Raw genomic sequence first — 50,007 nt, forward strand, 5'->3', positions numbered from 1 at the left:
GAGGTGGAATAACAGGTGCAGGCATTGCCCTTGATGCAATAACACGGGGATTACAGACCGGGCTTGTTGAAATGCAAGATTTCGCTGCAGGTACATCCTCAAGATCTACGAAGCTCGTTCATGGTGGATTGCGTTACTTAAAGCAGCTGGAGGTCAAAATGGTGGCAGAGGTCGGTAAAGAGCGGGCCATCGTATATGAAAATGGACCACATGTAACGACGCCAGAGTGGATGATGCTGCCTTTTTATAAAGGTGGAACGTTTAGTCCGGTGTCAGCAAATGCTGGATTACGTTTATATGATGTACTTGCTGGCGTGAAGAGAACTGAAAGACGTAAAATGTTAAGTGCAAAGCAAGCACTTCAAAAGGAGCCGCTGATTAAACGTTCAGATCTTAAAGGAGCAGGCTATTACGTAGAGTATAAAACGGATGATGCGAGATTGACGATTGAAGTTATAAAAAAAGCTGTACAAATGGGTGCCAAAGCGATTAACTACGCAAAAGTCATTGAATGTGTTTACAATGAAAATGACAAAATAATTGGTGCGATTGTTGAAGATCAGATGACGGGTGCAACCTATACCGTTTACGCCAAAAAAGTGATTAATGCAACAGGACCTTGGGTAGATGAACTCCGTGATCTCGACGGTTCCCGAAATGAAAAATCGTTAATGTTAACGAAAGGTGTGCATCTTGTTTTCTCCCGTGATCATTTCCCTTTGAAGCAGGCGGTTTATTTTGATGCACCAGATGGACGAATGATTTTTGCCATTCCTCGAGATCAAAGTACGTATGTGGGAACAACGGATACTCTTTATAAAGGTGATAAATCTCATCCAACGGTTACAGTCGAAGATCGCAATTATCTTCTTGATGCGGTTAATCACATGTTTCCTTCCTTAAAATTGACAGAAGCACATGTGGCATCGAGCTGGAGTGGGCTACGTCCATTAATTGCAGAAATAGGTAAAAAACCTGGTGATATCTCGCGTAAGGATGAGGTGTTCATTTCTGATACAGGATTGATCTCTATTGCAGGTGGAAAGCTGACCGGTTATCGAAAAATGGCTGAAGATGTTGTTGATCAAGTTGTTGATCAATTGAAGAAGGAAGATAATATTCTTTATTCTGAGTCACAAACCATTCACTTGCCTATTTCAGGCGGTGATGTGGGTGGTTCGCAAAAATTTGAAGCCTTTATGAAACAGAAGGTAGCTGTTGGTTCGGACTTAGGCATTGATCACCCAGATGCGACGCGGCTCGTGCAAATGTATGGATCAAATGTTGATGTCGTTTATGATATTTATCAATCGAAGAAGAATGATGCTGCAATCGCAGATCTTCCTCCACTTGTATTTGCTCAACTCGTTTACGCAATAGAATTTGAAATGGCTTATAAACCTGCTGACTTTTTTGTGAGACGAACTGGTGCATTATATTTTAATATTGATTGGGTAAGGCAGTATAAAGGTGCGATTGTGACGTTTATGGCGCAAACGCTAAACTGGTCAACTGGACAGAAATCGGCGTTTAAAAATGAATTGGATCAGTTAATTGATGAAGCTGTTCATCCTGTTGAAGTATGATTGATCTTCAATGCACAAAAGCATAGACCACTCTTTACTTTGTAGAGAAGCTCTTTTACGCCTAGGAGCTTCTTTTTTTGTACGATAAATAGGATCAATTGCATCAATAGCATCCGTTAACATTTATCCGTGCCCTTCGCTGTTCTTCTTATACGAACGCTTACACTTTTCCATTTCCAGTCAAAACCTCTTATGCCACATTAAGCATAGGAACCATCTATGTCTTTTTAACATTGAATATGTTATAATTGATCGGAAATTGACCTTTTAGGGGGAGCCCCATGCAAGTAACGAAACAAACGACATCTGCTCATAATAATAAATTAGTGCCATTTATTCCCGAGGGGGATTTTTATTTTGCAAAAGGGGTAGAAGCCTTTCGCAAAAGAAAGTTTGATATTGCACTTAAATGGTTGAACAAGGCGATTTTTATGAAGCCACATGATCCATTATACAGATGTCAACAATCTATTATTTATACAGAAATCGGCTCGTACGAAAAGGCTAACGAATTGCTCGTTGCCGTACTTAATGACTATAAAGAGAAATATACTGATTGTTATTATTTAATTGCCAACAACTACGCACATCTTGGATTGTTGAATGACGCACGTAAATATGCAGAAACCTATCTTGAACTTGAGCCCGATGGAGACTTTGCAGTAGAGACGAAAAACCTCTTAGACATGCTTGATATTGACGAGGCTGATGATGACGATTGGGATTTTGAAGAAGACGAGCTGCTCATGCTCCAGGAGACCATTTTTTACCATATGGAGCATTACGAATGGGATGAGGCGCTACCATTGTTAAATGAAATGATGGCACTTTATCCTGAATATCCATTAGCGAAGCACGACTATGCATGTGCCCTGTTTTACGCGGTTTCTGAGGAACAAGCCATTCAAATGGAGTTAGAATTGCTGGCGGAAGAACCGGGTAATTTAAATAGTTTGATGAACTTGGCTGTTTTTTATAAACAACGTCATGACAAAGCTTATAAAGATTTTAGCGAGACGCTACTGAATGTATATCCAGTCCATGAACAGCAAAAACTAAGACTAGCTGTTAGTCTAGCAAGATTAGGCTATTATGAATCGGCGTACACGAGGTTTACCGGGCTTATAAAATCATTTGTCAATAGTCCATCATATTATAGATGGTATAGCAAGGCAGCTGCTGTTCTTGGTGAAACAGACGAAGCTCATAAGCTTTGGAAAGAAGGCTGTAAGCTGTATCCCCAGTTGTGTTCAGAAAGCGTTCCTAGCCGTTAGTATTTGAGCAGATAAGTGGACGTTGTGATGTGATCGCTGTAAGATGATTATAGCTTGATTATATAGCACGATAAAAAAGAGAAAGAGGGGCGATTTTAAATGTCCGATGAACGTATGTATGATGTCATAATTGCCGGAGCGGGACCAGCGGGCATGACGGCCGCAGTGTACGCTTCCAGGGCTAATCTTGATACGCTCATGATTGAACGAGGTATTCCTGGCGGTCAAGTTGCAAACACAGAGGATGTAGAAAATTATCCTGGATTTGATCATATTCTTGGACCAGATCTATCCAATAAAATGTTTGAACACGCCAAAAAATTCGGCGCAGAGTATGCGTACGGTGATATAGATGATGTCGTTGATCATGGTAGCTACAAATTAGTCAAAGCAGGTAAGAAAGAATATAAAACGAAAACGTTAATTATTACAACAGGTGCTCAGCACAAAAAACTGGGCATTCCAGGAGAAGAGGACTTGAGTGGTCGTGGCGTTTCTTACTGCGCGGTCTGTGATGGTGCTTTCTTTAGAGATAAGAATCTTGTCGTCATTGGAGGCGGTGATTCAGCTGTTGAAGAGGGGATCTATTTAACGAAATTTGCTAAAAAAGTAACGATAGTCCACCGTCGTGATGCATTGCGTGCGCAAAAGATCATTCAAGAGCGTGCCTTTAACAACGATAAGATCGACTTTATTTGGAATACCGTTCCAGAACAAATCAACGGACCTAATGGTAAAGTAGAAAGTATTACGCTAACAAATAGAGAAACAAATGAAACGTACGACCATGAAATTGATGGTGTATTCATTTATATCGGTATGGTACCATTAAGTGCGCCATTTAAAAACCTTGGCATTCTAAACGAGGAAGGATATATTCCTACAAATGCCAAAATGGAAACGAACGTACCTGGTGTCTTTGCAGCAGGAGATATTCGTGACAAGGAACTGCGTCAAATTGTCACAGCAACAGGAGACGGTAGCATTGCTGCTGAAGCCGCTCAAGCTTATATCGAAGAATTAAATGAAAAAGCAAAGTCTGCTACGATGTAATTCGATGATCTAACAGTTGTTTTTAAAAGTAATTGCATCTTAACGCGGCTGTAACACGCACGAAATATATATGGGGTACAATATAATTAATTAATTGACCCCCTTTTAATTAATATACGTTTTGGGCGCAGGTGCATAGCATCTGCGCCTTTTTTTGGTGTGTTAGCAAAAGACTATGCGCGAGTTGGGACATTAATCACTAGAGTATATAGAGATTTAGCTTTATTCATTGTATAATAAGTATGGGGTAAGATGTCCTATTATACTTTTCACCATCAGAAACGATAACAGTATCCCCCATTTCACATTAATGGTAGCTTAAGATAAAATTAGCTTCGCTTAAGAGGTCCGAAAAGCTTTAAAAAGGGTGATGACGGTGCAACGCGTAACGAACTGTATCCTGTTAAAGGATGATCATATTTTATTGCTTAAAAAGCCTAGACGTGGTTGGTATGCTATTCCTGGCGGCAAGATGGAACAAGGGGAATCAATTAAAGAATCTGTTATTAGGGAATTTAGAGAGGAAACGGATCTTCAATTAATTCAGCCTGAACTTATTGGTACGTTTACATTCAACATCTTGGACGGTGCCAACGTATTGCAAGAATGGATGATGTTTACCTTCGTATGCGACCAATATAGTGGTCGCTTAATTGAACATTGCAGAGAGGGAGAGCTGGAATGGGTCCCCACAAAGCATGTGATGAATCTGCCAATGGCTGAAGGTGATCGAGCTATATTTAAACATATCCTAACCTCAAGAAAGATGCTGTACGGTTCTTTTTTCTACACAGAACAATATAAATTAATTGATATGCGTATAGATCCAACCGGATATTAAGGAGCGATTATAAGTGACACAAACAGAAAGAGAAACGAAATTAGTGATCATCACTGGAATGTCAGGTGCCGGCAAAACGGTCGCGGTTCAAAGCCTAGAAGATTTGGGCTTTTATTGTGTCGATAACTTACCACCAGCTTTATTACCAAAATTTCTCGATTTAATGCGTGATGCGACGAATAACATACAAAAAGTAGCTCTCGTCATGGATTTACGAGGAAGAGAGTTTTTTGATTCATTATTTGATTCTCTTGACGTTCTAAGTCATGAAAGCTGGATCGATGAGCAAATCCTTTTCCTTGATGCGAAGGACGAAGCACTCGTTAGCCGTTATAAAGAAACACGTCGGTCACATCCATTGGCAAAAGGTGGACTTCCCCTCCAAGGGATCAAACTCGAAAGGCAAATGCTTGATGAATTAAAAGGCAGAGCTCAACGTATTATTGACACGACGTCTCTGAAGCCTAAAGAATTACGTGAAGAAATTCTTAAGGCATATAAAGAAAAAGAACAAAACATCTTTTCAGTTCATATGTTGTCCTTTGGCTTTAAGTACGGTATTCCAATTGACGCTGATCTTGTGTTTGACGTTCGCTTTTTGCCTAATCCGCACTATGTTAGCCATTTACAGCCTTTAACAGGATTAAATACAGACGTCGCTTCTTATGTATTCAAATGGTCTGACACACAGAAGTTTAATGAAAAGGTCATTGATTTATTGCAGTTTATGCTGCCGCAATATAAGCGAGAAGGAAAATCCCAACTCGTTGTTGCCATCGGTTGCACAGGAGGTCAACATCGCTCTGTCGCATTGGCGGAGTATTTTGCAAAACAGTTATCAACTGCTTATATTACACATATTACCCACCGAGACATTGATAAAAGAAAGGGGCATTAAGTATGGATAAACTTAAGCACCCGCGTGTTGTAGTGATCGGTGGAGGAACTGGTATGCCAGTCCTACTTCGTGGCTTAAAAGACATGCCCATCCATTTAACAGCGCTTGTGACAGTAGCCGATGATGGTGGTAGCACGGGAAGGTTACGCAGTGAAATGGCTATACCTGCTCCAGGCGATATTCGTAACGTCATTGCGGCACTGTCAGATGCTGAACCGATGTTACTTGAATTGTTTCAGCATCGATTTGCCGTCGGTAATGGCTTGTCAGGGCATTCGATGGGGAACCTCCTCTTAGCAGCAATGACTTCTGTGACAGGCGATTTTTATACCGGTATAAAAGAAATATCTCGTGTCTTAAATGTAAAAGGAAAAATATATCCGATCTCAAATGAGAGCATGTCTTTGCATGCAAAGATGACAGATGGAACGATTGTATCAGGCGAGTCTCATATCCCTTTGGCAAATAAACGAATTGAACGGGTCTTTCTGAGTCCGGAACCAGTTCACCCACTGCCAAATGCTATTAAAGCGATCGAAAACGCCGACCTTGTCGTTATTGCACCAGGTAGTTTGTATACGAGCATTATGCCGAATCTCATAATCCCAGGGATAGACGAGGCGATCAAAAAAACAGCCGGGCAAGTTGTCTACGTATGTAATGTAATGACACAGTCAGGAGAGACGACAGGGTATACAGCTGCTGATCATGTGCAAGCCATTTTTGATCATGTCGGTCATGGATCTGTTGACGCGATTGTCGTCCATAACGAACCGATCAATAAAAACGTTAGAGCTGTTTATGCAGAGGAAAATGCAGAGCCTGTCGTTTATGATATAGACCGTCTATTGGCACTCGGTCTCCGGATCATTGAAGGTGATATTATTCGCCTTGCCCGCGCTACCTTGCGTCACGATACTGATAAAATTGCAAATTTATTATTTTCCTTGATCGATCATACAAAATAATAGACAGTCTGGTAAAAGGAGGTGGTCATGATGTCATTTGCCTCAGAAATTAAAAAGGAATTAACCGGTGTTGATGTAGAGGCGTGCTGTGCCCAAGCAGAGTTAGCAGCATTAATTCGAATGAACGGCGCTATTTCTTTATCAAGGCAGCGTTATGTACTTGACGTGCAAACCGAAAACGCTGCGATTGCTAGGCGGATTTATACATTGATCAAGTCGTTGTATGATCTACCTGTAGAGCTTTTAGTTAGAAAAAAAATGAAGCTAAAAAAGAATAACGTCTATATCGTAAGGATGGCGAATCAGGCGGAGAAGGTGTTGGCTGATTTAGATATTATGCAAGGGTCTTATCAATTTGTTAGAACGATATCGGAAGCGTATGTAAAAAAACAATGCTGCAGACAATCTTATCTTCGTGGTGCATTTTTGGCGGGTGGCTCAATTAACAACCCTGAAACCTCTTCATATCACCTCGAAATCTTTAATTTTTACATGGAGCATAATGACGCGCTTTGTGATGTCTTGAATCAATTTAATCTCCGAGCCCGTAAGCTAGAGCGAAAGAACGGATTTATTTGCTATATTAAAGAAGCGGAGAAAATCACTGAATTTCTTAATATTATTGGTGCTCATAATGCGTTGTTTAAATTTGAAGATGTGAGGATCGTGCGCGATATGCGTAACTCTGTCAATCGTTTGGTAAATTGCGAAACAGCAAATTTAAATAAGACGATAGGAGCGGCTTTCCGACAAATTGAAAACATCAAATTAATAGAAAGAACGGTTGGCTTAGATACATTACCGGATAAGTTGCGGGAAATCGCAGAGCTTCGAGTTAAGCATGAAGACGTATCACTAAAAGAACTTGGAGAACTTGTATCTGGTGGAAAGATTTCGAAGTCGGGTGTTAACCACCGCCTGAAAAAAATTGATGACTTTGCGGATAAAATCCGAATGGGACAAAAGATATAATGATTTTTTATCCTTTAGTTATTCCTTCTTGCCCTTTTCCATGATATAATGATCGCTAATTTAGCAAAATAGCCCTGTTTCTGCTGTATATAATGAAAGTAAACCACTTTTCGTTATGAGGATGACAGCGGTTTTGTAGGAAGGGGTTGAATATATTGATTCAAAAAGACGTTATCGTAAGCTTGAAAACAGGTCTTCAAGCTCGCCCAGCAGCTCAATTTGTACGTGAAGCAAATCGATATTCCGCGCATTTGTATATAGAAAAAGATCAACGACAGGTTAATGCTAAAAGTATTATGGGGATTATGAGCTTAGCGATTGCAACGGGTGAAAAAATGACACTTATAGCTGATGGTTCAGATGAAGCAGAAGCGTTAGATCATCTCGTAGAGTTTGTTGGAAAATGATTATTAATGAATATAAAAACATGCAGCCTGATAGTTATCAAAGCTGCATGTTTTTACGATTTTTATGGCTTTTTAACCATTACTTTATCAATTAAACCATAATCAACGGCTTTTTCAGCGGTCATGAAATTGTCGCGGTCTGTATCGCGTTCAATGACTTCTAGTGGCTGCCCTGTACGTTCAGCTAGAATTTGGTTCATTTTTTCTTTCATTTGAATAATACGGCGGGCGTGGATTTCGATATCCGTTGCTTGACCTTGTGTGCCACCTAACGGCTGATGGATCATAACCTCACTATTTGGTAATGAATAGCGCTTGCCTTTCTCACCAGCAGCAAGTAAAAAGGCACCCATGGAAGCGGCCATACCTGTGCAGATTGTAGATACGTCAGGTTTAATAAACTGCATCGTATCATAAATCGCCATACCAGCAGTAATGGATCCACCTGGTGAATTAATGTAAATTGAAATATCCTTCTCAGGATCTTCAGCTTCTAAAAAAAGCAGCTGAGCAACAATAGAGTTGGCAACATTATCATCAATAGCGCTACCGAGCATAATAATACGGTCTTTCAACAAGCGTGAATAAATATCGTAGGCACGCTCACCACGATTTGTCTGTTCAATAACTGTAGGGATCAGATTCATCTAGTATTTCCTCCTTATATCGTAACTGTAATCCATGCAAAGGATCTATTTTTATAATAACCAAAAGGTCAATGATGGTCAAACGATACGTATCCATCTTTTGCGTTGGATTGTTAAAAATTACAATAGCACCATTCATCATACCCATTTGGCAGTCAAATAAACCTTCGGACAAAAAAGACTTGTCATCTTGCATGAATGACGATATAATATTCTATGTGTCCAAAATGAACATCATGCATGCGCCCGTAGCTCAGTTGGATAGAGCAATGGTTTCCGGGACCATGTGCCGGGGGTTCGAATCCTCCCGGGCGCGCTCTAGAAGTATATGTGTCTTACGATACAGGAAATCCCTTATTCACATTGGTGGAATAAGGGATTTTTTTGTTAAAAAATGCATACATAAAAGTGTGCATTTTTATTTTTAAGAAAATTTACTATCTAAATTTTGGTAAAATGCTTGTTTTTGTATAATTGCTGTGATATTGTACTGAATAAGTTTATTCTGTAAATTCAGTTTAGAGGGAGCGACGTATTCATTGTGCTGGACCACCATAGACATATTTATCGGCTCGTTTCAATAGAATGATTAAAAGATATCAGGTATACCGGCTTAGAGAAGGAGGCACACATCTTGTCAAAACGCGTATTGGATATTAACGAGCTACACACACATTTTTTTACTGACAAGGGAGAGATCCCGGCTGTTGATGGCGTGAGTTTAAATGTATCAGAGGGTGAAATCGTTGGTGTCGTTGGAGAATCTGGGAGTGGGAAAAGCGTCACATCCTTGTCTGTAATGCAGCTCATACCGAACCCACCCGGCAAAATTGTTAGTGGTGAAATCATGTTTAAAGGCCGTGATCTCGTTCAAACGTCTCTTAAACAAATGAAAAAAATCCGTGGTAATGAAATCGCAATGATTTTTCAAGAGCCGATGACATCACTAAACCCATTATTTACGATTGGCAATCAATTAATTGAAGCTATTAGAATACATAACAAAATGGGTAAAGGAGAAGCACGACAAAAAGCTGTTGAACTACTCGAACAAGTGGGAATCCCTCGTGCCAACGATATCGTTGATGAGTACCCACATCAGCTGTCAGGGGGAATGAGACAGCGTGTCATGATTGCTATGGCAATGTCATGTAGGCCCGATCTCTTGATTGCGGATGAACCAACGACAGCGTTAGATGTTACCATCCAGGCGCAAATCCTCGACTTGATGCGACAATTAAATCGTGATTTGAATATGGCAATCTTACTCATCACACATGATCTAGGTGTGATTGCCGAAATTTGTGATCGCGTTGTCGTCATGTATGCTGGTCAGGTTGTTGAAGAAGGAACGACAAGAGAAATTTTAAAGGATCCACAGCAACCGTATACAAAAGGATTGATTCGTTCATTACCAGATATGAAAGCAAAAAATCAAAAGCTTTATTCAATTCCAGGAACCGTTCCAAAGCCGAAAGTAGATATGGTCGGCTGTCGATTCGCACCTCGATGTGAATATGCATTTGATCGTTGCTTTGCAGAAAGTCCACCTTTATATCATATAGGAGATAATCGGACGAGTCGCTGCTTTTTAAATGAACGTGATCAGAGGGAGGTGGCCTCACATGACGAAACCGTTATTAAAGGTTGAAGGTTTAAAAAAGTACTTTCCGATAAAAGGTGGCGTTTTTGGTAAAGTCGTTGGTCAGGTTAAAGCGGTTGATGATGTATCGTTTGAAGTCATGGAAGGCGAAATCCTAGGTATTGTTGGGGAATCAGGCTGTGGTAAATCAACGACGGGGAAGACGCTATTGCGTTTAGTGGAACCAACTGAAGGTAATATCTTTTTTAACGACGAGTCGATCACTGAACTAAGTGACGAGAAGATGCGTTTACTTCGACGCGATATGCAAATCATTTTTCAGGACCCATATGCATCATTAAATCCACGACATACCGTAGAAAAAATAATTGGGGAACCATTGCTTGTTCATGGCATGAAGTCAGCTCAAGCGCGAAAGGAAAGGGTTAAGCAGTTGCTAGAGGTCGTCGGTTTAAGTGCGTACCACGCATCGCGCTATCCTCACCAATTCAGTGGTGGTCAGCGTCAAAGAATCGGTATTGCCCGTGCTTTGGCGAACAATCCAAAACTTATTATATGTGATGAACCCGTTTCAGCACTCGATGTTTCGGTTCAATCACAAATTCTTAACCTGATGGAGGAATTGAGAGATCAATTCAATCTGACTTATGTGTTTATTGCACATGATTTAAGTGTTGTCAAACATATTAGTGACCGAGTAGGCGTTATGTATCTCGGAAGAATGGTCGAGCTGGCCAATAAGGATGCCCTATATGACACACCTAAGCATCCGTATACGCAAGCACTCCTGTCGGCTGTTCCATTACCAGATCCGGATGATAAGCAGGATCGGATTATCTTACAAGGGGATGTTCCTAGTCCAGCGAATCCTCCTACTGGATGCGCGTTTCATACAAGATGTCCTTATGTGATGGATGTTTGTAAGGCTGTGAGGCCTGAATGGAAGGAAGTATCAGAAGATCATTTTGCGGCATGTCATTTATATAATGATAACGATCAAAGTGAGGAACAGCAGAAACCACTCATGCAGGTAGAATCATAATCAATCGTAGCTACCGATTTATAAACAATCGGACCGTTCAATAAAGACTTGAACGACGTAACCATTTATCAACGGGTTCAACGCACTCATGATGTTGACCATTCATGTAATGGTTAATATATATTAAATTAAATGGGGGTAAAAAAATGAAAAAGCTGAGATGGCTCACGATGTTGGCTTTGCTGGGGGCATTCATGCTTATCGTTGCAGCATGTAGCGATGATCAAGACACTTCAAGTAACGGTGGGAATAATGATAATGCAGGAAGTGACGATGAACAAGTCCTCGTCTTTGCACGTGGTGGTGATTCGGAAAGTCTTGACCCAGGTAGTACGACAGATGGGGAATCATCACGAGTCACGAAACAGGTTCTAGAAGGCTTACTACAGTTTAAAAAAGAATCGTTTGAACTAGAAGGGGCGCTCGCTCATGACTGGAGTGTGTCAGATGATGGGTTGACTTACACTTTCCAGCTTGAAGAAGGGGTAACGTTTCATGATGGTGAACCGTTTAATGCAGACGCCGTCAAGCTAAACTTTGAACGTTGGGCAGATCCTAGCCATGAATATGCGTTTAGTGATGATGGGTATGCCTATTCAATGTACGGCACGATGTTTGGTGGCTTCAAAGGTGATGACGGTCACGTGATTGATGAAATCAATGTGCTTAATGATTATGAAATCGAATTTGTCTTGAATCGTCCACTTGGCTTTTTCTTACAAAATCTAGGAATGACGTACTTCGCAATTACGTCTCCTAAAGCATTAGAAGAGCACGGAGCTGCTATAAATGAAAATCCAGTAGGCACAGGTCCTTTTAAATTTGTGAGCTGGAGCAAAGACGATACCATTGTCTTGGAAAAATTTGAAGATTACCGTGTCGATGGTTTACCAAAGCTTGATAAGGTCATTTTTGAAGTCATTCCAGAAAATGCGTCTCGCCTAATTGCACTCCGCTCTGGCGACATCGATATCATGGATGGATTGAATCCGGATGATGCTGCGAGTGTCGAGTCCGAATCAGAATTAAAATTATATACCCGTGCAGAAAACAACTTTGGCTACGTCGGTATGAACACTGAAAAGGAATATTTGAATGAGGTTGAAGTGCGTCAAGCGATTAATCATGCGATTGATCGTCAAGCGATTGCTGACGCATTATATGCTGGCTATGCAAATCCAGCGAAAAACCCATTGCCACCAGGCTACCTCGGATACAATGATGACATACCAGGTTATGAGTATGATCTTGATAAAGCAAAAGCATTACTGGAAGAAGCAGGATATGCAGATGGATTTGACATTGATCTTTGGACAATGCCGGTTGCTAGACCTTACATGCCAGATCCAGAAACAGTTGCGGAAATCGTGCAAAACAATCTAGGTCAGATTGGAATCAATGTCAATATTGTAAGGGAAGAATGGGCACCGTATCTTGAAAAAACCGCCCAAGGAGAACAAGACCTATTTATGCTCGGTTGGTCTGGAACAAATGGTGATCCTGACTATTTCCTAAGCAGTTTATTGCATGGGGATAATGCGGGAAGCAGTAACAGGACGTTCTATAAAAATAGTGAAGTTGACGAGTTGCTTGATCAAGCTAAAGTATCTGTAGACCAAGATGAACGTGCTTCACTTTATAAAGAAGCACAAAAGATCATTTCGGAAGAATCTCCAATGGTCACATTGGTTCACTCTACACCTGTTCTAGCAGCTAGCGCAGCTGTCAAAAATTATGTGCCACATCCATCGACAAGTGAATCGTTGGCTGAGGTTGAACTAGATTAATAGATTAAAGATATGGGGTGGCACTCAGCTGCTGCCCCTTTCCTTTAACTAAGATGACATGAGTTTAAGGCTTTTAAAACAACTGGGGTGATATGGTGTTTGCCTACACAATGAGACGCATCTTAATGCTCATTCCTGTTTTATTTGGAATGACACTCATTACATTTTCGATTGTACATTTAATTCCGGGTAATCCCGCTCAGGTCATTCTGGGAGAAACCGCCACACAGGAAGCGATCAATAATCTTGAGGAAAATATGGGATTGAACAAGCCTTATTTTGTGCAATATGGAATCTATATACAAGATTTGCTTCAGGGTGATTTAGGGACATCGCTACGATCCAAGACGGATATTGCCCAGGAAATATGGCCCTATATTGCTGCGACTCTAGAGTTAACTTTTTTTGCGATGATATTTGCAGTGTTTGTTGGAACCAATGCAGGTATTATTAGCGCTTGGAAGCAAAATTCTTTGTTTGATTATGTCGCTATGCTGATCGCGTTAGTAGGTGTGTCAATGCCAATTTTTTGGCTAGGTCTCATGGAACAATGGGTATTTTCTCAAGAGCTCGGTTGGCTGCCAGCAACGGGCAGAGAGAATAGCAGAGATCCGATTGAGCCGATTACGTATTTTTATGTACTGGACGCTTTGTTGCAGTTGGATTTTTCAAGAGCTATTACGGTTTTGAAGCATCTTATTTTGCCAAGTATCGCATTAGGGACGATACCGATGGCCATTATTGCACGTATGACGCGTTCTAGCATGCTTGAAGTCATGAAATCGGATTATATCAGAACGGTTGAAGCAAAAGGGGCGGGACAATTTATTATTGTCTATAAGCACGCACTAAAAAATGCTGTGATTCCTGTGTTAACCGTTATCGGACTTCAAACAGGTGTGCTATTAGGTGGGGCCATTTTAACTGAAACGATCTTTGGCTGGCCAGGCATTGGAAGATATGTATTTGATGCGATTAGCTTTCGGGACTACCCTGTTATTCAATCAGGCATTTTAGTAGTTGCGTTCTTTTTTGTCATCATTAATCTGATTGTTGATCTGCTTTATACGTACATTGATCCAAGGATTAAGTATTAAGGGGGGAACAGGATGACGATAGAGGAAAAAGATCATAAAGACCAGCGTTTAGCCCCTCAACAACAACTTCTGGAAGATGAAGATATTGAAGTCGTGTCACCGTTTCGAGATGCTGTTCGACAATTAAGAAAAAACCGCATGGCTGTTGCTGGCTTCTCTGTAATCGTATTTTTTATTTTATTAGGGATCTTTGGCCCGCTGTTTACGCCGTATACGTATGATGGACAAGTTCTTACAAATCGCTTGTTGCCACCATCTGCTGAAAACTGGCTCGGTACAGATGATGTCGGACGTGATTTATTTACGCGGGTGGCATATGGGGCAAGAATATCATTAATGGTCGGTTTTTTTGCGGTAACGGGTGCGCTTTTTTTCGGAACAATACTTGGCGTGATCTCGGGTTATTATGGGCGTTGGATTGATATGCTCATCTCAAGGATTTTTGACATATTGCTTGCCTTTCCGAGTATTTTGTTGGCCATTGCAATTGTTGCTATTCTAGGCCCATCGCTACAAAATGCCTTGATCGCCATTGCCATTATTAATATACCGATTTTTGGTCGACTCGTACGCTCTAAAGTGATTAGTTTAAGAGAAGAAGAGTTTGTTATGGCAGCTCGTGCTCAAGGGATGAAAAACGGACGGATCGTTATGCATCATATATTACCAAACAGTCTCGCTCCGATTATCGTTCAAGCGACACTGGGATTTGGTACAGCGATTTTAGAAGCTGCTGCTTTAGGCTTTCTGGGGCTAGGTGCAAAGGCACCAAAACCGGAATGGGGTAAAATGCTGGCTGATTCACGAGATTTTATTCAGCTGGCGCCTTGGACGTTAATTGTTCCAGGCCTGTCGATTATGCTCGTCGTGCTCGGCTTTAACTTAATAGGTGATGGTTTGCGTGACGCCCTTGATCCAAAAATGAAAAATTAACTAAGAGAGGCTGGGACAAAAGAGGTTTAATCAAATAAAGAGACGAAGAATACGACCGCTCCGAAAATATACTTCGCGACAGACAACCAGGACGGTTTAGTGTCGATGTTGGTGCAGGACGCACCGTATTTAATCGACCGACAAACACGATGTTTTAGTGTCGACGTTGGTCACAGGACGTGACCGAACTTAGGCGACCGTGGGCTAACAGGAGGTTAGTCGTTCGATGTTGGCGCAGGACGCGCCGAATTTAACGAACGACAACCAGGACGGTTTAGTGTCGACGTTGGCGCAGGACGCGCCGAACTTAACGACCGACAACCAGGACGGTTTAGTGTCGACGTTGGCGCAGGACGCGCCGAACTTAGTCGACCATCCCCTCGGGGAGCCTCGGGCCAACACGATGTTGGTCATGAAGGCGTGGCGATTGTCGTCGCGGTCTTAGCCTTCCTTCCCCACGCACTGCGGGGTCTCGCCTATGCCTTCCTCCCACAGGAGTCTGCGTATATTTCCGGAGCTAATGGTGAGTATTGTTCGTCTTTTGAGTTAAACTTTAAGTTATGTCCCAACCTCTTTGACGTTTATAAGGCTATTATTCTGTAACGTCGACTGTGTATGTGTCATGTTCATGTAAGTCTTTCTCATCTTCTACGTGAATTTGAATAGAGTATGTTCCTGTGCTTGAAAATGAGTGTACGGCTTTGTACTCACCAGCTTTTGTCGCTTCAGCATCGAGCCATTCGTGCTTTTCATCTCCGTCTTGCCATATTTCATATTTCACTGAAACATCTTCTAACGGTTCATCTCCTAAATGTAAATGGACGATTAAATCGGTGGCAGCGCCTACGTTAATCTTATCAAGCTCCATGAAATGCATCGAAAAGCCCTCCGCCCCATGGCTATCATGTTGATCATCATTGTGATCGCTATGACTGTTATGATCATCATGACCAGCATTTTCAGCATAAGCTGCTTCTGCTGTACCACCTTCTCCAACCTTTATCGTTCGTTTAGGCATCGTATGCTGATCTGCTGCATCAGTATGAGCATACATTTCGAATTCGGCATCTTGGTCAAAAGTTACATCTGCTGTGTATGTTCCATCATCATTGTTGACACCATCGATAAACGTACTGTTGTCTTGATCGCCGGAGATCCAATACTCAAATTTAACCTCTGCATCTGTTACTGTATCGTCACCGAGAGTTACAATTGCTTCAAGTGTCACAGTGTCTCCAACAGAAGCTGTTTCTGGCGGATTAAATTCAACCTCTAAAATATCGATCGTATCGCCATTAGATTCATCATCGTTGTTGCCATTGTCACTACCACATGCTGCTAAAACCCCTAGTATGATCAGCGTTGATAATAAAAACCACATTCTTTTCATTTTTAAATCCCCCTCTGTTTTTTACCTAGTCTTTTGTGACGACTTTAAGATCGTTTACAATGTCATCTAGTGAATCAGACATGACCCCATTGTAATTTTTTATGACTTCTCCCTCTGGGTTGACCAAATAAAAGCGTGTTCCGTGTGTAATTTGGTCCGTTCCAACCGGTGCTTCTTTTAAAGCTGAGCGAAATGATTTAATAGAGAGCTCTTTAATCGTCTGAAAATCAGGCGTTGTTAAGAAAACCCAGTTACTCAAATCGGCATCATAGCTTTCGGCATACTCTTTTAAGACATCTGGTGTGTCTCTCTCTGGATCAACGCTAAAAGAAACGAGTTGAACATCATTAATATCATTTTCCTTCATCATGTCTTGCAGTTTAGACATATTTGTTGTCATCGGCAGACAAACGGTTACACAATTCGTAAAGACAAAATCAGCAATCCACCATTTCCCCTCTAAATCTTTATTAGAGAATGTTTCATGATCCTGTGTGATAAATTCAAACTCATGAACAGTTTCGGACATATTCGTTTCGATCTCTGAATTGTTACAGGCGGTTAAGGTCAGTAAAACAGCTAAAAAAATGATTATGACGTAATGCTTCATGTTATCAGTCCCTTCATATATGTATTAAGCGCTTGCAGGTTTCGGCTGTGAATTACTCTTCACCTGTTGAACAACAGTCGGCTCCAGTGTGCATTTGAGATATTAGTCGCTCATTAGCCTCATTAAATGAATAAACATCTCCACCAAAGCCTGTTACAAACTTTTCGGCATGAGAGCCCCATTGGAACGGGAGTACTTGTGGCTTGCAGCATTGCATATCGAGTGATGTGTCCATCACATAGACCGCGTGATAAGCACTCGTTGTTGTACCTGTAAGAAAGTCATGACAGATTGCTTGTACGACGTCTTCATCTGATAATTGTTGGTGACGTAAGATGCCACAGTGTGCACAACAAAACGTTTCAACTTGATGGTTACTAAGGATGAGTCTATACGCCATTCGATCCTCAACTGTTCGATGACAGAGCTTGCAGCCGTTTTGATATACCGTTTGATCATTCGAGGCAAGCGAAATGCCACCAAATGTTTTAATAATCGTGCCATCCTCAATGAGAGGTTTTATATCACGGTGTACGGTCATTTCAGAAACCCCAAGCTGTGTGCTCAGATCAGAAATTTTGATGCTCTTAAATTGTTGTATCAACTCCTTAATGCGATGACGCCTTTCGACAGGAAGCAATATGGGCAACTCCTTTTAAAGAAATAGTTTTGCATGTTTGAATTTAACACATTCTCACACAGTATAACATGGAAACTATCGGTAATTGTGATGAAGTGTTGAACATTTTATGACTAAACTGAAGAAACAAAGAAGAATTAGTAGATGAACGAACGGTTTCAAAAGAAGAATAAAAAACGTTGTGTATTCTAAGAACTATAATGTTGATAGATAATGACGGACTAATTTCTGCAAAAGGACGCATAGCTTCTAAACCTACTTTAAAGCACGTCACCGGGCAATATGCTAGAATGATATGTGCTATGAACGTTTGCGAGATTCATCGTAAACAAATTGAGGAGGATGTATGATGGCTTGGTTCTATGTATTGCTTGCGGCGATTGTGGAAGTGTTTTGGGTCATCGGTTTAAAGTACTCAAGTACGTTTCTTGAATGGACAGGAACGGTTATCGTCATTGTGCTTAGTTTCTACTTTATTATTAAGGCATGTGAAACACTCCCATCAGGGACGGTATATGCAGTATTTACAGGATCTGGCGCAGCAGCGATTGTTCTCATTGACTTTATATTATTTGACGCTGACTTTTCTTGGGCGAAAATCGGGTTTATCGCTCTGATTGTGTTTGGCGTTATTGGGATTAAGATGACAACAATTGAAAAAGGGCAAGAACAACAGGTGGAAATAGGAGGGGATAAGTGATGGCATGGCTTTTTCTTGTGATTGCAAGTTTGGGTGAAATTTTTGGTGTCATGAGTATTAATGTTTACGTCCGTCACAAAACCCTTCTTCGCCTTGGATTTGTTGTCATCGCTTTTTCGTTTGGTTTTATTTTTCTGTCCTTGGCAATGCGTGATATCGCCTTAGGAACAGCATACGCAATTTGGACCGGGCTTGGTGCAGCTGGGGCGGTGTTAATGGGCATTGTCTTTTTCGGTGAATCCGCAGGCTGGAAGCGGCTTTTCTTTTTAGCCTGTATCATCGCAGGTGCTGTCGGTCTAAAAGCCGTCGAATAAGTTAAATTACCTTTATAACTAAATCCAAAAGGAGTGGTTCGGGTGGAAACGGTGATCGTTTATACGAGAACGTCTTGCCCTTTATGTGAGGACGCTATAGCCCTGTTACATATGTTGCAATTAGAGTATGACATTGTAATTGAAGAACGCGACATTGAAACGAATGATGAATGGCTAGAAGCCTACCAATTAGTCATTCCAGTTGTGGAGGTCAAAGGAAGACAGTTGAATGCTCAACAGATTAACGACGATACACTTAAGCAATTACTCCATGAAAAATGAGCCCTGTCAAATAGCCGGATAGGTTCTTAAATCTGTCCGGTTCTAGCGGTAGACATACATCTTCTGGGGCTTCTGAGAAAGTTTACATAAAGTTCCTTTAACATGCATCGATTTAATTGAATCGTACTTCAAACAATGCTATATTATAAATAAGAAATGCATTTCTTATTTTTTTACCCTAAGAGGGACAAAAAATAGCCAACAGGGACAAAAAGTGTCCAGAAGATAGGGGCCTACTGAGATGGAGTCATTGATCGAGCTACAAAAGAAATTATGCCCTGAATTGATTCAAACGATGCAGGATCGGTATATGATTTTGCGGAGTATCGATTTGTTTCAGCCGATTGGCCGTAGAGCATTAGCTGATCAAACGAATTCAACAGAACGGGCAATCCGTAGTGAAGTGCGCTTTTTGCAGGATCAAGGCTTGATACACGTTTCCCCTAAAGGTATGAGACCAACAAAAGAGGGTCATTTAGTTCTAGAGCAACTCGCACCATTTATGGGTGAGTTAACGAGATTAAATGTTTTGGAAGAACGACTCCAGGATATACTACAACTGGAAGAATGCATTATCGTTCCTGGTAACAGTGATCAGGAAAATTGGGTTAAGCAGTATATGGGTCAGGCTTGTGTGTCTTTTTTGAAAAACCATTTGGACAACGTGAAGACGATTGGTGTAACCGGTGGTGCTACGATGGCTGCTGTAGCTGATATGATGACGCCACTTGATAATGGTGAACAGATGATGTTCGTTCCAGCACGTGGTGGTTTAGGAGAGCATGTTGAAAATCAGGCGAATTCAATTGCTGCTCAAATGGCAAAAAAGGCAAACGGAGCGTATCGTCTCCTCTATGTACCAGACCCCTTAAGTGAAACAACGTACCAATCAATGATGAAAGAGCCTGGCATTCAAGAGGTTATGCAGTTAATCAAACAGGCTGATATGATCATTCATGGTATTGGTGACGCGTTAACGATGGCGAGACGGCGGAAAGAATCCGAGGATGTCATTGAATCATTAAAAATAATGCAAGCTGCCAGCGAAGCATTTGGGTATTACTTTGATGACAGTGGGCAAATTGTTCACAAAGTCAGAACGGCTGGCATTCAATTAGAAGATTTGCAGTCAATCGATTCGGTCATTGCAGTAGCTGGAGGAAGCTCTAAAGCACGTGCCATTCATTCATATTTTAAAACGAATCGCACGAAGGTGCTCATTACTGATGAGGCTGCCGCACAACATATTTTAAGGGACCATTCCCTTTAAAATAAATTATTTCATATCACAGGAGGAGTATAATCATGACAGTAAAAGTGGGAATCAATGGATTTGGACGTATTGGTCGCATTGTATACAGACTCGCATTAGAAAATGATGAATTAGAGGTTGTTGCAATCAACGATTTAACAGATGCCAACATGCTTGCTCATCTTTTGAAATACGACTCTGTACATGGTGTTCTCGATAAGGACGTACATGTAGATGGAACTGATATCGTTGTTGATGGGAAAAAAGTAAAAGTTATGTCTGAACGTGAACCAGCAAATCTTGGCTGGAAAGAGCTTGGCGTTGATATCGTCATTGAATCAACAGGTCGCTTCACTCATCGTGATGACGCTCAAAAGCACATCGATGCAGGTGCTAAGAAAGTTATTATTTCTGCCCCAGGTAAAGAAGAAGATCTTACTTTAGTTATGGGTGTCAACGATGATCAATATGATCCAGACAAGCACCATATTGTTTCCAATGCATCTTGTACGACAAACTGCATTGCACCACTTGTTAAAGTCATTCATGATACATTCGGCATTAAGCGTGGTATGATGACAACAATTCACTCCTATACGAATGACCAACAAATACTTGACTTACCGCACAAAGATTACCGACGTGCGCGTGCTGCTGCTCAGAACATCATTCCGACGACAACAGGTGCTGCGAAAGCCGTTGGTAAGGTGCTTCCAGAGCTTGATGGCAAGTTAAACGGTATGGCTGTTAGAGTGCCGACACCAGACGGCTCACTTGTTGACTTGGTCGCAGAGCTTGACAAAAATGCAACAAAAGAAGAGCTTAACGCTGCATTGAAAAAAGCAGCTGAGAATGAGTTGAAGGGAATTGCACAATATAGTGAAGAGCCACTCGTATCAAGCGACATCGTTGGCAACCCACATTCAACTGTATTTGATGCATTGTCAACAATGGTGATGGAAGACAACTTAGTTAAACTTGTAACTTGGTATGACAATGAGTTGGGTTATTCTGCACGTTGTATCGACTTAGCACTTCTTATGAACAAAAAAGGACTATAAGATAATCTTGAGACGGAGGGGGACATAGCCTCCTTCGTCTTTCCTTTTTATAGATGTTTTTATGTACCCTTTTTCAAAAGTGCTTTATAATGACAGATATGAGGCGCTCATGAATTAAAAGGAAATTAAACCACGTATTACATACCAATGACTGGAGGGGTTTTCGATGAACAAAAAAACACTTCATGATCTTGATGTTAAAGGTAAACGGGTATTTTGCCGTGTTGATTTTAACGTCCCTCTGAAAGATGGAGAGGTCGGAGATGATACGCGTATCAAAGCCGCTTTACCTACTATTAAGTACTTAACGGACAACGGAGCCATTGTTATACTAGCAAGTCACCTTGGTCGCCCTAAAGGAACAGCTGTGGAAGAATTACGACTCGATCCAGTTGCAAAACGGTTAAGTGATTTGGTTGGGATAGACGTTCTTAAAACAGATGAAGTCCATGGAAAAGAAGTTAATGAAGCCATATCTCGCATGAGTGAAGGTGACATTTTACTTATAGAAAATGTACGTTTCGAAGCGGGAGAAGAGAAAAATGATCCTGAACTCGCAAAAGCGTTCGCAGACATGGCTGACCTGTATGTGAATGATGCATTTGGAGCCGCTCACCGTGCACATGCTTCCACAACAGGCGTAGCTGAATTGCTCCCTGCTGCTGCTGGCTTTTTAATGGAGAAGGAAATTGATGTGCTCGGAAAAGCGTTGGAGAAACCTGAACGTCCGTTTACCGCAATAATCGGTGGAGCAAAGGTAAAAGACAAAATTAATGTCATTGATAATCTCCTTGATAAAGTAGACCAATTAATTATCGGTGGCGGATTGGCTTATACATTTATAAAAGCATTAGGCCATGAAATTGGTAACTCTTTACTTGAGGAAGATAAGCTTGAACTGGCGAAAAGCTTTATGAATAAAGCAAAAGAAAACAATGTACAATTACTTCTTCCTAAGGATGTTGTCGTTGCGAATGATTTTTCTGAGACAGCTGACACAAAGATTGTGACAATCGATCAAATTCCATCCGACTGGGAAGCGCTTGATATCGGCCCAGAAACAAGAGCAGCATATGCTGAGGTCATTGCTAACGCTCGTCTTGTTGTTTGGAACGGCCCAATGGGTGTATTTGAATACAATGCATTTGCTGGCGGTACAAAAGCCGTTGCGGAAGCGCTTGCTGAAACAGATGGCTACACGGTTATCGGTGGTGGTGATTCTGCGGCAGCCGTTGCTAAATTTGGCTATGCAGATGATATGGACCATGTATCAACAGGTGGCGGTGCATCACTGGAATTTATGGAAGGTAAAATTCTTCCAGGTGTTGCGGCGCTAAATGATCGATAAGAGATTTATTATAAAGGTAGAGGTGATTTGATGCGAAAGAAAGTGATTGCAGGCAACTGGAAAATGAATAAAGTTATGACTGAAGCAGAAGACTTTGTACGTGAGGCAGGTCAACAACTTCCTGCAGGCAATAATATAGATGCGATTGTATGTGCACCATTTCCTTTTTTACCTGAACTTGTGAAGCTCGCACAAAATACGCGTCTAAAAATCGCCGCTCAGACGATGCATTATGAAGAAAATGGTGCCTTTACTGGTGAAGTGAGTCCATTAATGTTAAAAAATATTGGTGTCTCACATGTTGTTATTGGCCACTCTGAACGACGTCAATATTACAATGAAACCGATGATACAGTAAACAAGAAAGCACATGCAGCATTTAAGCATAGCTTGACACCGATTGTATGTGTCGGCGAAACGCTTGAAGAAAGAGAAGCAAACGATACAAAAGCAGTCGTTGAGACACAAGTACAAAAGGCATTGGCTCATCTTACACATGAACAGATTGCCCAAACAATCATTGCCTACGAGCCAATTTGGGCGATTGGTACAGGAAAGACAGCTTCAAGCGCAGACGCAAATGAAGTATGTACACACATACGCCAGGTGATTGCCGCGTTGACAGACAGCAGCACGGCAGAACAGGTCATCATTCAGTATGGTGGCAGTGTGAAACCAGCAAATATTGATGAATTACTCGCGCAGTCTGACATTGACGGTGCCCTCGTAGGTGGCGCAAGTCTTGAAGTTGATTCATTCTTGAAATTGGTGGAGGCTGGCGCAAAATGACCGACCAAAAAAAACCATTAGCTGCCTTGATTATTCTTGATGGTTTTGCCATTCGTGAAGAAACAAAAGGCAATGCGGTCAAACAGGCAAACAAACCGAATTTCGATAGACTGTGGAACGCATATCCTCATAGCCAACTGAAAGCAAGTGGGGCTGCTGTTGGTCTACCTGAAGGACAAATGGGAAATTCAGAAGTCGGCCATCTTAATATCGGTGCTGGACGCATCGTCTATCAAAGCTTGACAAGGGTGAATTTGTCGATTGAAAAAGGCGAGTTTTATGAGAAGGAAGCGTTCATACAAGCGATGACTAGGGCAAAAGAGAACAATAAAGCCTTACATTTATTTGGTTTGCTATCTGATGGTGGTGTTCATAGCCATATTAACCACTTATTTGCTTTGCTAAAGCTTGCCAAGGATCAAAATATGAAAGACGTTTATGTTCACGCGTTTTTAGATGGACGCGATGTAGGACCGAAGACGGCAAAAACGTATATTAAACAGACAGAAGAAAAAATGCGCGAATATGGCGTTGGTCAATTTGCGACGATTTCTGGCCGTTATTATTCAATGGATAGAGACAAGCGCTGGGATCGTGTGAAGAAATCATACGATGCGATGGTTTATGGGGAAGGACCTCATTATAAGAATGCTGAAGCTGTGATCGACGATTCATATGAACATGGTATTCATGATGAATTCGTTATTCCAGCTGTTATTACGGATGACAATGATCAGCCAGTTGGCACAATCAATGATGGGGATTCGATTATCTTTTATAATTTTCGTCCTGACCGTGCAATTCAAATCTCGCGGACGTTCGCAAATGTGGATTTTCATGACTTTGACCGAGGTGAAAGTGTTCCAAAAGATCTCGATTTCGTCATGCTAACGGACTTTAGTGAAACGGTTGATGGTTATGTTGCTTATAAACCGGTTAACTTAGATAATACAGTCGGTGAGGTGCTCTCTCAGAACGGGCTTAATCAGCTTCGAATTGCTGAGACGGAGAAATATCCGCATGTAACCTTTTTCATGAGTGGTGGACGAGAACAAGAATTTCCAGGTGAAACGCGTGTATTAATTGATTCGCCTAAAGTGGCAACATATGATTTGCAACCAGAAATGAGTGCCTATGATGTCACTGACGCCTTGATTAAAGAACTTGATTCTGGTGCTCACCAAGCGATCATTCTTAATTTCGCTAATCCAGATATGGTTGGTCACTCTGGCATGCTTGAGCCGACAATCAAAGCCATAGAAACTGTGGATGAATGCTTAGGACGAATTATAGATAAGATTGAAGCACTTGGAGGTCATGCAATTATAACGGCTGATCATGGAAATTCCGATGAAGTCATGACGATAGATGGTCAACCAATGACCGCTCATACGACAAATCCTGTTCCAGTTATCGTAACGAAACAAGGTGTAGAACTTCGTGATGGCGGTATATTAGCAGATCTGGCACCGACATTACTTGATTTACTTCATGTAGACAAGCCAGAAGAAATGACAGGTCATTCACTTATTAAATAAGGACTTTCATACACCATTACAATTAAAGGAGAGATGGTTTACATGCCATACATTACAGACATTTACGCACGAGAAGTATTAGATTCGAGAGGTAATCCGACTGTTGAGGTTGAGGTATTTACAGAGTCAGGTGGGTTTGGTGCTTCTTTAGTTCCGAGTGGCGCATCAACTGGTGAATACGAAGCAGTTGAGCTTCGTGATGGTGATAAAGATCGCTACTTAGGCAAAGGCGTTCTACAAGCTGTAAAAAATGTTAATGATGTGATCGCACCTGAAATTATAGGGATTGACGTGACGAGACAAAACATTATTGATCACCTTATGATTGAGCTTGACGGTACTGAGAATAAAGGTAAGCTAGGTGCAAACGCCATTCTTGGTGTGTCTATGGCTGTTGCGCATGCTGCTTCTAGTTATTTGGAATTACCATTGTATAACTATTTAGGTGGATTTAATGCGAAGACATTGCCAACACCGATGATGAATATTTTAAACGGTGGAGAGCATGCGGATAACAACGTAGATATTCAGGAATTTATGGTTATGCCAGTAGCAGCACCTACATTCCGCGAAGCATTGCGTACGGGCACAGAAATCTTCCATGCATTGAAAAAAGTGTTGAAAGACAAAGGCTACAATACAGGTGTCGGCGATGAAGGTGGGTTTGCTCCTAACTTGAAGTCAAATGAGGAAGCATTGCAAACAATCGTTGAGGCTATCGAAGCAGCTGGGTATAAACCAGGCGAAGAAATTCAACTAGCAATGGACGTTGCGGCTTCAGAAATGTATGAGGAAGGCGTATACAACCTTAAAGGTGAAGGTGTCAAACGCACGTCGGCTGAAATGGTTGATTGGTATGCTGAAATGGTCGACAAGTACCCAATTATCTCAATTGAAGATGGTTTAGATGAGAACGACTGGGACGGCTTTAAGCTTTTAACTGATCGTATTGGTGACCGTGTCCAGCTTGTCGGTGACGATCTGTTCGTTACAAACACGTCTAAGCTGTCTCAAGGTATTGAACAAGGTATTGGTAACTCTATCTTAGTTAAGGTGAACCAAATCGGTACATTGACAGAAACCTTTGAAGCGATTGAAATGGCGAAGCGCGCTGGATATACAGCAGTCATCTCACACCGTTCTGGTGAAACTGAGGATGCAACAATTGCTGACATTGCTGTTGCAACGAATGCAGGTCAAATTAAAACAGGTGCACCATCAAGAACGGATCGCGTTGCGAAATACAACCAGCTGCTCCGTATTGAAGATGAGTTATCAGGCATGGGTGAGTACGCCGGTCTAAGTGCATTTTACAATTTGAACAAATAAGGTTCGTCTGTATTTAAATTCAATAGAAAAAATCGCTTGTGGGCATCTAACAGGATGCCCGCAAGCTTTTTTTATGATCTTTTTGACTCTGACAGCTTTTAAGACAATGAGATATAATGGGGTTATATATACATAAAATAAAACCGATATAAAAGGGGGAGATGCATTGGATTTATTACAGGCGTTACAAGAAAGACGTTCAATCTATAATTTTAAACGAGATCCTGTAGATAAGCTTACTTTATCAACGATTTTTACATATGCATCTTGGGCACCGACACATTATATGAAAGAACCTTGGCGGATACACGTGTATCAAGGAGAGGGAAGAAAGGCTTTTGTTCATGCGATTATAGCGAGTTATGAGCGGAGTGGGATGATTAAACGCGATCAAAAAGGGGAGAAGATGAAAGCGTCTATGACAGATTTTTTATTAGCCATACCGCACCATGCTCTCATTTATTTTCCGATTGATGCAGACCCGATTCGTTATGAAGAAGATTATGCGGCCGTGTCTGCTTTTATTCAAAACGCCCAGCTAGCAGCTTGGACTTTCGATGTTGGCATGCTCTGGACCATTACGCCCTATATGCATGATCCAGCGTTTTATAAGGATATTGGACTGGACGAACAGATGAAAATTGCAGCTGTTATGCAAATCGGATATCCCCAAAAGATACCTAATTCAAAACCGCGAACGCCTATTGAAGATAAGCTAACGTTTATGACATGATGAACGATAGATGTTGAACAGAACTGTCAATTTATAGTCGCTTTTTATTGTTTCATCATAAATTGTTAACAAAACGTACTAAAACAAGGCGTTTCACTTTATCTATGATTGTAATGTGCACGCTTTAATTTTATAATTGGATTAGGAATTATTGGTTGTAGATCATATATTTGACGCTTCTAACGTTTGACACATGAAAGGAGCAGAAGTATGAGTGACATCAAGGTCAATGTATTTAATAACTTTAAGACAACAGTCAATCATAAACGCATCATTTTTCCCTATGGAAAAGTAGAAGCTCTGTTTTACTATTTAGTCGTTAATAAAAGCGCCTCTAGAGATCAATTGGCCACCTTACTTTGGGCTGAAATGGATGAAAAAACAGCGAAAAAAAACTTAAGAAACGCCTTATATACAGTAAAAAAACTGTTTTCTGACATAGATGTGTTTTCATTTTACGGGTTATCTACTGTTTCATTGAACCCAGAATTAACCGTTGAGTCTGATTATGACGCTTTTATCCAGGATGACGATAACCTAGAATCGTATCAGGGTGATTTTCTCCAAGGGTGTTCTGTGAAGGATGCTGATGAGTTTGATCGCTGGATGCACAAGGTTCGTGATGAATGCAAATTTTTGTATACGAAACGTCTTTGGGATAAGTTAGATGTCCATAAGAAGCATCGTCAGTTTCTTCAAGTAGAAAAAATATGTCGAAAGATCATTGAGTTGGATGAGTATGATGAAAGCGGCTACATCGAATTGATGAGCTGTTTTAAGGCACAGCAAAAATACGCAAACGCCATTTCAGTTTTTAATGAGCTGTCAGATTTTCTAGCAAAAGAATTAGATGTGACACCGAATGAGGAAGCAGAGCAGGTTTATAACGATGTTCTTGATTTAATGAATGAGCGCGTAAAGGTGAGTCCACCACAGCAATTCTTCTTTGGCAGAGAAAAAGAAATTCGTTTGCTGGAGAGCACTTATCACAAATTCGTCGACAATGAAGCCTATGAATCTATTTTAGTGCGTGGCGATATGGGTGTTGGCAAGACACGTCTTAAACAATATTTGACGGATGAAATCGTAGGATCTTCTGTAAATTACATCGAGGCACCGTGCTATAAGTTTGAGGAGAATTACACGCTCCGACCGTGGAAGGCTCTGTTAGTGAACATGTTAAAGGTTATCGCCGAGGAAGAAATTATTTTGCCACAAACGCTATTAGATGTGCTCGGTAATATTGCCCCAGAATTTTTAGATGAGAAAAAAGATCTTACAAAAAGAATGATCAATACGAATGATCAATCAAATTTAGTCGATATAGAAGATGCGATATTAGAGGTATTAAAGCTCGTTTCCAATAAGAAAAAACTCGTCATCGTATTTGAAGACATTCATTGGATGGATGCAACGAGTATGCGTTTACTTAACAGCTTACTTGTAAAAGAAGAATTAAGCCACTGTCTGTTTGTTCTTACGATGCGTAATGATATTAATTCAGATCTAGAAGAATTTTTAGTGTACATTAACAACTATACGACAGTAAATGTGATTGAATTAAAACCATTTACGATAACAGAAGTTCAACGCTTTATTGACCAAACAGTCTTTCAGGAAAAACGTACAGACGTGTTGTATGAAGAATTATATGATGAAACAGAGGGTAATGTATTTTTTTTGACGGAATATATTCAAGCGATTAATAATAATCAACAAGATATTATGATGTCTACCAAAGTAAAAGATGTGTTAAAATTTAGATTTATCGACTTGACCGATAAAGAGAAAAAGTTTGTTGAGCTGACATCATTGTTTTATAAAGACGTCCCAATTTCGATATTAAAGCAGCTTATGGATATGGATGATTTAGAACTGATTGAAATTGGCGAAGCCCTTATTAGAAAAGGGATATTGAAGGAAGTCACTGATCAGCAAGACATTCGTTTTGCTTTTGTGCATCAAAAATATAGTGAGTTTCAATATATCCAAATATCATATGGTAAGAAAAAGATATTGCATAACCGGATTGGCAAAATTATTGAATCGCAATTACAGCATCATCTAGGTGATTTAGATCTTTATTACAAATTGATTTTTCATTATGAACGCGCAGAGAATAATATCGAATCCCTACGCTATCGTATTAAAAGCCGTAGCATGTTTCTGAATTTTATTCATGAACGATTTCCGATCATTCATTTTGATAATGACGCGTTCAGTAAATTGTACATCGGCGAAGAAGATACAGAAAAGAATTTACAACTGATTACAGATCTATTGGACAAGGTTAAACGTAAGCACCCTCTGAATGAGGAATTGCCAATGTTTGAGATGAATGTCTTATTCTTGAATGGCCGTTATAAAATTAGAAGTGGTCATTATGAAGAAGGTCTTCATGACATTAACGTCTTAATCGAGCTTGCTAAGCGCGAAGATCATTTACAGTTTATATTAAAGGGCTATGAACAGAAAATGTGTTACGGCATTCAAACGTGTGATACGGCAACGATGAGAGATGATTTAGCAAAGGCACAGCCGTTTATCAATCAATTGAGTGCGCAATCGGAAAAAGGCATTTGGTACCGTTATGAGGGCATGTATCTATTCCTTATCGGTCAATTTGAATTGGCTGAGGAAGCCTTTCGTAAGAGCATTTCAATTCATACCGAAGATATAGAAACGTACGAAACGTACCGGCTGAGCATTGCGGCGTGTTATAACGATATTGGTGTAATACGGAAAGAAGAGGGTAATTTCTCAGAAGCGCTTTATTACTTTGAACGGGCTATTGCGATTTGCCAGGAAAAAAACCTCTGGATTAGCATCTCATTATTTCATACGAATGCTGGCGTTACATGCTATTATGATAAAAATTTTGCAGAAGCAAAGGCCCACATAGAGCGCGCATTAGTCATATACAATAAACTGGCTTTTAATTTGAATCAGCCGCTTGCGGAAATATATATGTGTTTATTACTTTTGAGAGAAAAGGATTATAAAACTGCTTTATATTATTTAAAAGAAGCGGAAGCTCATGCTCATATTTTAAAAAATCCACGGGAATTATTGCGCATACTCGATGTAAAGAAAGCAATCGTCAATTCTATGGAAACGAATAAATCAGTCTATCATGTGTTCCATAGATACTTACACGACTTTAAATGTAGCGATTATGAGAAAGAACGACATAAGATCTTAAAGTTATCCCCACCGATATGCCATTCATTTAAGCCTTGAATCATTAGATTTAAGGCTTTTTTTTAGTGGTCGGTGTTTTTGACGTTTTATAGATGTATCTTATGTAGACTATAGCTAGGCAAGACAGAGAACCTAATAGTGAGGTGAGAAGCATGACCATTTTAATGGTAGGTGAAAAGGTTGCAAAGTACAAAATGGATTATCTGATGGATGAAATGACGTACATCAGAAAAAAAGGTACGCTTCCTCGAGTCGAGATAATCAGAGTCGGTCAGAAAGAAGACGCTCGTCATTATGAAAATGCAATTAAACGTAAATTTGATGTTTTAGGCATTCGCCATCATGAATCGGTCTTTCCAGAGGATGTTAAGCAACATGAAATCATTCATTTTATGAAGAAGACAAATGACGATCCGAACATTCATGGCATTATTTTATTACGACCTTTACCTAAGCATCTATCAGAAGAAAAGCTAACAAGTATGATCGCACCAGAAAAAGACATTGAGGGTACCGTACCGTTTAACATAGGTCGCCTTTTGTATGGGGAAATGGATGGTCTCATTGCATGTACACCGTTAGCAGTGATGGAGTTGTTGTTGTATTACGAAATTATGCTGTTAGGTGCAAACGTCGTTATTGTCGGACATAGCTCGATCGTCGGGAAGCCTTTGACGATGATGCTCCTTAATGAAGGTGCAACAGTGTCTACCGCTCACATTCATACGAAGAACTTAGAAGAGATTACATCTGAAGCTGATATTGTTATATCAGCAACTGGTAAAAGAGGACTCATTACGAAAAAGCATATTAAAAATGGTGCAGTCGTTGTCGATGTTGGGATTAATGTTGATCAGTACGGCAACGTCCACGGTGATGTGTTATTTGATGAAGTAATTGAAAAAGCAAGTTATATAACACCTGTTCCTGGCGGTGTTGGTGCCGTGACGACGACAATGCTAGCAAGCCAAGTCGTTAAAGCGACAAAACAGGCATTGGTTAAACATAAGAAATCGTAAAACGACATATACATGCGTGACATTATGTCATATAATTTTCAGGAAAGAGGGAAGCAACATGAACTGTTATAGTCCTAATGAGATTGTAGATATTGCGATTAAAAAAGGGTATGACAAAACAGCGATGCCACTTAACAAAATTAGAATTCTAGCATTTTTAGGTGGTGCTTTTATAGCACTTGGCTATTTAGCTTATGTCAGAGTGTCTGGTAACATGCCAGTTGAGTGGGGGGGATTACCTCACCTGATTGGTGCGAGTGTATTTCCAATTGGACTTGTATTAATATTATTAGGCGGCGGTGAGCTTATCACAGGAAATATGATGGCTGTCGGAGCTGCTTGGTGGGCAAAGAAAATCTCGTTTTCCTCAATGGTTAAGAACTGGGGGATTGTTACATTTTACAATTTAATAGGTGCTTTATTTGTCGCCTATTTATTCGGCCACGTTTTAGGTTTAACGGAGGGTGTATTTTTAGACAAAACATTGACGACAGCAACAGCGAAAGTAGATGCATCTTTCATGGAAGCTTTCATTTCAGGAATTGGCTGTAATTGGCTCGTAGGGATTAGTGTATGGCTATGCTTCGGTGCAAAGGACTATGCTGGGAAAATATTAGCGATTTGGTTCCCAATTATGATTTTTGTTTTGATCGGTTTTCAACACGTTGTCGCAAACTTCTTCATTATCCCAGCAGCCATTTTTGTTGGAGAACTTACTTGGCTTGATTTCATTGTGAATGTTATCCCAGTATGGCTCGGAAATGCAGTTGGCGGTGCTGTTTTAGTTGGAGGTTTATATGTAATTGCTGCTCGTCAAAAGGCAGCTGACAAACAGCCTGCAGAAGAACTTGAAGAAGACATCTTTAATCAACCTGTTAGTAAAGGTGCCCATTAATGATATGAGAGGATGATAGACGTGAGTGTAGAAAGAGGTTTACAAACGTATAACAAAGTATCAACAAAGCAGTTAACGACAACAGGCGTACTAATTGCCCTTAATCTCGTTTTAAATCAATTAACAATATCATTTGGAACGATGCTTGAAATCGGCTTAGCGTTCTTACCAATCGCCGTCTTGGCGTATATGTATGGCCCTATGAATGCGGGTATTGCAGCATCGGTTGCGGATGTATTTGGCTTTATTTTGCGACCTAATGGATTTTTCTTTCCGGGATTTACATTAAACGCATGCATCATGGGGATCATCTATGGTATTATATTGCATAAGAAAAAAATTACGTTACTAAGAGTAGCTTTGGCGACATTACTCGTAACAATCATTGTGAATTTAATATTAACGCCTATATGGCTTAACATTATGTATGGCAGTGCTTTATTTGCAGTACCAAGAGTGGTAAAAGCAGTGTTGCTATATCCGGTTGAAGTCGGACTGCTTTATACGCTGTTGGCTAATTTTAAAAAACTAGAATTGAGGAGAAAAAATGGATAAGCATTATGTCGATGCCGTTCAGTGGATTCAAAGTCGGGAACAGTTTGGAAGCCGACCAGGTCTACACCGTATTGAATGGTTGCTTCAAGAGCTCGGAAATCCGCATCACGATTTGAACGTCATTCATATTGCTGGCACTAATGGGAAAGGCTCTACAGTGAGTTACTTGAAGGAGCTCCTACAAAATAGTGGCTTAAATGTAGGTACATTTATATCACCCTCAATCGAAACATTTAATGATAGAATTTGCATTAATGGGTGTCGAATTCCGAATGATGCAATTGCAAGCTTAGTTAACAGACTACGCCCAATCGTAGAACAGATGGACCAGGATGAAACGGTAAGTGGTCTTACCGAGTTCGAGCTTGTTACAGCGATGATGTTCGTCTACTTTAAGGAAAGCCCAGTTGATGTAGCTGTCATAGAAGTTGGACTTGGCGGATTACTAGATTCAACCAATGTCGTGCAACCACAGATTTGTGGCATTACAACAATTGGTTTAGATCACATTCAAGTATTGGGCGATTCAATTGAAGCAATCGCAGAGCAAAAAGCAGGTATTATTAAACCACAAAGTACGGTTGTAACAGGTCATATTACAGCTCCAGCTCTCAAGGTGATAGAAGATCAAGCAGCGCGTGTTGGTGCTCAGCTTTATCAATACAATCAAGACTATAAAGTTGAACATATCATCTCAGAATTGTTCAAGGAGTACTTTTCCTTTAGCAATGAACATTGGCGCTTTCCAATTTTGAACACATCGATGCTTGGTAAACATCAAGTGGAAAATGCAGGGCTTGCCTTACAAATATGGTTATTGTATATGGAAATACATCAGCAGCCAGTTGATAAAGACATCGTTAGAACAAGCTTGAATGACGCTTTCATGCCTGGTCGAATGGAAGTATTAGCAGAGCGCCCTCTCGTCCTCGTTGACGGGGCGCATAATGTACCTGCTATGGAACGTTTGGCGAACAATGTTCAGGACATGTATACTAATGAGGATGATCGGACACTATTCATTCTATTCTCAGCCATTGAAACAAAAGATGTGTCAGGAATGATCGATCTTTTAGATCACCTTCCTAATACAGAGCTTGTTTTGACATCTTTTGAAGACCCACGGGCGATCGCAACTCAAGATTTTATCGCTAGCTGTCCAGATTCTATTCATGTAGAACAGAGCTGGGAAGCTGCAATCAAGTTGCTACTAAATAAAATGCATGATGATGATGTGTTACTCATTACCGGATCTCTATATTTTATAGCAGAGGTGCGCTTAACGATCAAAAATCTATTAGAGTGCCATAAAGATAAAATAAGAGTTGTGTGAAAAGGGCTGACAGCTATGTCAGTTCTTTTTTTTGCTGTTCAGAATCAGGTGCGTCAATGAGATTCTGTATGGTAACTAAAAGCGTCAAAAGCAGCCCGAAAAACATCAAAAATAATAAAGATTTATTTTCCACCATAGACGTTCTGTAGACGCTTCCAATGTAAACTCAAAGTGTAATCAAAAACAAACTCAAGGAGGAACACCATTATGAGTCAAAAACAACATATTTTAGCTGTCCCGAACTTTAGTGAAGGAAGAGATCTTGATATTGTTAACGCCGTTGTAGATGCGGTTAAAGCAGTTGAATCTGTAAGGATTGTAGCTGTTGAGCCAGAGTATAACTTTAATAGAACTGTTTTGACATTCATCTGTGAACCACAGCATTGCGAAGAAGCCATGTTAAAAATGGCAGGTATTCTTTATGAGCGTGTCAATATGGAAGTGCAAAAAGGCGATCACCCACGTATCGGTTCACTTGATACAATGCCAGTGTATCCATTAGAAAACATTACAATAGAAGAAGCACAAGATTTAGCAGAAAAACTTGGACAGTCCTTATTTGATCATTATAAAGTTCCTGTATACTTCTCAGCACTTAATGCACGTACAGAATACAAAAAATCTAATACAAACATTCGTCGTGGACAATACGAAGGTTTAAAAGAACTTCTAGAAGATTCTAACCATCCAGATTATGAAATGAGAAAGCCAGATCTATCTGTAGACGGTAAATTAGACGCTAAAAAAGGTGCATGTACAGTTAGTGCCGATTGGGAAGGCTTAGTTGCTTACAACGTATTCGTAGAATCTGAAGATGTCAGCATTGCAAAAGAAATTGCTAAGCTCGTTAAAAGCGAAGAGCACGGCTGGTTATCTATTAAGAGTGTTGGATTTAAAGACGAAGGCAAACCAGGTACTGCTGTATCAATGAACGTCTTTAACGCAACAGAAACACCACTTCACGTCTTACGTGACTATGTAGAAGCAGCAGCACAAAAGCGCGGTACAAAAGTGATTGCTACTGAGCTTGTTGGACCATTGAAATTGAAATATGTTGTTGAACCAGCAAAACATTTCGGCTATGAGTTTGACGGTAAAGACTTCGATAAATTAGTTAAAGTTCTTGAAGATGATATGCAGCTCATTGACTTTGAAAAAGAACAAATTATCGAATACCACCTATAATTGGTATAGCTATTAACGATTGTTAAGAAGCTCTGATAGCATGGGGCGTTCAACACATCAGATGCGATTGAATGCCCCATCTAAATAAACAGCGAAGGAGCAACGTATATGTTTATAAAAGTATTGCTGGTTGTCTTGTTTCTATTATTCTTAAATTATGCGGTTATTTTCCTTAAGGACTATTTCAAAGCTAAAAAGGAAAACAAGCTAGAAGACATTTCAAAACCGAAATTCTTTGCTTTTGGGATCATGGGTACGGTTTTTAACTTTTTCGATACATTAGGTATTGGTAGCTTTGCTTTATCCACGTCAGCCTTTAAAATCGGGAAGATGATGCCTGACAAAAAAATACCAGCAACACTTAATGTTGGTACAACAGCATCCGTTTTCTTTGAAGCACTCATTTTCATCAGTATTGTTCAAGTAGATATTTTGACTCTCGTCGTCTTAATTGGTGCAACGATGCTCGGTGCTTATTTTGGAGCGGCCATTGTATCCAGAATGTCAGAAGTCAAAATTCAATGGGGCATGGGTATCGCATTATTTATCGTCGCATTCCTGATGTTTGCCGGATTCATTAACTTGTTTACGATGGACGGCTTAGATATTGGATTACGCGGCGTTAAACTTGGTATTGGTTTTGTCTGGTGCTTCGTTGTTGGTGTAGCCGCTTGTCTTGGAATTGGTCAATACGCACCAATCATGGCTATGTCCTTCGTATTAGGCTTGTCACCACTTACTGCATATCCATTGATGACAGGTGCAACAGCCTTTATGCAAACAATTTCTGGTTCCAAATATGTAAAAGAAGAACAACATCACAGAAAAGCATCGATGGCATACTTCATTTTTGGACCACTTGGGGTATTAGTCGCAGCCTTTATCGTCAAGAATATGCCTCTTGATCTATTGCAAAAAGTGATCTTCCTAGTCGTTATTTATACGGCCATTAGAATGCTTCAATCTGGGTGGAAGTCACGAAAAGAAGCTGCTGCAGCTGCAAATGCACAAACTGATGATCATGATGAAATTGTAGAACCAAATTAAGATTACTTTAAGATGAGGAGAATGAAACATGACAAAATTAGTTGATTTATCCATTACAGATTTTACTGCTAAGCTTGGTTCAGATGAGCCTGCACCAGGTGGTGGCTCTGCCTCAGCTTTAGTTGCAGGTGTTGGTGCTGCACTTACAAGAATGGTTGCAGAATTAACAGTAGGAAAAGAAAAATATGCAGAATACAACGATGAAATGGAAAGCTTACTAAAAGAAATGACATCCTTGAATGACAAGCTCCTTGTTGCCATTGATGCCGATACAGAAGCTTTCAACAAAGTATCTGCTGTCTTCACAATGCCTAAGGAAACAGACGAAGACAAGGCAAAAAGAAAAGAAGCGATGCAAGAAGCACTTAAATATGCAACAAAAGTACCTTTTGAAACAATGGAATTGATTGCAGATGCAATTCGTTTAACTGCAACAGCGATTGGTAAGTCCAATACAAACGCCGCTAGTGACCTCGGTGTTGCTGCACTCACTATGAAGGCTGGTCTTTATGGTAGCTGGCTCAACGTTCTCATTAACATTGGTGGTGTAAAGGACGAAGACTTCAGAAACGAATATGCTAAAAAAGGTCAAGCTATATTAAAAGAAAGCTCTGAAGTAGCCGATCATATTTATAAAGAAATAGAAAAATCATTGTAGACCTGACTTAATAATGACGTAAAGGAGAATGAACATGGCTAGTGATATTGAAATTGCAAAACAGAATAAAATGGTACCCATCACAGATATCGCTGAAAAAATAGGATTAGATCAAGATTCAATCGATTTATACGGATCCTATAAAGCTAAACTTGACATCCATGAATTAGATCGTTTAAAGGATAAGCCGGACGGAAAGTTAATTTTAGTCACAGCGATTACACCAACAGCTGCTGGTGAAGGTAAAACGACGACATCTGTCGGTTTAGCAGACGCGCTACATGCTCAAAATGAAAATGTCGTAGTTGCTTTAAGAGAGCCTTCATTAGGACCAGTATTCGGTGTTAAAGGTGGAGCCGCTGGCGGTGGTCATTCACAGGTCGTCCCTATGGAAGATATTAACCTTCACTTTACAGGAGACTTCCACGCCATCGGTGCAGCGAACAACCTTTTAGCTGCAATGATCGATAACCATATCCATCATGGTAATGTATTGGATATTGATAATCGTCGCATTACTTGGAAACGTGTTGTCGATATGAACGATCGTCAGCTCAGATATATTGTAAACGGCTTGAATGGTAAGACGAATGGTGTACCTAGAGAAGATGGCTACGATATTACGGTAGCATCTGAGATTATGGCTATTCTATGCTTATCTAATGGCTTAGATGATTTAAAAGAACGCATTAAGCGTATCGTAATTGGCTATTCAAGAGCTGGCGAACCAATTACTGCTGGTGACTTGAAAGCAGAAGGTGCGATGACAGCTTTATTGAAAGATGCGATTCGTCCAAACCTTGTGCAAACATTGGCGAAGACACCTGCCATTATTCACGGTGGTCCATTTGCTAATATTGCGCACGGCTGTAACAGTGTTATTGCAACGAAACTGGCTTTGAAATATGCCGATTATGTTGTTACAGAAGCTGGCTTTGGTGCCGACTTAGGGGCAGAGAAATTTATTGATATCAAATGCCGTAACGCTGGTATCCAGCCTGATGCTGTTGTGCTAGTCGCAACAATCCGCGCATTGAAGCTACACGGCGGCGTTGATAAAGATGCGTTGGGCTCTGAAAATGTAGCAGCTGTTAAAAAAGGTATGCCGAACTTGATGAAGCATATTGAAAACGTAAGAGACAATTACGGTCTGCCATTAGTTGTTGCGATTAACAAATTCCCAACAGATAGCGAAGAAGAAATCGAAGCTGTTAAACAGGCTTGCGCTGAGGTTGGTGTTGATGCTGTACTTGCTGATGTTTGGGCAAAAGGCGGCCAAGGTGGATTAGAACTTGCAACAAAAGTAAAAGAGAACGTTGAAAAAGACAATAACTTCCACTATGTATATGAAGACGAAGATTCAATTGAAGAGAAAATCAATAAAATAGCAACAAAGATTTATGGTGCAGACGGTGTAGACTTCAGTGACGAAGCCCAAAAAGAACTTAAAACGTTATCAGATATGGGCTTTAACAATCTACCAATCTGTGTTGCTAAAACACAGTATTCATTCTCAGACAATAAAGAGTTGCTCTGTAGACCAGAAGGCTTCCGTATTACAATTCGGAACTTAAAAGTATCCGCTGGTGCAGGCTTTATCGTCGCATTGACGGGTGCAATCATGACAATGCCTGGTTTACCAAAAGCACCTGCAGCTGAAAGAATCGATATTGACAGTGAAGGTGAAATCACAGGCTTGTTCTAAAAAAACTGTAACAAAGTGAACGAATCAATCTCCCATTAGCCATAATTTGGCTACTCCTCTTGATTATAAAAACACCTCCGCAATCCCAGGCGGAGGTGTTACGTTTATTTCTCTGTTTTTTTAGTTTAGGCTTTAGCCGTTTTGTGATTAACAAATGCTACGACTTCTTCTGCCGTATCCATACCGAGTAACGTGTCCGTATAAGAAGCAAATTCTTTTTGAGATAAGCTGAGCAATTGGGAACGGGCGGGCAATATTGATGTTGCACTCATACTGAACTCATCGAGTCCAAGCCCGAGGAGCATTGGAATTGCCTGTGGGTCGCCACCCATTTCACCACACATGCCGACCCATTTGCCTTCAGCATGGGCTGCCTCAATCACATTATGCACAAGTGATAGAATTGCTGGATTATATGGTTGATATAAATAGGATACACGCTCATTCATTCGGTCAGCTGCCATAGTATATTGAATTAAGTCATTCGTGCCAATGCTAAAAAAGTCTACTTCTTTGGCAAACTGTTTGGCCATTACGGCTGTGGACGGAATTTCAACCATAATACCGACCTCGATATTGTCAGCAACCTCTACGCCATCTTTTTGAAGTGATTCCTTTTCTTCGATTAGATATTTTTTAGCGTGACGAAATTCGTCCAGAGTCGCAATCATCGGAAACATGATTTGCAAATGACCATGCGCACTCGCGCGCAGTAATGCTCTCAATTGTGGACGGAAAATATGCTCATTTTCTAGGCAAAAGCGAATCGCTCTAAAACCGAGAAAAGGATTCATTTCCTCTGGTAATTCCAGATAATCAAGGTTTTTGTCTCCACCGATATCAAGGGTACGAACGACAACAGGCTTACCATCCATTTTTTCTAACACGGTTTTATAGGCTTCATATTGTTCATCCTCAGAAGGCATTTCCGATCTACCCATGTATAAAAATTCTGTACGGTATAGACCAATTGCTTCGGCGCCATTCTCAAGTGCTGCTTCAACGTCGTCAGGTGTACCAATATTGGCTGCGAGCAAAACGTCCTCTCCATCTGCTGTATAGGTTGGTTCGTCCTTAAGCTTTGCCCATTCTTCTTTTTGGGCCGCAAATTGTGTTTGTTTATTTTTGTATGCTTCAACAGTGTCTTGATCAGGGTTGATAATGACGTGACCATCAATGCCGTCAACAATTACGAGATCACCTTGAGATGTTTGTTCAGAAATGTGCTGTGTCCCAACAACAGCAGGAATATCAAGTGATCGCGCCATAATAGCAGAATGAGATGTACGACCACCAATATCTGTCGCAAAGCCCTTTACAAATTGTTTGTTTAACTGAGCTGTATCGGACGGGGTTAAGTCATGGGCGATGACCACAACCTCCTCGTCAATTAAAGCTGGATCAGGGAAGGCGACGCCTAGTAAATGCGCTTTTACCCTGTTGGATACGTCTTTGATATCGGCAGCACGTTCCCGCATATATGCATTATCCATTGCTTCAAATATGGTGACAAAGTCTTGTACGGTATGATCTAGGGCAGCTTCAGCTATTGCGTTTTCATCTGTAATTTTTGCTTTTATTGGACCAATGAGTTCTGGGTCATCAAGAATCAGTAAATGAGCGGAGAAAATTTCGGCTTGCGCATCACCCATTTTAATTTTGGCGTGGTTTTTAATCGTTTCAAGCTCTTGTTTGGATATTGCAAGCGCCTGTTCTAATCTATCTATTTCCATTTGGGGATCATCTGCTTGCTTGTTCGTATAAGACAGATCTGGCAATACTAAATGATATGCTTTTGCGATTGCGATGCCATTTGCTGCTGCAATACCTGTTAAATTGTTCATAAAACGCCACCAGTCCTTTGCCATGTTTTACCGGCATTTACGGGTCTAAAATGAATTCCATTGGAAGGCTTATGTCAATTCTAAAGATGATTGTGGAAAATAGGCGGCCCCTAAAAAACCGGTTCGAATCATCGGGCATTCATTCTGACAAGCGTGCCAGGAGATGTACCCTTTACGAAATACTGCTGTTTTCCTTAGTCTTCTAGTTGCTTGGAGTTTAGTGTGTGCAATTGCTGTACAATCCAGTTGTATACTGCTTGATAAACCTCTTGATGATTGGATTCATGCAATAGTTCATGTCGACCATCTTGGAAAAGCATCGTTATAATTTCGGTCAACCCAGCGTTAACATACATTTCGGCAGTTTTCCATACACCTCTACCATAATGACCAACAGGATCTGAATCGCCGCTCATGATGAGCATCGGTAAATCGGGTCTAATTGCTTCATTGCGTGTGTCATTATGAATGAAGGCTAGACCCGTCATCAAATCATAAAAAAATTGCGCTGTCGGTACAAAACCGGTTAGAGGATCATCGTTATATGCTTGAACTGCTTCTGGATCTCTTGACAGCCAGTCAAAATCATCTTGATGGTCTGGAATCTTGCGATTATAAGAGCCAAACACCAATTGATTAAGAAACGTTGATTCCTTTTTTGGTGGGAGCAATAATGCAAGCTTTTGGGCAAAATGTGATGCAGACTCTGTATGATAGCCTGTGCCACAAAGAACAACGCCATCGACTAAATAACTGTGCTTTTGAATAAAGTGCCTGACGAGAAACGACCCCATGCTATGTCCGAACAGAAACAAAGGAATGTCCGGATATTGCTCTTTAATTAATCGCGTGATGGTGTATAGGTCATTTGATGTCTTGGAAAAGCCATCCTCATCGGCAAAATAGCCTAATTTTCCTTGTCTCACACCGGTTTGACCATGACCTCTGTGATCATTACCATAAACGACAATATTATGCGTCGCTAGAAAATTAGCGAAGGCGTCATAACGACCGATATGCTCAACCATTCCATGAGCTAATTGAACAACAGCGCTCGGTTTGTTGGAGGAGTTCGGTAGCCATTTATTTACAAATATCTCTGTCCCATCATCCATCGTTAACCAGAAATCGTGTTTCATGAAATCATTCCTTGTTTATCATTGATTGTACATACTTCTATCATAGAAGGTATTAACGGTTCTGTCCAAGACTAAGGGTGTTTGAAGCATGTAAAAACAAAAACGTTTGAATGAAAAGTGAAATATAACTTGCTATTAAAAAGAGAGTTATGCTAAAGTAAGATTAGCTATTGTGCGTTATGGGAGGTGTCGAGCGAACATGGAAGCGTTTGTTAATATATTATTGATCATTAATTCAATCGTTTTGATCGTTTTTGTTCTATTACAGACAGGAAAGAGTGCAGGGTTGTCGGGGGCAATCTCAGGTGGTGCTGAGCAGTTGTTCGGCAAGCAGAAAGCACGCGGACTTGATCTTGTCCTACACCGTGGCACGATTATTACGGGTGTACTGTTTTTTGTTCTTGCATTTTTAAGCGGTTATGTTTTTTAATATTAGCGATAGGTAGCCCTTATCACTTTAGTTATAGTGATAAGGGCTTTTTCCGCGTTTAAAAATAAAGGGATGACTTGGGAAAAGGATTGTTTTTGTCTAGACTGAGAGTATGATGGAATAAAAAGGGTATAGTAGGTAGAGAAGGAGAGGTACATACATGAAGATTGTGCAACCTAAACCATTTACATTTGAAGCAGGTCCGCGTGCGGTTTTATTGCTTCATGGGTTTACGGGTCATTCCGCTGATGTTCGCATGCTAGGGCGCTTTTTAGAAAAAAAAGGGTATTCAAGTCATGCGCCGATTTATCGAGGACATGGAACGACACCAGAAGCATTAATTCAGACGCATCCTGATCAGTGGTGGGAAGATGTTGTAGCTGCCTATGAGCACTTGGTAGATCTCGGCTATTCAGACATTGCTGTGGCAGGTCTGTCACTTGGTGGTGTGCTGGGACTGAAGCTTGCATATTCGCGAAATGTAAAAGCTGTTATACCAATGTGTACACCGATGTTTTTTGATAATGAAACGCAGCTCACGAAAGGCTTCAAGCAGTTTGCTACAGAGTATAAACAAATGGAACAAAAAACGGAAGCAATCATCTCAGAGGAATTAACGTCATTAATGCATGGTTCTGAGCATTTGTTTCAAGAACTTGGCCAGTTTATTGAAGAGGTAAGACGTGAGGTCGATACCATTTATACGCCGACAATGGTCGTACAATCGCGACATGATCATATGATTAACCCTGATAGTGCACATTATATTTATAATCATGTTGAGGCCGAGGACAAAAAACTACAGTGGTATGAAGAATCTGGTCATGTCATTACACTCGATCAAGAAAAGGACAAGCTTCATGATGATATTTATCAATTTTTAGAAACGCTAGACTGGGACGTGTGATTAATTTGTACAGACCCTGTCTATAATGATGTTGAAAGAAGGTGAACGTAAGATGATAGAACGTATAAGACAATTTTTTAATGAACATGATACAAAGCCCTTATCAGTCCATGAATTAGAAGCTGAACTTGATGTACAAGAAGCGACTGATTTCAAAGATATGGTTAAAGCTCTAAATGAACTAGAGGAAAGCGGAGAACTCGTCCGAACGCGAAAAAACCGCTTTGGTCTACCTGAAAAAATGAACTTGATTCGTGGTAGAATTCAAATGCATGCGAAAGGGTTTGCATTTTTAATTCCCGATGATGAAGATCGTTCGGATGTTTATATCCATCACTCTGATCTAGCTTCAGCTATGAACAATGATAAAGTGCTCGTCAGAGTTGAAAAAACAGATGATGAGCGCGGGCGCCCAGAAGGAACGGTTATCCGCGTTCTTGAACGCGCGACCCACCAAGTCGTCGGTACGTTTGAGGATACTGGTACATTTGGCTTTGTTATTGCGGATGACAAGCGGATCCCGAACGATATATTTATACCAGAGCATATGAAACACGGTGCAGTGACTGGCCATAAAGTCATTGCCCAAATTACGAAATACCCTGAAGGACGCATGAGTGCTGAGGGTGAAATATCTAACATACTCGGACACAAAAATGATCCTGGTATTGATATCATATCGATTATTCATAAACACGGGATTACCGTTGACTTCCCAGATGAAGTACTCGAAGCAGCTGCTGCAGTGCCAGAAGAGATTTCAGAAGATGAACTGATGGGACGGAAAGATCTACGTCATGAAACGATTGTAACGATAGACGGTGCCGATGCCAAGGATCTTGATGATGCGATTACTGTAAAAAAACTAGACAACGGGAACTATAAACTTGGCGTTTACATTGCCGATGTGAGCTATTATGTGCCAGAAGGATCTCCAATTGACAAAGAGGCGTATGAACGTGGCACAAGTGTTTATCTTGTCGATCGTGTTATTCCGATGATTCCACATCGGCTGTCAAATGGTATTTGTTCATTAAATCCTAAAGTGGACAGGCTGACACTCGGCTGCGACATGGAAATTGATCCAACCGGGAAAATTGTCAACCATGATATTTTCCAAAGCGTCATTAAAACGACAGAACGCATGACGTATTCAGATGTTAATAAAATTCTGGTTGACAAGGATGACGCCGTAAGAGAGGCGTACAAGCCATTAGTTCCGATGTTTGAGCAAATGGAAAAGCTTGCAGCCATTTTGAGATCGAAGCGCATGGGCCGTGGGGCAATTGACTTTGATTTCAAAGAAGCACAGGTGCTCGTTGATGACGAGGGGCGTGCTGAGGATGTTGTGCTCCGCGAACGACAGGTTGGCGAGCGGATGATTGAGGAATTCATGCTGGCAGCGAACGAAACTGTTGCTGAGCATTTTCATTGGATGGACGTGCCATTTATTCATCGTATACACGAAGACCCTGATCAAAGTAAATTGCAGCATTTCTTCGAGTTTCTCGCTGGGCTTGGTTATTCTGTTAAAGGTACAGCAAATGAGGTGCATCCACAGGCCTTACAGAAGGTTTTAGAAGAAGCTGAAGGTCAGCCTGAGGAAATGATTATTTCTAAGCTGATGCTGAGATCGATGAAACAGGCAAAGTATGACCCACAAAGCGTTGGGCACTTCGGATTGGCGACAGAGTTTTATACACACTTCACGTCACCGATCCGCCGTTACCCTGACCTGATCGTACACCGATTAATTCGCACCTATCTCATTAACAAAGACATCACAGGACAAACGATTGGTAAATGGAAGGAACAATTACCTGATATTGCCCGACACACATCAGAGAAAGAACGTACAGCCGTTGATGCAGAACGCGAAACAGATGACCTTAAAAAAGCGGAATACATGGAAACGAAAATTGGCGAAGTCTTCCCTGGCATCATTAGCTCCGTAACGAGCTTTGGCATATTTGTTGAATTGGAAAATACTGTTGAAGGTCTCGTCCATGTGAGCTATTTAACGGACGACTACTATCATTTCGATCAGAGAAGCTATGCGTTAATTGGTGAAGTGACTGGCAACGTACTGCGGATTGGTGACGAAGTGAAGGTTAAAGTGATTGGGGTCAACCTTGATGAACGAGTCGTTGATTTCGAGCTTGTAGAAGCAGCAGGATCAAAACGAAAACAAAAGAAAAAAAGCAAGAACGGTAACGGCAAACATGACAAACGCGACAAACGTGGTAAAAATGATAAACTAAAAGCCGCCAAGAACAGTAAAAACGGTAATCGTAAAGCAAAAAAACATCGTAAATAAATATGAGAACGCCGAGTTTGGAATATAATTTTAAAGTTTAACAACAAAGACTAACAATGCTCACTACTAGCTCCGGAAATATACGCAGACTCATGCGGGAGGAAGGCATAGGTTAGACCCCACAGTGCGATAGGGAAGGAAGGCTAAACCGCGACGACAATCGCCACGCCTTCATGACCAACATCGTGTTGGCCCGAGGCTAACCAGCAGCCACCCGCGGAAAGCGAAGTATATTTCCGGAGCGGTCGTATTGTTCAATTTTTTTGTTGAAATCTTTTTTCCTTGTCTCTGGCGTTTTTTTTTGTCATATAGAGTAAATTCTGTATTTCCATTGGATTTTAGCGTTGTATTTGTTAAAATGTTCATACATACAGTAGGAGGAACGACGANAGCAGCCACCCGCGGAAAGCGAAGTATATTTCCGGAGCGGTCGTATTGTTCAATTTTTTTGTTGAAATCTTTTTTCCTTGTCTCTGGCGTTTTTTTTTGTCATATAGAGTAAATTCTGTATTTCCATTGGATTTTAGCGTTGTATTTGTTAAAATGTTCATACATACAGTAGGAGGAACGACGATGGCAAAAGGATTTGGAAAGACGCTCGCACAAAATCGTAAAGCGTCACATGACTATTTTATAGAGGAAACGTATGAAGCCGGCATCGTTTTGCAAGGAACAGAAATTAAATCTGTTCGCGGCGGACGGATCAATTTAAAGGATTCGCATGCGGTGATTGACCGTGGCGAAATCAAATTGATTAACATGCATATTGCCCCGTACGAACAAGGCAATCGTTTTAATCATGACCCGACCCGAACACGTAAACTATTATTGCATCGGAAAGAAATCGATAAGCTAACTGGGTTGACTCAGCAGCAAGGGTATACGCTTGTTCCTTTGAAGGTTTATATTAAAAACGGCTTTGCGAAGATATTGCTCGGACTCGGTAAAGGTAAGAAGAAATACGACAAGCGTGAGGATTTGAAGCGGAAGCAGATGAAACGTGAGGTCGACCGGGCGATAAAAGAACGCATGCAGTAATATTTTTGAAATTAAAGCTATAAGAGCAGCATCATGAAAGAGACATTCTAAACATAGAAGCCACCAGTCTGGTTCGCATGACCTCGACTGGTGGTTTTGATCTATCAAATGATCTTTATAATTTGGATGACTTTAAAACGACCAAAGGGGGCGTTGCTGATGAATGGCATTAAAGGGGATTGGTTTTCTTGTCGTGACGATGTTCTGGCTCTGACAAAGCAGCTTGTAAATATCGAAAGCATTGTTAATACAGAAGGGGAAAAGGTCATTGCGCATGCGTTGTACACTAGAATTGCGTCTTTACCTTATTTTATGGATCGTCCGGAGCAGGTCACAATCGAACAGACGACAGACGATGATTTAGAACGCTTCAATGTGCTTGCTTATGTCAAAGGTACGAAGACAAAAACGAATCGCACTGTTATTTTAATGGGTCATATGGATACCGTTGGCGTAGATGACTTTAACCGTCAGCGTGATTACGCCTTTGACCCTGATCAATGGATGGATTTTTTACAAACAGAGGACATATCTGACCAAGTTCAAACCCACCTCGACTCCGGAGATTGGCTGTTTGGGAGAGGTGTGCTCGATATGAAAAGTGGATTAGCGAGCAATTTATATTTATTGATGTATTATGCTAAACATCCTGAGCAGCTCTCTGGAAATCTGGTGTTTTTATCAGAATGTGATGAGGAGGACAGTTCTCACGGTATTTTATCAGCATTGGATACGTTGAAAAGCTGGCAGCAGGAGCACGGATTCCATTATGCTGCTGCAATTAACAGTGATTTTGTCGCCCCGCAATATGACGGTGATGAAAACAGGTATGTGTATAAGGGGACGATTGGCAAGCTGTTACCATCCTTTCTGATCACAGGTGAAGAAACACATGTCGGCTCTTGTTTTGCAGGAATTGATCCGAATTACATAGCCGCTGAATTAACACGGCAAATTAGCTATAATCCAGCTTTATGTGATACTGCGCAGGGAGAAATGACGATACCACCTGTATCACTGAAACAAATGGATCTTAAACCATCCTATACGGTTCAAACAGCTTTATCTGCACTTGTATATTATAATTTCTTCACACATTCTTGGTCACCGCAGAAAGTACTTGAGATTTTAAAGAGAGAAGCAGAAACCGCTTTTCAAAATGCGCTTCATACGTTTGAACAGCGTTATCGGAGTTATTGTGACGCGAGTGGCCATCCTTATCAAGGCATACCGTGGAAACCACGTGTATTCTTATATGAAGACATGGAACAAATGCTAATTGAAGCCCATGGTCAAGCGTTTATTGATCACATGAATCAATTTAAGCAAGACCTCATGTATGATGAAACGCTCGACATCAGAATGTTTGCCGCTCGGGTTGTAGAAGAAGCGTGGACCTGGATGGAAGATAAAAGCCCTGCTATTTTCCTATTTTATTCATCGGTGTACTCACCGAGAGTGGAGCTAAAAGGAGAAAGTGAGGATGAACAGCGGCTGCTCAAGGCACTTGATGCAAGTGTGGAAGCCGTACAACCACATTATGAGCACCCGATCACAGTTCGGAACTTTTTCCCGCACATTTCAGATATGAGTTTCATGGCACTTAGTGATACGAAAGCGGAAATAAAAGCCGTGTCGACGAATAATCCGGCTTGGGGAACGAAGCATGAAGTGGATTACGAAAAAATACGCGAGCTGAATATTCCTGTGATCAATATCGGTCCATACGGTATGGACGGTCACAAAAAAATGGAACGCATGGAAATGACGTATTCACTTGAAATCGTGCCTAATTTAACGAATCAGATTATCAAAAGCGTGTTGGATGAGTGCTCGTAATTCAATTAAATTAAAAAGATCGTACTAACAGTCCACAATTGGGCTGTTAGTTCGGTCGTTTCATTTCAACTCAAATAAGACAGTTATAACGAAACGGAAAGGGACGATTTTATAAAAACATTCGTCTTATTTCATTTTGGTATGTGTCATGAATGGGAAATCATTTTTGAACATGCGGATAAAACGTATATTTCCTCTCGCAGCCGCATATTCCATGAACCGCGCGCATATATCATATTCAGCACGTATATAGCCCGATCAAGACGTATAAGTTAAAATAGAGCCGCATATCCAAGACTCGAGCCGCATAAAATGCGAACCAGCCGCATATCCAACAGCACCCATGCATTTCTCAGAATAAAAATCAAAAAGGAAGTCGTCAATCATAGACACTTCCTTCTAGCACGTCTAAGTGAGGGAATCACACGCACGCGAAACACATATTTCCTCTCGCAGCCGCATATCCCATGATCCTTACGCATATCTCATAAAGCGCCCGCATATACGCCAGTCTTGACGTATATATCGTAAAAGCGCCGCATATGCCACAATTCCCACGCATAAATCGTGAATCAGCCGCATATCTAGAAGTACACACGTACACTCTCAATTCAAAAGCAAGAATGCGACATATTATAGGTGTGTTAAGTCATACCACACCAACCAGTTCGGATAAAAGCCACATTCAACTGAAATGGGGTCGGTAGCAAATGAGAAAAAAATTATACATTGGCATGTTTATTATGGCAATTCCCATTACTGTATTTATACTTTTCCACGAATCTGCTCAAGATCCTGATACTCCAACGACTGTAAAACATGATGGTGTGTCAATCACTCAAATAGGAGAAATTCTCTATACGCAATATGAAAAACTGCAAGATATTGAACAAGATGCTGAATTAATAGTAGTTGGAAAAACAATTCAGAACTATTCAGAGCTCGCTCAAAGTCAAGCAAAGGTTACAGAGTATGATCCATTAGGTGAATTTTTGGTATAAACGCCATTTGAGATTACCCGAGTTGAAAAAGGGGACTATGAAGGGAAGGAAATTCAAGTCGTGCAACCATTATTGTTGGAGGATGGAAACAAAGATATACTCACCTTACCAGGCTATTCCCCGTTAGTTCCAGAAGCTACTTATGTCCTTTTCCTTGCCAAATCAGAATATGGAAAAAGTGAAAATCAGGAGTATGCTTGGAATATCATCTCCATGAACCATGGAAAATACAACATTGATGGAAAAGACCCGCTTGAGGATGTGTTTTCTGACGCCAAACAGTTGAAACTACAAAAGTCTGTTATTAAAAAGTATGGTATAGATCACTAATAATGCTAGACAGAACTGCGGTTGAGAGGGTTGATTTTTCAGCTATATATGCTATAATTAATCATGTCAGATGATGAAGTTCGACTTGATCCTCAGACGTTACTCATTTTATGGGGACGTTACGGATTCGACAGGGATAGGTCGAGCTCAGGTGGCGCGTCGAGGTTACGACTCGTAAAACGTTACTTGCCTATAATAACTGGCAAACAAGAAAATTACTCTTTAGCAGCTGCGTAAGCACTGTTAAAGGATCCTTTCTGCTATCGCCCGTGTAGCAGCTGAAGGGTCCCAAATGAAGCGGGCTATACCATCATTCGCTGTTCGAGGATGTTGGTTGAAACTAATCGAACTAGCTGCATGGAAGCCTGTCGATAGGCCGAAGTGACAGCGAATGCGAATATATCGACTACACGTGTAGAAGCCTGAGTGCCGATATCTTTGGACGCGGGTTCGACTCCCGCCGTCTCCAC

45 protein-coding genes, 1 tRNA gene and 1 other RNA gene (1 of these 47 cut by a window edge) are annotated in these 50,007 nt (G+C 40.8%); 41 read left to right on the forward strand and 6 right to left on the reverse strand.

Annotated features, from left to right (window positions below):
- The 8 genes from HPC67_RS12920 to HPC67_RS12955 all read left to right on the forward strand — a co-directional run.
- A protein-coding gene (locus HPC67_RS12920; protein WP_425514320.1) for a glycerol-3-phosphate dehydrogenase/oxidase crosses the window boundary here: on the forward strand, positions 1-1,586 show its 3' portion. Its footprint begins 79 nt before the window's first position; 1,586 of the gene's 1,665 nt are visible here — the last part of the coding sequence; the start codon falls outside the window, past its left edge; it ends in the stop codon at positions 1,584-1,586.
- A gap of 281 nt (positions 1,587-1,867) precedes the next feature.
- Positions 1,868-2,860, forward strand: coding sequence for a tetratricopeptide repeat protein (locus tag HPC67_RS12925; RefSeq protein ID WP_217588573.1), 993 nt, complete (start codon positions 1,868-1,870; stop codon positions 2,858-2,860).
- Positions 2,861-2,959: 99 nt separating this feature from the next.
- Entirely contained in the window at positions 2,960-3,913 is a 954-nt protein-coding gene (trxB, locus tag HPC67_RS12930; protein WP_217588574.1) for a thioredoxin-disulfide reductase, read from the forward strand.
- A gap of 376 nt (positions 3,914-4,289) precedes the next feature.
- The gene (locus tag HPC67_RS12935; protein ID WP_343327846.1) at positions 4,290-4,754 is read left to right on the forward strand and encodes an NUDIX hydrolase; all 465 of its coding nucleotides are present in this window, start codon (positions 4,290-4,292) and stop codon (positions 4,752-4,754) included.
- Positions 4,755-4,767: 13 nt separating this feature from the next.
- Positions 4,768-5,652: an RNase adapter RapZ gene (gene rapZ, locus HPC67_RS12940; protein WP_217588576.1), complete on the forward strand. Its 885-nt coding sequence runs from the start codon at positions 4,768-4,770 to the stop codon at positions 5,650-5,652.
- Positions 5,653-5,654: 2 nt separating this feature from the next.
- Complete coding sequence (locus tag HPC67_RS12945; RefSeq protein ID WP_217588577.1) at positions 5,655-6,620, forward strand: gluconeogenesis factor YvcK family protein; 966 nt, start codon at positions 5,655-5,657, stop codon at positions 6,618-6,620.
- A gap of 30 nt (positions 6,621-6,650) precedes the next feature.
- Positions 6,651-7,592, forward strand: a complete 942-nt coding sequence (whiA, locus tag HPC67_RS12950; protein WP_217588578.1) for a DNA-binding protein WhiA — start codon at positions 6,651-6,653, stop codon at positions 7,590-7,592.
- A gap of 155 nt (positions 7,593-7,747) precedes the next feature.
- The gene (locus tag HPC67_RS12955) at positions 7,748-7,999 is read left to right on the forward strand and encodes an HPr family phosphocarrier protein (RefSeq protein WP_217588579.1); all 252 of its coding nucleotides are present in this window, start codon (positions 7,748-7,750) and stop codon (positions 7,997-7,999) included.
- Between the two features lie 62 nt (positions 8,000-8,061).
- Here HPC67_RS12955 and clpP read toward each other — a convergent pair whose 3' ends face one another.
- Complete coding sequence (gene clpP, locus HPC67_RS12960; protein WP_217588580.1) at positions 8,062-8,646, reverse strand: ATP-dependent Clp endopeptidase proteolytic subunit ClpP; 585 nt, start codon at positions 8,644-8,646, stop codon at positions 8,062-8,064.
- 242 nt (positions 8,647-8,888) lie between these two features.
- Here clpP and HPC67_RS12965 point away from each other — a divergent pair.
- From HPC67_RS12965 to HPC67_RS12990, 6 genes are all read left to right on the forward strand, one after another.
- Positions 8,889-8,962 (forward strand) — tRNA-Arg (locus HPC67_RS12965).
- 318 nt (positions 8,963-9,280) lie between these two features.
- Complete coding sequence (locus HPC67_RS12970; RefSeq protein WP_217588582.1) at positions 9,281-10,297, forward strand: ABC transporter ATP-binding protein; 1,017 nt, start codon at positions 9,281-9,283, stop codon at positions 10,295-10,297.
- Positions 10,272-11,291 (forward strand): ABC transporter ATP-binding protein, encoded by a 1,020-nt coding sequence (locus HPC67_RS12975; protein WP_217588584.1) that lies wholly within the window; start codon positions 10,272-10,274, stop codon positions 11,289-11,291. Before HPC67_RS12970 ends, HPC67_RS12975 begins: the two co-directional genes overlap by 26 nt.
- A 146-nt stretch (positions 11,292-11,437) precedes the next feature.
- Positions 11,438-13,078: an ABC transporter substrate-binding protein gene (locus tag HPC67_RS12980; RefSeq protein ID WP_217588586.1), complete on the forward strand. Its 1,641-nt coding sequence runs from the start codon at positions 11,438-11,440 to the stop codon at positions 13,076-13,078.
- 95 nt (positions 13,079-13,173) lie between these two features.
- Entirely contained in the window at positions 13,174-14,175 is a 1,002-nt protein-coding gene (locus HPC67_RS12985) for an ABC transporter permease (RefSeq protein WP_217588588.1), read from the forward strand.
- A 12-nt stretch (positions 14,176-14,187) separates the two neighbouring features.
- Complete coding sequence (locus tag HPC67_RS12990; protein WP_217588589.1) at positions 14,188-15,108, forward strand: ABC transporter permease; 921 nt, start codon at positions 14,188-14,190, stop codon at positions 15,106-15,108.
- A gap of 592 nt (positions 15,109-15,700) precedes the next feature.
- Here HPC67_RS12990 and HPC67_RS12995 read toward each other — a convergent pair.
- Genes HPC67_RS12995 through HPC67_RS13005 form a run of 3 tightly spaced genes read right to left on the reverse strand, consistent with a single transcriptional unit; the run spans position 15,701 to position 17,757 of the window.
- A complete protein-coding gene (locus HPC67_RS12995; RefSeq protein ID WP_217588591.1) occupies positions 15,701-16,498 on the reverse strand; it encodes a FixH family protein in 798 nt (265 codons plus the stop codon).
- A 25-nt stretch (positions 16,499-16,523) separates the two neighbouring features.
- Positions 16,524-17,108, reverse strand: a complete 585-nt coding sequence (locus HPC67_RS13000; RefSeq protein WP_217588593.1) for an SCO family protein — start codon at positions 17,106-17,108, stop codon at positions 16,524-16,526.
- Positions 17,109-17,160: 52 nt separating this feature from the next.
- Positions 17,161-17,757 (reverse strand): DeoR family transcriptional regulator, encoded by a 597-nt coding sequence (locus HPC67_RS13005; protein ID WP_343327847.1) that lies wholly within the window; start codon positions 17,755-17,757, stop codon positions 17,161-17,163.
- Positions 17,758-18,097: 340 nt separating this feature from the next.
- On the opposite strand from HPC67_RS13005, the gene HPC67_RS13010 reads away from it, so the two are divergent.
- From HPC67_RS13010 to HPC67_RS13100, 19 genes are all read left to right on the forward strand, one after another.
- Positions 18,098-18,448, forward strand: coding sequence for a DMT family transporter (locus HPC67_RS13010; protein ID WP_217588598.1), 351 nt, complete (start codon positions 18,098-18,100; stop codon positions 18,446-18,448).
- Positions 18,448-18,762, forward strand: coding sequence for a DMT family transporter (locus HPC67_RS13015; protein ID WP_217588599.1), 315 nt, complete (start codon positions 18,448-18,450; stop codon positions 18,760-18,762). Before HPC67_RS13010 ends, HPC67_RS13015 begins: the two co-directional genes overlap by 1 nt.
- 42 nt (positions 18,763-18,804) lie before the next feature.
- The gene (locus tag HPC67_RS13020; protein WP_217588600.1) at positions 18,805-19,044 is read left to right on the forward strand and encodes a glutaredoxin family protein; all 240 of its coding nucleotides are present in this window, start codon (positions 18,805-18,807) and stop codon (positions 19,042-19,044) included.
- A gap of 241 nt (positions 19,045-19,285) precedes the next feature.
- The gene (locus HPC67_RS13025; protein ID WP_217588601.1) at positions 19,286-20,314 is read left to right on the forward strand and encodes a sugar-binding transcriptional regulator; all 1,029 of its coding nucleotides are present in this window, start codon (positions 19,286-19,288) and stop codon (positions 20,312-20,314) included.
- Between the two features lie 35 nt (positions 20,315-20,349).
- Positions 20,350-21,357, forward strand: coding sequence for a type I glyceraldehyde-3-phosphate dehydrogenase (gene gap / locus HPC67_RS13030; protein WP_217588602.1), 1,008 nt, complete (start codon positions 20,350-20,352; stop codon positions 21,355-21,357).
- 166 nt (positions 21,358-21,523) lie between these two features.
- The gene (locus HPC67_RS13035) at positions 21,524-22,705 is read left to right on the forward strand and encodes a phosphoglycerate kinase (protein ID WP_217588604.1); all 1,182 of its coding nucleotides are present in this window, start codon (positions 21,524-21,526) and stop codon (positions 22,703-22,705) included.
- Positions 22,706-22,735: 30 nt separating this feature from the next.
- Positions 22,736-23,494, forward strand: coding sequence for a triose-phosphate isomerase (gene tpiA / locus HPC67_RS13040; protein WP_217588606.1), 759 nt, complete (start codon positions 22,736-22,738; stop codon positions 23,492-23,494).
- On the forward strand, positions 23,491-25,032 hold the full coding sequence (gpmI, locus tag HPC67_RS13045; protein ID WP_217588608.1) for a 2,3-bisphosphoglycerate-independent phosphoglycerate mutase: 1,542 nt from the start codon (positions 23,491-23,493) through the stop codon (positions 25,030-25,032). The genes tpiA and gpmI overlap by 4 nt, the downstream gene beginning before the upstream one ends.
- 42 nt (positions 25,033-25,074) lie before the next feature.
- Positions 25,075-26,361 (forward strand): phosphopyruvate hydratase, encoded by a 1,287-nt coding sequence (eno, locus tag HPC67_RS13050; RefSeq protein ID WP_217588611.1) that lies wholly within the window; start codon positions 25,075-25,077, stop codon positions 26,359-26,361.
- A 166-nt stretch (positions 26,362-26,527) separates the two neighbouring features.
- Positions 26,528-27,094: a nitroreductase family protein gene (locus HPC67_RS13055; RefSeq protein WP_217588614.1), complete on the forward strand. Its 567-nt coding sequence runs from the start codon at positions 26,528-26,530 to the stop codon at positions 27,092-27,094.
- A gap of 210 nt (positions 27,095-27,304) precedes the next feature.
- Positions 27,305-30,334, forward strand: a complete 3,030-nt coding sequence (locus HPC67_RS13060) for an AAA family ATPase (RefSeq protein ID WP_217588615.1) — start codon at positions 27,305-27,307, stop codon at positions 30,332-30,334.
- A gap of 113 nt (positions 30,335-30,447) precedes the next feature.
- Positions 30,448-31,314 (forward strand): bifunctional 5,10-methylenetetrahydrofolate dehydrogenase/5,10-methenyltetrahydrofolate cyclohydrolase, encoded by an 867-nt coding sequence (locus HPC67_RS13065; RefSeq protein WP_217588616.1) that lies wholly within the window; start codon positions 30,448-30,450, stop codon positions 31,312-31,314.
- A gap of 58 nt (positions 31,315-31,372) precedes the next feature.
- Entirely contained in the window at positions 31,373-32,209 is an 837-nt protein-coding gene (locus tag HPC67_RS13070) for a formate/nitrite transporter family protein (protein ID WP_217588617.1), read from the forward strand.
- 21 nt (positions 32,210-32,230) lie between these two features.
- Entirely contained in the window at positions 32,231-32,764 is a 534-nt protein-coding gene (locus HPC67_RS13075) for a folate family ECF transporter S component (protein WP_217588618.1), read from the forward strand.
- Entirely contained in the window at positions 32,757-34,097 is a 1,341-nt protein-coding gene (locus HPC67_RS13080) for a bifunctional folylpolyglutamate synthase/dihydrofolate synthase (RefSeq protein ID WP_217588619.1), read from the forward strand. The genes HPC67_RS13075 and HPC67_RS13080 overlap by 8 nt, the downstream gene beginning before the upstream one ends.
- Before the next feature lie 207 nt (positions 34,098-34,304).
- Positions 34,305-35,282, forward strand: a complete 978-nt coding sequence (locus tag HPC67_RS13085) for a hypothetical protein (RefSeq protein ID WP_217588620.1) — start codon at positions 34,305-34,307, stop codon at positions 35,280-35,282.
- 108 nt (positions 35,283-35,390) lie between these two features.
- The gene (locus HPC67_RS13090; RefSeq protein WP_217588621.1) at positions 35,391-36,329 is read left to right on the forward strand and encodes a sulfite exporter TauE/SafE family protein; all 939 of its coding nucleotides are present in this window, start codon (positions 35,391-35,393) and stop codon (positions 36,327-36,329) included.
- 28 nt (positions 36,330-36,357) lie between these two features.
- Positions 36,358-36,987, forward strand: coding sequence for a cyclodeaminase/cyclohydrolase family protein (locus HPC67_RS13095; RefSeq protein ID WP_217588624.1), 630 nt, complete (start codon positions 36,358-36,360; stop codon positions 36,985-36,987).
- 28 nt (positions 36,988-37,015) lie between these two features.
- Positions 37,016-38,692 carry a formate--tetrahydrofolate ligase gene (locus HPC67_RS13100; RefSeq protein ID WP_217588625.1) on the forward strand — a complete coding sequence of 559 codons (1,677 nt, stop codon included), beginning with the start codon at positions 37,016-37,018 and terminating at the stop codon, positions 38,690-38,692.
- Between the two features lie 125 nt (positions 38,693-38,817).
- On the opposite strand, the gene ptsP is transcribed toward HPC67_RS13100, so the two are convergent.
- Positions 38,818-40,536 (reverse strand): phosphoenolpyruvate--protein phosphotransferase, encoded by a 1,719-nt coding sequence (ptsP, locus tag HPC67_RS13105; protein ID WP_217588626.1) that lies wholly within the window; start codon positions 40,534-40,536, stop codon positions 38,818-38,820.
- A gap of 194 nt (positions 40,537-40,730) precedes the next feature.
- A complete protein-coding gene (locus HPC67_RS13110) occupies positions 40,731-41,675 on the reverse strand; it encodes an alpha/beta hydrolase (RefSeq protein ID WP_217588627.1) in 945 nt (314 codons plus the stop codon).
- A 199-nt stretch (positions 41,676-41,874) separates the two neighbouring features.
- On the opposite strand from HPC67_RS13110, the gene secG reads away from it, so the two are divergent.
- The 8 genes from secG to ssrA all read left to right on the forward strand — a co-directional run.
- Positions 41,875-42,105 carry a preprotein translocase subunit SecG gene (gene secG / locus HPC67_RS13115; protein WP_217588630.1) on the forward strand — a complete coding sequence of 77 codons (231 nt, stop codon included), beginning with the start codon at positions 41,875-41,877 and terminating at the stop codon, positions 42,103-42,105.
- Positions 42,106-42,265: 160 nt separating this feature from the next.
- Positions 42,266-43,012, forward strand: a complete 747-nt coding sequence (locus HPC67_RS13120; RefSeq protein ID WP_217588631.1) for an alpha/beta hydrolase — start codon at positions 42,266-42,268, stop codon at positions 43,010-43,012.
- Positions 43,013-43,064: 52 nt separating this feature from the next.
- Entirely contained in the window at positions 43,065-45,329 is a 2,265-nt protein-coding gene (rnr, locus tag HPC67_RS13125) for a ribonuclease R (protein ID WP_217588632.1), read from the forward strand.
- A gap of 573 nt (positions 45,330-45,902) precedes the next feature.
- Positions 45,903-46,367: an SsrA-binding protein SmpB gene (gene smpB, locus HPC67_RS13130; RefSeq protein ID WP_217588634.1), complete on the forward strand. Its 465-nt coding sequence runs from the start codon at positions 45,903-45,905 to the stop codon at positions 46,365-46,367.
- Between the two features lie 159 nt (positions 46,368-46,526).
- Positions 46,527-48,206 carry a M20/M25/M40 family metallo-hydrolase gene (locus tag HPC67_RS13135; protein ID WP_217588635.1) on the forward strand — a complete coding sequence of 560 codons (1,680 nt, stop codon included), beginning with the start codon at positions 46,527-46,529 and terminating at the stop codon, positions 48,204-48,206.
- Positions 48,207-48,916: 710 nt separating this feature from the next.
- A complete protein-coding gene (locus tag HPC67_RS13140) occupies positions 48,917-49,207 on the forward strand; it encodes a hypothetical protein (protein ID WP_217588636.1) in 291 nt (96 codons plus the stop codon).
- 60 nt (positions 49,208-49,267) lie between these two features.
- Positions 49,268-49,537 (forward strand): hypothetical protein, encoded by a 270-nt coding sequence (locus HPC67_RS13145; RefSeq protein WP_217588637.1) that lies wholly within the window; start codon positions 49,268-49,270, stop codon positions 49,535-49,537.
- 112 nt (positions 49,538-49,649) lie between these two features.
- Positions 49,650-50,007: a transfer-messenger RNA gene (gene ssrA / locus HPC67_RS13150) on the forward strand; the annotation flags it as partial.

This window comes from Lentibacillus saliphilus, assembly GCF_019093865.1.
In the GTDB taxonomy this organism is placed as follows: domain Bacteria; phylum Bacillota; class Bacilli; order Bacillales; family Amphibacillaceae; genus Lentibacillus_B; species Lentibacillus_B saliphilus.

Coding starts and splice junctions, on each gene's coding strand:
- HPC67_RS12925 (WP_217588573.1), top strand. CDS start 1,868: ATGCAAGTAACGAAACAAACGACATCTGCTCATAATAATAAATTAGTG.
- trxB (WP_217588574.1), top strand. CDS start 2,960: ATGTCCGATGAACGTATGTATGATGTCATAATTGCCGGAGCGGGACCA.
- HPC67_RS12945 (WP_217588577.1), top strand. CDS start 5,655: ATGGATAAACTTAAGCACCCGCGTGTTGTAGTGATCGGTGGAGGAACT.
- whiA (WP_217588578.1), top strand. CDS start 6,651: ATGTCATTTGCCTCAGAAATTAAAAAGGAATTAACCGGTGTTGATGTA.
- clpP (WP_217588580.1), bottom strand. CDS start 8,646: ATGAATCTGATCCCTACAGTTATTGAACAGACAAATCGTGGTGAGCGT.
- HPC67_RS12975 (WP_217588584.1), top strand. CDS start 10,272: ATGACGAAACCGTTATTAAAGGTTGAAGGTTTAAAAAAGTACTTTCCG.
- HPC67_RS12980 (WP_217588586.1), top strand. CDS start 11,438: ATGAAAAAGCTGAGATGGCTCACGATGTTGGCTTTGCTGGGGGCATTC.
- HPC67_RS12990 (WP_217588589.1), top strand. CDS start 14,188: ATGACGATAGAGGAAAAAGATCATAAAGACCAGCGTTTAGCCCCTCAA.
- HPC67_RS12995 (WP_217588591.1), bottom strand. CDS start 16,498: ATGAAAAGAATGTGGTTTTTATTATCAACGCTGATCATACTAGGGGTT.
- HPC67_RS13000 (WP_217588593.1), bottom strand. CDS start 17,108: ATGAAGCATTACGTCATAATCATTTTTTTAGCTGTTTTACTGACCTTA.
- HPC67_RS13010 (WP_217588598.1), top strand. CDS start 18,098: ATGGCTTGGTTCTATGTATTGCTTGCGGCGATTGTGGAAGTGTTTTGG.
- HPC67_RS13015 (WP_217588599.1), top strand. CDS start 18,448: ATGGCATGGCTTTTTCTTGTGATTGCAAGTTTGGGTGAAATTTTTGGT.
- HPC67_RS13025 (WP_217588601.1), top strand. CDS start 19,286: ATGGAGTCATTGATCGAGCTACAAAAGAAATTATGCCCTGAATTGATT.
- gap (WP_217588602.1), top strand. CDS start 20,350: ATGACAGTAAAAGTGGGAATCAATGGATTTGGACGTATTGGTCGCATT.
- HPC67_RS13035 (WP_217588604.1), top strand. CDS start 21,524: ATGAACAAAAAAACACTTCATGATCTTGATGTTAAAGGTAAACGGGTA.
- tpiA (WP_217588606.1), top strand. CDS start 22,736: ATGCGAAAGAAAGTGATTGCAGGCAACTGGAAAATGAATAAAGTTATG.
- gpmI (WP_217588608.1), top strand. CDS start 23,491: ATGACCGACCAAAAAAAACCATTAGCTGCCTTGATTATTCTTGATGGT.
- eno (WP_217588611.1), top strand. CDS start 25,075: ATGCCATACATTACAGACATTTACGCACGAGAAGTATTAGATTCGAGA.
- HPC67_RS13060 (WP_217588615.1), top strand. CDS start 27,305: ATGAGTGACATCAAGGTCAATGTATTTAATAACTTTAAGACAACAGTC.
- HPC67_RS13065 (WP_217588616.1), top strand. CDS start 30,448: ATGACCATTTTAATGGTAGGTGAAAAGGTTGCAAAGTACAAAATGGAT.
- HPC67_RS13070 (WP_217588617.1), top strand. CDS start 31,373: ATGAACTGTTATAGTCCTAATGAGATTGTAGATATTGCGATTAAAAAA.
- HPC67_RS13080 (WP_217588619.1), top strand. CDS start 32,757: ATGGATAAGCATTATGTCGATGCCGTTCAGTGGATTCAAAGTCGGGAA.
- HPC67_RS13085 (WP_217588620.1), top strand. CDS start 34,305: ATGAGTCAAAAACAACATATTTTAGCTGTCCCGAACTTTAGTGAAGGA.
- HPC67_RS13090 (WP_217588621.1), top strand. CDS start 35,391: ATGTTTATAAAAGTATTGCTGGTTGTCTTGTTTCTATTATTCTTAAAT.
- HPC67_RS13095 (WP_217588624.1), top strand. CDS start 36,358: ATGACAAAATTAGTTGATTTATCCATTACAGATTTTACTGCTAAGCTT.
- HPC67_RS13100 (WP_217588625.1), top strand. CDS start 37,016: ATGAACATGGCTAGTGATATTGAAATTGCAAAACAGAATAAAATGGTA.
- ptsP (WP_217588626.1), bottom strand. CDS start 40,536: ATGAACAATTTAACAGGTATTGCAGCAGCAAATGGCATCGCAATCGCA.
- HPC67_RS13110 (WP_217588627.1), bottom strand. CDS start 41,675: ATGAAACACGATTTCTGGTTAACGATGGATGATGGGACAGAGATATTT.
- secG (WP_217588630.1), top strand. CDS start 41,875: ATGGAAGCGTTTGTTAATATATTATTGATCATTAATTCAATCGTTTTG.
- HPC67_RS13120 (WP_217588631.1), top strand. CDS start 42,266: ATGAAGATTGTGCAACCTAAACCATTTACATTTGAAGCAGGTCCGCGT.
- rnr (WP_217588632.1), top strand. CDS start 43,065: ATGATAGAACGTATAAGACAATTTTTTAATGAACATGATACAAAGCCC.
- smpB (WP_217588634.1), top strand. CDS start 45,903: ATGGCAAAAGGATTTGGAAAGACGCTCGCACAAAATCGTAAAGCGTCA.
- HPC67_RS13135 (WP_217588635.1), top strand. CDS start 46,527: ATGAATGGCATTAAAGGGGATTGGTTTTCTTGTCGTGACGATGTTCTG.
- HPC67_RS13140 (WP_217588636.1), top strand. CDS start 48,917: ATGAGAAAAAAATTATACATTGGCATGTTTATTATGGCAATTCCCATT.